This is a genomic window from Streptomyces sp. NPDC059454, assembly GCF_042749965.1.
Classification (GTDB): Bacteria; Actinomycetota; Actinomycetes; order Streptomycetales; family Streptomycetaceae; genus Streptomyces.
Genome location: NZ_JBHYVC010000012.1, coordinates 1 through 54,986, shown reverse-complemented (window position 1 = coordinate 54,986; position 54,986 = coordinate 1). Strand labels below are relative to the sequence as shown.

The window sequence follows — 54,986 nt, the reverse complement described above, 5'->3', positions numbered from 1 at the left end:
GCCGACGGGGTTGCCGGGGGCCGTGACCCGTACGGCGTCGGTGACTGCGCTCACTTGGCGGCCTCCTTGCTGTTCTCGTTCTCGTCCTTCGCCTCCGCGACATGGCCGGTGAGGGAGAGGAAGACGTCGTCGAGGGTGGGGCGGCGCAGACCGATGTCGTCGATCTCGATGCCTTCGGTGTCGAGGTCGCGGATGATCTCGGCGAGGAGCTTCGCTCCGCCGGAGACCGGCGTGGTGATCTTGCGCATGTGGTCCTCGACCGTGGTGTCGCCCTGGCCGGCGCCGCGCAGGCTGTACTTGTCGAGGAGTGCGGAGGCCGACGGGATGTGCTCGCGCTCGTGCACCACGACCTCGACGCGCTCGCCGCCGGTGCGGGCCTTGAGCTGGTCGGAGGTGCCCTGGGCGATGACCTTGCCGTGGTCGACGACCGCGATGTCGTGGGCCAGGTGGTCGGCCTCCTCCAGGTACTGGGTGGTGAGCAGCAGCGTCGTACCGCCGGAGACCAGCTGTTTGATCACTTCCCAGAGCTGCTGGCGGTTGCGCGGGTCGAGGCCGGTGGTCGGCTCGTCCATGAACATCACGGGCGGCGAGACGACCAGGGCGGCGGCGAGGTCGAGCCGGCGACGCATGCCTCCGGAGTAGGTCTTGGCGGTGCGGTCGGCGGCGTCCGCGAGGTTGAACTGCTCCAGCAGTTCGTCCGCGCGGGCCTTCGCCGCCTTCGCCTTCATCTGGTAGAGCTGCCCGACCATCTGCAGGTTCTCGCGGCCGGTCAGATACTCGTCGACGGCGGCGAACTGGCCGGACAGGCCGATGGAGCGGCGCACGGCGTCGGGCTGCTTCAGCACGTCGAGGCCGGCGACGACCGCCTTGCCGCTGTCGGGCCGCAGCAGGGTGGTCAGGCAGCGGACGGTGGTGGTCTTGCCCGCCCCGTTCGGCCCGAGCAGGCCCAGGACGGTGCCCTCGGGAACATCGAGGTCGACGCCGTCCAGCGCCCTTACGTTCCCGAAAGTTTTCACTAAGCCTTCGGCATGGATGGCGCCTGGCATATGAGTCTCCACGTCGTCGTGATTCTTCGGAAAGCCTAGGTTCGCGCGCTGTGATGTGCTGAGGTTTTTCGCCGGGCGGGGCGGCGGGACGCACGGTGGAACACCCGGCGACGAGACACACCATAACGCGATGTATCGCGTCTCACCATGGGATTGCCCGAAGGAGTGACACCCCGTCGGGCGTCAGCTCATGACCGTGTAACCCGCTTCGCGCAGGGCCTGTTCGACCTCCGCGCAGTGCTCCGGGCCCTTGGTCTCCAGGTGCAGCTCGACCTCCGCCTCCGTGAGCCCGAGCCGTGGGTCGGTCCGTACGTGGCTCACATCGAGGACGTTGGCGTCGGCCACTGACAACGCCCCCAGAAGCGAGGCGAGGGCGCCCGGCCGGTCCGTCAGGCGCAGCCGTACGGCCAGGTAACGGCCCTGCGCGGCCATGCCGTGCCGCAGCACCCGCTCCATCAGCACCGGATCCACGTTGCCACCGGACAGCACCGCGACGACCGGCCCCTCGAAGGCGCCGGGACGGCTCAGCAGTGCCGCGACCGGGCTCGCCCCGGCCGGCTCGACGACCAGCTTGGCCCGCTCCAGGCACAGCAGCAGCGCGGCCGACAGCTCGTCCTCGGTGACCGTGCACACCTCGTCCACCAGCTCACCGATGATCCCGAACGGCACGTCACCGGGCCGCCCCACCTTGATCCCGTCGGCCATCGTCGCCGGGTCGCGCACCGACACCGGCCGGCCCGCCGCCAGCGAGGGCGGATACGCCGCCGCGCCCGCCGCCTGCACGCCGACGATCCGCACATCGGGCCGCAGTGCCTTCACCGCCACCGCGATCCCGGCGGCCAGCCCGCCCCCGCCGACCCCGACGACGATGGTGCGCACCTCGGGGCACTGCTCCAGGATCTCCAGGCCCACCGTGCCCTGGCCCGCGATGATGTCCGGGTGGTCGAAGGGATGGATGAACACGGCGCCCGTCTCGTGCGCGTACTCCATCGCAGCGGCCAGCGTCTCGTCGACCACCTGGCCCCGCAGGCGCACCTCGGCGCCGTACTCCCGGGTCGCGCTGATCTTCGGCAGCGGAGCGCCCTTCGGCATGAACACCGTGGACCGCACCCCGAGCAGTGACGACGCCAGCGCGACACCCTGCGCGTGGTTGCCGGCGCTCGCCGCGACGACACCGGCGGCCCGCTCCTCCGGCAGCAGCCCGGCGATCCGGATGTACGCGCCGCGCAGCTTGAACGACCCCGTCCGCTGCAGGTTCTCGCACTTCAGGTGCACCGGCGCGCCCACCCGCCGGGACAGGTGCCTGCTGCTCTCCAGCGCGGTCGTCCGTGCCACTCCCGAGAGCATCTTCCGGGCGCCGCGGACATCGTCGAGAGTGACGGTCCGCAGGGCGCCGGCCGTGCTGTAGCTCATGGTTCCAGCATCGCAGTTCACCGGTGGCGACGACGGGTGTGACCAACCCGCGGACTCGGCTTTGCTCAGCGCCGGTACGGGCCGTCGTCCGGCCGCGTACCCTGTCCCCCAATTAGCAGCCCTCCACGAAGTGAGCCCCCGGCCATGCCCACAACACCTGATATGTCGATGGACATGAGGACGGACCTGACGGCCGTCGGCGACACCGGTCTTCTCGACACGCTGCAGCACGAGGTGGCGTTGTTCGCACGCCGTGCCGAACAGACGCGTCTGGGCGGGGTCGGCCAGGTGCGCAACTCGATGGACCGCGCCGCGTACCTGCTGCTCAACCGCCTCGACAAGGAAGGTCCCATGGGCGTCAAGGCGCTCGCCGCGAGCATGGGCATCGACTCCTCGACGGTCACCCGGCAGGTCGCCCCGCTCGTGGACACCGGCCTGGTCAAACGGACCTCGCACCCCGAGGACGGACGCGCGGTCGTGCTCCAACTGTCCCCGCGCGGGCAGTCACGTCTGGAGGAAGTGCGCTCCTCCCGCCGCCAGTTGATGGCCGAACTGACCCAGGACTGGGACGCGGGGGAACGCGAGGCGTTCTGCGCGCTCCTGACGCGCTTCAACGGCGCGCTGTCCGCGCGGATGTCCACCTCTGACCGGGTGGACTCCTGACCCTCCGAGGGCTGCGCCCCCAGACCCCCCTTCGGCCCTGAACGGGCCTCGTCCTCAAACTCCCCCGGAGGGGGCACCCCCAGACGGGCTGATTTCAGCCGCCCCGGCAAGAATCAGCCCCTCCGGCGTTTGAGGAGCGGGGTCTGGGGCGGAGCCCCGGACCGGGACGGGAAGGGACGGCGGGGGCGAAAAAACCGGAGCGTCGCGCGTGCACGTCTCTTGACCGAGGGGCGCACTCTGGCCTGATATGAGAACCGAGGGCTCTCAGGGGTGGCGGGAGGCGCGGTTGCGACCACGGCACACGTCCCAGGACGACCTCCGCGCCCGCGAGTTCGAGGCGTACGTCGCGGGCGCCGGCACCCGGCTGCTGCACACCGCGACCCTGCTCACCGCCGAGGCCCCGGACGACAACCCGCACGCCCGGCGCCTGCTGACCCTGGCACTGGCCCACACGTACGCGGGCTGGGACCGGCTGCACGGCGGGGACCCCTACGCCCACACCCGTCAGTACCTGGCGATCCGCTTCGCGAACGGCGCCTGGCGCCGGCGCGGCGGACTGCTCCCCTCCCGCGCCCGCCCAAAGGGCCCGCTCGCCCGGCTCACCCCGCAGGAACGCCTGGTCCTGGTGCTGCGGCTGTACGAGGGAGTCGCCGAGGAACAGACGGCGGCCCTGCTCGGCCTGCCCGCGGAGCGCGTGCGGACCGTCTTCCACCGCGCGATGGCCGCCGTACTGCGCCCGTCCCCGGGGCCGGCCCCCGCGGCGGGCGGCGTCAAGGCGGTGCCGTCGTGACCCGGCTGAGGCGTGAGGCGACCGTACGGCGGATGCTGGAGCAGTCGCCGCCGCACGTGCCGCACGGGCTCCACGCGGACGCGGCGCGCCGCGGGGCCCGCATCCTGCGCCGCAGGGTGCTCGTCCGCCGGGCGATGTGGCTGCTGTTGCTGGCGGGGACCGTGGCGTTCGTGGTGTGGGCGCTGACCGTCCGCCCCTGGGTGGAGCCGCCGTCGGAGACGACTCCACCACTCACGGGCTGGTGACCGGGGTCTACCGGCCGAGCGCCTGCTGGAGGTCTTCGAGCAGGTCGTCGACGTTCTCGATGCCGACGGAGAGGCGCACCAGGTCGGCGGGGACCTCGAGCGCGGAACCGGCCGCGGACGCGTGCGTCATCCGCCCGGGGTGCTCGATCAGCGACTCGACGCCGCCCAGGGACTCGCCGAGCGTGAACACCCCGGCCCGGTTGCAGACCTCGACGGCCGCCTCCTCGCCGCCCTCCACGCGGAAGGAGACCATGCCGCCGAAGGCCCGCATCTGCTTGGCGGCGACCTCGTGGCCCGGGTGGTCGGGCAGCCCCGGGTACAGGACGCTCGTCACGCGCGCGTGGCGGGTGAGCATGTCGGCGATCTTCGTGGCGTTCTCGCTGTGCCGGTCCATGCGGACCGAGAGCGTCTTGGTGCCGCGCAGCACCAGCCAGGAGTCGAAGGGGCCGGCGACCGCGCCCATCGCGTTCTGGTGGTAGGCGAGCTCCTCGCCCAGCTCCGCGTCACCGGTGACCAGGGCGCCACCGACGACGTCGGAGTGACCGCCCATGTACTTGGTCAGGGAGTGCACGACGACGTCCGCGCCGAGCGCGAGCGGCTGCTGGAGGTACGGCGTGGCGAAGGTGTTGTCGACGACGAGCCGGGCGCCCGCGTCCCTGGCGACCTGGGCCACGGCGGCGATGTCGGTGATGCCGAGCAGCGGGTTGGAGGGGGTCTCCACCCAGACGGCCTTGGTCTTCGGGGTGATCGCGGCCCGGACGGCGGCCGGGTCGGAGGTGTCGGCCACCGACCACTCCACGCCCCAGCGGGCGACGACCTTGGCGAAGAGGCGGAACGTGCCGCCGTACGCGTCGTTCGGGATCACCACGTGGTCGCCGGGGCTGAGCAGCGTACGCAACAGGCAGTCCTCGGCCGCCAGTCCGGACGCGAACGCGAGGCCGCGGCGGCCGCCCTCCAGGGCGGCGAGGTTCTCCTCCAGCGCGGTCCTGGTCGGATTGGCGCTGCGGCTGTACTCGTAGCCGCCGCGCAGGCCGCCGACACCGTCCTGTTTGTAGGTGGACACCTGGTAGATCGGCGGGACGACCGCGCCCGTCAGGGGGTCGGCGGTGTTGCCCGCGTGGATCGCGAGCGTCTCGAAGTGCTGACTGATGTGCCTGTCGCTCATGAGCACCGAGGGTAGTGCGCGCCCGGTGCGGATGGCGGACGCGAAGCGGGCGGCGTGGGCGGAGCGGGCGGATGCCGGGAGTTTTCCACAGGGGGCCGGCACCGGGTTGGCCAATTGTCGGCGTGGTCTGGTTCGCTTGGTGGCATGGAGATTCTCTGGGTCCTGATCGCGCTCGTCATGCTCGGCTTCGTGGTGGTGCCGTATCTGCGGCGCAGGCGCGGGACGATCATGCAGGTCCCCGCCGGCCACCCGGACGCGGCGGACCCGGCGAACTACCGCTTCGCCCGCGAGGAGGAGCTGGACATCCGCATGCCGGGCCCCGACCAGGACCTGCTGGACGTCCTGGACCTGGTGCAGCGCACGCAGGACTACCGCGCGGCACAGCAGTTGCTGGCCGGCACGGACGCGGAGGGCGAGCGGCGCTGGCAGCGCGTCCAGGCGTTCGCGGGTGCGGCCTCGCTGGAGCTGCGGCAGCGGCCCGGCGGGGTGAGCGAGGCGCCGGGCGGGCAGTGGCTGCGGGTGTGGCGGACCGAGATGCCCAAGGACGCGGGCGGCGCCGCGGTGCACGCCGAGTTCCTGGTGCAGCAGGCGTGGCGTACGGCGGCGCCCGGGACGGACGAGTTCCGGATCATCATGGAGGAGGCGAAGGCGGCGTGCGGCCAGGCCGCGCTGCTGGCTCCCGGTGACCCCGTCCCGTACATCGTGGAACTGTCGGTGGCCCGCGGACTCGGTTACTCGCAGCAGGACTTCGAGCAGCTCTGGCTGAAGATCCTGGACCGCGCCCCGGCCCACATGGGGGCGCATCTGGCCGCGCTGCACTACTGGTGCGAGAAGTGGCACGGCTCGCGGCAGCAGGCGCAGTCGTTCGCGGAGGCCGCGGCGGCGCGGGCGCCCCGGGGCTCCCTCCTCGCCGCCATGCCGCTCTTCGCGGTGTTCGAGCACCTGCCCGAGGTGAACCTGGTCGCCGGTTTCTACCGGAGCGAGACCGTCACCAAGGCGATCCACGGCGCGCTGCACGCGGTGCACTCGGCCCGCCCCGGCGACCCGATGACGGCGCACGTGCGGCACCTGCTGGTCTTCTTCCTGGTCCGCGGCGAGCGCTGGGCGGAGGCCATGAGCCAGCTCATACACGTCGACGGCCACGTGGGCGCCCTCCCCTGGACCCTCTCCCCCGACCCGGCCGCCGAGTTCGCCGTCTACCGCGCCCTGGCGGTGGCCGGCTACGAAGCGAACGGCGGCAGCCCGGCGACGCTCCCGCACTGAGCACCGCGGTACGGGATTCCGGCCGGGGCCGAAGGGCCCCGGCACGCCCCCGGAGTCCCGGTCAGATCGTCGCCGTGTCGATCACGAAGCGGTAGCGGACGTCGCTGTTCAGGACACGTTCGTACGCCTCGTTGATCTCGGCCGCGCCGATCAGTTCGATCTCCGCGCCGATGCCGTGCTCGGCGCAGAAGTCCAGCATCTCCTGGGTCTCCCGGATACCGCCGATGCTCGACCCCGCGAGGGTCTTGCGTCCGCCGATCACCGAGAAGAGGTTGAGGGAGACGGGTTCCTCCGGGGCGCCCACGTTCACCAGCGCGCCGTCCGTCCGCAGCAGCGACAGGTGGGCGTCGAGGTCGAGCGGGGCGGAGACCGTGGAGACGATCAGGTCGAAGGTGCCCTTCAGGTCCTCGAAGGTGGCCGGGTCGGCGGTGGCGTAGTAGTGGTCGGCGCCCAGCCTCAGCCCGTCGTCCTTCTTGCGCAGGGACTGCGACAGCACCGTCACCTCGGCGCCGAGCGCGTGCGCGATCTTCACGGCCAGGTGTCCGAGGCCGCCGAGTCCGACGATCGCGACCTTCTTGCCGGGACCGGCGCCCCAGTGCCGCAGCGGGGAGTACGTGGTGATGCCGGCGCACAGCAGGGGGGCGGCCTCGTCCAGCGGGATTCCCTCGGGGATGCCGAGGACGAAGTTCTCGTCGACGACGATCTTCTCCGAGTAGCCGCCGTAGGTCGGCTCGCCGTCCTTGCCGACGCCGTTGTAGGTCATCACGTTGCCGCCGGTGCAGTACTGCTCCTGGCCGGCCCGGCAGTTGTCGCACGCTCGGCAGGAGTCGACCATGCAGCCGACGCCCACGCGGTCGCCGACCCGGAACCTCGTGACGCCGGGGCCGACCTCGGACACCACACCGGCGATCTCGTGGCCGGGGACCATCGGGAAGATCGCCTCGCCCCAGCCCTCACGGACCTGGTGGATGTCGGAGTGGCAGATGCCGGCGAACTTGATGTCGATCAGGACGTCGTGCTCGCGGACCGCGCGCCGCTCGATGGTCGTCCGCTCCAGCGGAGCCTTGGCGGCGGGTGCGGCGTACGCAGCGACAGTGGTCATGCCGGAGTTCTCCTCGTGGGGTCGTGCGCCCGGCTGTCTCCTGTCCGGCCGGGCACGCTCTCCAGCCTGCGACAAGGGCCCGGACTCACCCAGACCACGGCTTTGCCTACGTTGGCCGTGCGTACCACTGACGGGGACAGGATGCTGTGCGTACGACCGGGAATACTGGAGACATGGACGAGCAGCACACCCACCCGGCCGGCCCCGTGAGCGGCGGCCTCGACCCGCGGGCGGAACTCAGCGAGTTCCTGCGCACCCGGCGGGCCCGGCTGAAGCCGGAGGACGTGGGCCTGCCGGACTTCGGACGGCACCGCCGGGTGCCGGGCCTGCGCCGCGAGGAGCTGGCCCAGCTCGCCGGGGTCTCCGTGGCGTACTACACGCGCCTGGAGCAGGGCAACGGGCGGAACGTGTCGGCGGAGGTGCTGGACTCGATCGCGCGTGCCCTGCGCCTCACCGACGCCGAGCGGTCCCATCTCACACATCTGGCGAAGCCGAAGCGGCAGAAGCGGAAGCCGGCGGCCCGGCCCCAGCAGGTCCGCCCCGCGCTGCGGCATCTGCTGGAGTCGATGGACGCGGTCCCGGCGTACGTCGTGGGCCGGCGCTCGGAGATCCTCGCCTGGAACCGGATGGCGGCTGCGGTCTTCGGGGACTGGGGACGGTTCCCGGCGCAGGAGCGGAACTGGGCGCGGCTGGTGTTCCTGAACCCGGACTACCGGGAGCTGTTCGTGGAGTGGGAGCAGAAGGCGTACGACATGGTCGCCTATCTCCGCATGGACGCGGGCCGCCACCCGGACGACCCGCAGTTGTCCTCGCTGGTGGGCGAACTGTCCGTCAAGAGCGAGGAGTTCCGCAGGCTGTGGGCAGCGCACGACGTCAAGGAGAAGAGCCATGGCGTCAAGCACGTCCGGCATCCGCTGGTCGGTGAGCTGACGCTGCTGTGGGAGTCGTTCCGTCCGGCCGGCGACGACACCGGACAGTCGCTGGTCACGTACTTCGCGGAGCCGGGTTCGCCGTCGGCGGAGGCCCTGAGGCTGCTGTGCAGCTGGGGCGCGGACGCGAGGCGGGCCGGGGCGGGAACCACGGCTCCCTGAGCCGGACGGCCCTCAGCCCTCGGCCCCCGGGTCCTCCCGCGCCCGAAGGACACGGAACGGCCCGCCGGAGACGGTGCTTCCGGCGGGCCGTTCCCTCACGGACTACTTGCCGTAGTACGCGTTGTAGACCGAGATCGTCGACTTGTTGCCCTTCTTGTCGGCGATCTTGGCGTGGAAGGAGATGGCCTTCCCCTTCGCGGGGTTCTTGACGGTGATCTTCCCCTTCGTGACCGTGGTCTTCTTCCAGGTCTTGCCGTAGTCGTAGGACACGTACACCGACAGGGACTTGAGGTTCTTGCCCTTGGCGGCGCCCTCGACGGTGACCGGGATGCTGACCTTCTTGCCGGCCGTCACCTTGCTGTCCAGACCGGTGGCCGCCAGGAAGCGGGCCGTGGAGGCGGGCAGCTGCGTGAGGTCGGTGGTCTTCTTGGACCGGAAGGTCCAGCTCGCGTCGATCCGCGTGGAGGCGGCGGCGACCTTGGCGCTGCGCTTGACCGAGGTGGTCAGCTTGTAGGAGGCGTCCGCGGACGGGACCTTGAACTCCTTCTCGCCGAACAGCGGGTCGTCGTGCGAGCCGACCTTCTTGCCGTCGCGGTAGAGGCTGGTGGTGACCGACGTGAAGACCGAGGAGCCGTCGTGGCCCTTGCCGTCGGCGAACAGCGGAACCAGCCCGGAGATGCTGTTGCCGTCACGGAAGATGCCGTAGTCGGAGGTGAGGCGCGGCCCGAAGACGGCCGTGTTCACGGTCTCCTTGTACGTCTTGCCGCCCTTGTAGCCCTTCGCGTACGCGATGACGTACCCGGCCTCCGAGATCGGCCAGCCCTCGGCGTCGACACCGCCCTGCTGCTCGAAGTCGAGGTCCCACTTCACCCCGGACACGGTGGACAGGTGCAGCGTGCGGGTGCCGGGCAGGCTCTGCGCGTTGCCGAACGAGGAGGCGCCGCCGCCGCCGGGCAGCCAGCCCGCGGGGTTGACGGTGCCCTTCTTGCCGCTCGCCGCGGCGCCCATGCCGACCTTCACCGTGGCGAACTCGCCGGCCTTGTAGGTCCGGGTGTACCCGGTGGCGAGGTTCTTGACCTTGCCGCCGGTGACGGTGCTGTACTGCTCCTTGGCGCCCTTGCTGAAGTGGGCGTCCCACTGCTGGCTCAGCGAGCCGTCGGTGACCTGCGGGCCGAGGTGGGCGGAGCGGAAGTTGTCGTACGAGTCCAGCCACCAGCCGAAGGCGTAGGCCGAGTTCCTCGTCTCGACGGTGTAGTCGGCGGAGGCGAACTCCGGCTTGACGCCCTTGGCCGGCACGGTGATCTTCACCGGCTTGGCCTTGCGGGCGTCCAGCGTGATCGTCGTGTTCTTGGTGACGTTCAGCTTCGGCTGGGCGAGCCAGTCGGCGCCCTCGTACGTCTCCGGGTCGGAGCCGACGAAGATGCCGGTGTCCAGGACGTAACCGCCCTTGGGCACGCGGACGGTGACGGTGCCGTCGGCCTCGTAGGGCTGGTACCACCGGTCGGCGCCCAGGCCGGAGAGTCCGGCGAGGTTGGCGACGTAGTTGGTGGCCGGCTTGCCCGCGCGGTCGAGGAACTTCAGCGTCACGTCGTACGACTCGACCTCGCGCTGCACCGCGGCCGCCGTGCGCACGGTCTGCCCGCCGCCGGTGGCGACCACGTACGCGGAGTAGGCGCCGTCGAGGGTGCCGCCCAGCCTGGTGTCGACCGTGAGGTCCACGGAGGCCTTGCCGCCCGCCGGGACGGTGACCGTGGTGGCACCGAGGTTGAAGAAGCCGGCCGGGGCCGCCTTGCCCTGGGGGTTCGTGGCGGTCGACGTCAGCTTCAGGGTGACGTCCTGGGTGCCGAGGTTGCGGTAGGTGAGCTGCTCGGTCACCGGCTTGTCGTCGGTGTGCGGCCACTGCTGGATGCCGAAGCTCAGCGACACCGGGTCGGCGATCACGGTCTGCTTGACCGCCTTGTCGACCTGGACGCGGCCCGAACCCTGCTCGAACGGCGTGTACTTGCCGCCCTTGGTGGAACCGGTGAGCGCGCCCTTCAGCTCCGCGTAGGTCCACTCCGGGTGCTGCTGCTTGAGGATCGCCGCCGCGCCCGCGACGTGCGGGGTCGCCATCGACGTACCGGAGATGGACATGTAGCCGGCCGGCTTCTCGCCGACCTCCTTGGCGATGTCGTTGCCCTTCGCCGAGGCGGCCGTGATGTCCACGCCGGGAGCGGTGACGTCCGGCTTGACGGCGCCGTCGCCGACGCGCGGGCCGGTGGAGGAGAAGTCGGCGAGCTGGTCCTTGTCGTCGACGGCGCCGACGGTGAGCGCGGCGTCCGCGCTGCCGGGCGAACCGACCGACTGCGGGCCCTCGTTGCCGGCCGCGATGGCGAACAGGACGCCCTTCTCGGCGGACAGCTTGTTGACCGCCGCCTCCAGCGGGTCGACCTCGGCGGTGTCCATGCCGCCCAGGCTCATGTTGACGACGTCGGCGCCCTGCGCGGCCGCCCACTCCATGCCGGCGAGGATGCCGGAGTCGTCACCGAAGCCGGCGTCGTCGAGGACCTTGCCGTTGAGGATCTTCGCGCCGGGCGCGACGCCCTTGTACGTGCCCTTGGACAGGGCGCCCGTGCCGGCCGCGATGGACGCGACGTGGGTGCCGTGGCCGACCTTGTCGCCGACGGTGGCCGCGGAGCTGAAGTTCTTGGACTCGGTCACCTGGCCCTTGAGGTCCGCGTGGCCGGCGTCGACGCCGGTGTCCAGCACGGCGATGGTGACGCCCTTGCCGTCGTAGCCGGCCGCCCAGGCCTTCGGGGTGCCGATCTGCGCCACCGACGTGTCGAGGGAGGCCTTGCGGACCCCGTCGAGCCAGACGTGGGCGATGCCGGAGGCGGTGCGGTCGCCGTTGGTGACGGCGTCCCACAGCTCGGGCGTGTCCTCGTGCGGGGTCTGCACCGCGTCCGCGTTCAGGGACTTCAGGGTCCGGCGGACCGTGCCCGCGTCACGGACGTCGGCCTTGGCGGCCCGGGCGCCGCCCTGGTAGCCGACGATGACCTTCAGGCCCCGCTTCTGGGAGCCGCGGGTCGCGGTCTTGTTCAGCTCGGTGACGTCGAACAGCCGCTGGTCCAGCTTGCCGCTCGCGACCAGCCGGGCGGCGTCGGCCGGCAGCACCAGGGTGTGGCCGCCGGTGCGGCGGATCTGCACGGGTATGTGCTCCCGGCCCTCGGCCCGCTCCAGGCCGACCACGCGGCCCTTGGCGTCCACGGCGACCCGGTCACCCGTGATCAGCGTGATCCGGTGCTTGGCCTTCGGCGCGGACGCCTCCGTCGCGGAGGCGGCGGTCGTGCGCTCCCCGTCGGCCGACGCGGGGCCGGCCATGCCCGCCGCGAGCGCCACGGCGGTCGCCGTGGCGACCGTGGCCGCGCACGCTCTCTTCACTTGTCTGCGCAAGGTTCCCCCTAGCAAGGTCGCCGGGCGAACGCGATGTCACCCGGCCGGGGGTGGTCTCGTACGCATGCGCGCACCCCCCGGAACACGCAGTATGCCGAGGGGTGATCAAACGTCTCAAGGGACGCCGGAAAGGATGCCGAAGTCGACGGGTGGTTGTAACCCCACCGCCGGAACTCCGTTACATGATCGCGCGGTTGACTCCTCTCCCGGTCAGACTCCCGGGTTCTCCTTCACGGTGATCCGTCCCTTGCGGATCGTCGCCAGGCGCGGGGCCGCCTTCGCGATCGACGAGTCGTGGGTGACCATGACGAAGGTCAGCCCCAGCTCCTTCCACATGCGGATGAGCACGTCCATGATCTCGTCGCGCATCGACTCGTCGAGGTTTCCGGTGGGTTCGTCGGCGAGCAGCACCTTCGGTTCCTTCACCAGCGCCCGCGCGATGGCCACGCGCTGCTGCTGGCCGCCGGACATCTCGCCGGGCAGGTGCCCGAGCCGCTCGCCCAGACCGACCGACGCCAGCGCCTCGGCGGCCTTCTCCCGGCGCTCCCTGGCCTTCACGCCGAGCGGGACGAGCGCGGTCTCGACGTTCTCCTGCGCGGTGAGCGTGGGGATCAGGTTGAACGACTGGAAGACGAAGCCGATGTTCTCGCTGCGGACCCGGGTGAGCCGGGCCTCGGGCAGCTCGGCCAGGTCGGTGCCGTCCAGGACGATCTCGCCGGAGCTGGGCCGGTCGAGGCCGCCGAGCATCTGCAGCAGCGTGGACTTGCCGCCGCCGGTGGGACCCTGGATGACGAGCCGGTCGCCGTCGGGGATGGTCAGGTCGACTCCGTCGAGGGCGTGGACGGTCTCCTTGCCGCGCGTGTAGCGCCGGGTGACGCCTCTGAGTTCGTACATGGCTGCTCCTGGATCGCGTACGAGGGTGGGGCCCGTCCGCTGCGGCGGGCCCCGGGGCCGGTGCCGGTCGGGTGCTACTCGACGCGGCGCAGCGCGTCGGCCGGCCGCAGCCGGGAGGCGCGCCAGCCGCCGAAGGCGCCGGCGACGAGGCCGCCGGCCACGGCGAGGCCGACCGCGAGGGCGACGGTGGTGAGGCTGACGGGCGCGGTGAGCGCGACGTCGAGGGTCTTGGCGGCGGTCTGCCGTCCGGGACCGCCCATGCCGCCGCCACCGCCGGGCCCGCTCACGCCGTCACCGCCACCGAGTTGGGCCTGCAGGGTGGGGCTGACGGCCGTGACGGCGTAGGCGCCCGCCAGGCCGAGCGCGATGCCGAGGGCGCCGCCGATCAGGCCCTGGACCATGGACTCGCCGACCACCTGCAAGGTCACCCGGCCGGACTTCCAGCCCAGCGCCTTGAGGGTGCCGAACTCGCGCACCCGGCGGGAGACCGCCGAGGAGGTGAGCAGACCGGCGACGAGGAACGCGGCCACGAGTACCACGACCGACAGCCACGTGCCGACGCCCGCGGCGAGCGAGGAGGCGGTGGACAGGGAGCCGGAGACGGTGTCCGCGAGGTCGGCGGAGGTCGTGACGGTCGTACCGGAAACGTTCTTCTGGATCCCGGACTTGACGCTGTCGATCCGCTGGGAGTCGGTCGCCCGGACGTAGATCGTGGTGACCTCGTCCTTGGCGTCGGCGAGGGTCTGCGCCTGCTTCAGCGGCAGGTAGAGGTTGGCCGCGGCGTCCCCGCTGGAGGCGGTGGCGATGCCGACGACCTTGTACTCGGTGCCCTTGACGGTGACGGTGTCACCGGTTTCGAGCTTCTTCTCCTTGGCGTAGGCGGAGTCGGCGACGGCGACCTTCGCGTCGGTCTCGGTCGACGTGAAGGTGCGTCCGTCGGTGATCTCGGAGGAGGTCAGCGGGCCGAGGGCGGGCTCGGTGACGTCGGTGCCGTAGACGGTGTAGCTGTTGACGTCGAAGTTGGCGCCGCCGCCCTCGACCCGGCCCTGCGGAGAGGGCCGGCCCCCGCCGGGACCGCCGCCCTCGGCGCCCTGGCCGCTCTGGCCGTCCTGCTGGAACTGACCCCGGGTGAACTCGCCGCTCACCTTCATGACCTGGAGACTCAGTCCGCCCACGGCGTCGGCGACGCCGTCCTGCTCGCCGACCTCGGTCACGGTGGAGCTCGCCAGGGTCTGGAAGTCCTGCACCATGACGCGGTCGCTGCTCTGCTCCTCGCCGGAGCCGTCGTCCTGGGCGTCGAACCGGAACCGGGGGCGTTCGCCGGTGGTCCGGGACTCGGCGGCCTTGGTGACCGTCATGTCCGTGCCGAGCCCGTAGAGGGACTGCAGGACCTTCTCCTGCGCCCTGCCCATGCCGGAGGACACGGAGTTGACCACGACGACCAGGGCGATGCCCAGGGCGAGGCCGGAGGCGACGACGAGGGCCGCCTTTCTACGGCGGCGCAGCTCGCGCCTCAGATAGGTGAAGAACATGGCCGCAAGCTAGGGACGCTTGGTGATGAAGCGGTAAGCGCCCCATAAGAGCCCCATGAGAAGAAGACCGATGCCGCCGCCCGCTCCCCGTAAGGGGCGGACGGCGGCATCGGCCGGGTGGTGGAGTGGGGCGCCGCCTGCGCGGCCGGCGTCAGACCGCCGAGCCCGCCTTCCACTGCTCCCAGCTCATGTTCCAGCCGTTGAGGCCGTTGTCCGGGGCGATGGTCTTGTCACCGGTGTTCTGGACGACGACCACGTCACCGACGATCGAGTTGTCGTAGAACCAGGCGCCCGGCATGTTCGGGTCGTTCGCCCCCTTGGCGTCCTGCAGGCCCACGCAGCCGTGGCTGGTGTTGACGCTGCCGAAGATGGACTTGGCGCCCCAGTAGTTGCCGTGGATGAAGGTGCCGGAGGTGCTCAGACGCATGGCGTGCGGCACGTCCTTGATGTCGTACTCGCCCTTGCCGTCGTCGTCGGTGAAGCCGACCGTCGCGCCGTTCATCCGGGTCTCCTTGAACTTCTCGGAGATCACCATCTGGCCCTCGTACGTCTTGTTCTCGGGCGCCCCGGCGGAGATCGGGATGGTGCGGACGGTCTTGCCGTCCTGCGTGACCTTCATCTGCTTGGTCTTGGCGTCGACGTACGTGACCTGGTTGCGGCCGATCTTGAAGGTGACCGTCTTCTGCTGGACGCCGACGACGCCCTCGGCGCCCTCGACCCCGTCGAGCGCCAGCTTCAGGGTGACGGTGGAGTCCTCCTGCCAGTACTCGTCGGGCCGGCAGTCCATGCGGTTGGCGTTGAACCAGTGGCAGACGACCTCCTGGCCGCTGCTGCTGGTGACGGTGACGCCCTTCTGCACCGCGGCCTTGTTGGTGATCGCCTTGTCGAAGTTGATCGACACCGGCATGCCGACGCCGACGGTGGTGCCGTCGTCCGGGGTGAAGGTGCCGATGAAGCTGTTGTCCGGGGCGACCGTGGTGAACGAGGCGTTCTCGTGGGCGGCGAGGCCCGCGGAGTCCTCGGCGGTGGCCGACAGCTTGTAGGTGGTGGCCCGCTCCAGCTGGCCGCTGGGCTTCCAGCTCTTCTTGTCGGCGGATATCTCGCCGGCGACGGCGGTCCCGTCGGCGGTGGTCATCTTCACCTCGGTGAGCGTGCCCTTGGCCACGGTCACGGCGGCGGAGTTGTTGATGGAGGCGTTGTTCGAGCCGTCCTTCGGCGTGATCTTGATCTGCGCCTCGGAGGACTTCTTGGCCGCCGCCTCGTCGACCTGGGCCTGCGAATCGCCCTTGCCGCCGTCGCCCGAGGCGCTGTCGTCACCGCCGGAACACGCCGAGAGCACCAGCACTCCGCCGAGCAGAGCGGACGCGGCCGCCAGACCCCTGCGCCGCTTACCGTCCGTCATCACACGCTTCTCCATCGTTGCCGAATCCCAACCCCACGAGTCCCCGGCGCGAAGCCGGAGAACCTCGTCCACAACCTTCAACGCTACGACCGGGTGCTCCCGTTCCCCATGACCCGCGGGTGTGGGGCTCGCCACGTCCGCCGGGGCGGACGGTGAAGGTGCCGGTCGGTGCACCGTGGCTTGAGACGTCAGGACCCGGGCGGCGGTTGCCGCCCGGGGTCACGATTTCCCCAAAACGCCTCAGCCGACCCTGTCCGCACCGTCCTCGTCGCCATAGGGCCCCTCGTCCTCGTCCTCGTACTCGCTCTCGCCCTCGTCGAGGTCCCACTCCGGCGAGTCGGGGTCGTAGTCGATCTCCTCGCCGCTCCAGGACGCCTGCAGCAGTTCCACGCCCGGCACCTCGCCGATCAGGGCGAACGGGTCGACGAGTTGGGCGAGGGCCTCCGCGGTGTCCTCCGTCACAGCGCTCTCGGCGTGTACCCGTTCCTCGTCCGGCATGTCGCCGTCATCCGCGATCCCGCGCAGCGCGGCCCCGGTCACCGCCTCCTCGTCGTCGATCTCGAGGACGAGTTCCACGCGAAGCCGTACAAACCGTGATGTCTCTGGGGTGCTCATGCCCGGAGCGTACGGCCTCGGGCCCCGTGACTTTCCCGTGACCCGCGCCGTTCACTAACATCGCCCCACACGGCCAATTCGCCAGCGCCACAAGGGGATCGATATTCCGTGTCATCCGCGCTCCGTCCGTTGCTGACCGCCACCGCCGCGGGCACCCTGCTGTGTGCCCTGTGGTTCGTCCCGTCCGCGAACGCGACCTCGAACACGCCGGTCGCGAACGCGGTCTCGGCAAGCCCGTCTCCGCAGGTCACACAGCAGGCGAGAGTCGTTTCGGCGTCCGTCGACGGCACCGGTGAGGAGGTCCGCCTCGCGGACACCGGCAGTTTCGACAGCACCCCGTACATCGCCGGCGGTACGGCCTGCCTCGTCCTCGGCGCCGGTTTCGTCGTCTACTCGGTCCGCCGGGAACGCCTGGGGCCGTAGACGCGCGCACCGGGGCCCGGCGGAACGGCCGCGGGGCCCCGGCCGGTTCAGCTCAGCGGTCCGGTGACCGTCTCCACAGCCGCCACCAGCCGTCCGTCCCGCACGAACGCGTCCGCCGCGGCGAGGTCGGGAGCGAGGTGACGGTCGGGACCGGGACCGCCCACGCCCGCCTCCCGTACGGCCTCGACGACCGCCCGCGTCGCCGGCGCCGGGGTCAGTCCCTCGCGCAGTTCCACGGCCCGGGTGGCGGCGTACAGCTCGACGGCGACGACCCGGGTGAGGTTGTCGACGGCCGTGCGCAGTTTCCGCGCCGCCGACCAGCCCATGGAGACGTGGTCCTCCTGCATCGCGGAGGACGGGATCGAGTCCGCCGACGCCGGTACGGCGAGCCGCTTCAGCTCGCTGACCAGGGCGGCCTGCGTGTACTGGGCGATCATCAGCCCGGAGTCCACGCCGGGGTCGTCGGCGAGGAAGGGCGGTAGCCCGTGGCTGCGGTTCTTGTCCAGCAGCCGGTCGGTGCGGCGCTCGGCGATGGAGGCGAGGTCGGCGACGGCGATGGCGAGGAAGTCCAGCACATAGGCGACCGGCGCACCGTGGAAGTTGCCGTTGGACTCGACCCGGCCGTCGGGCAGCACGACCGGATTGTCCACGGCCGACGCGAGTTCGCGTTCGGCGACCAGCCGGGCGTGCGCCAGGGTGTCCCGTCCGGCGCCGGCGACCTGCGGGGCGCAGCGCACCGAGTAGGCGTCCTGGACGCGGGGTGCGTCGTCCTGGTGATGCCCCGTCAGCCCCGAACCCTTCAGCACGGCCAGCATGTTGGCGGCGCTGGCGGCCTGGCCGGGGTGCGGGCGGATGGCGTGCAGCTCGGGGGCGAGCACCTTGTCGGTGCCGAGCAGCGCCTCCAGGCTCAGGGCGGCCGTGACGTCGGCGGACTTGTACAGGACGTCGAGGTCGGCGAGGGCCATGACCAGCATGCCGAGCATGCCGTCGGTGCCGTTGAGGAGGGCGAGCCCTTCCTTCTCGCGCAGTTCGACGGGCCGGATGCCGTGCTCGGCGAGCAGTTCACCGGCCGGCCGCACACTGCCGTCGGGACCCTCCGCCTCCCCCTCGCCCATCAGCGTGAGGGCGCAGTGGGACAGCGGGGCCAGGTCGCCGGAGCAGCCGAGGGAGCCGTACTCGTGCACGACCGGGGTGATTCCGGCGTTCAGCACGTCGGCCATCGTCCGCGCGACCTCGGGCCGGACACCGGTGCGCCCGGAGCAGACGGTCTTCAGCCGCAGGAACATCAGCGCCCGTACGACCTCGCGCTCCACCCGCGGCCCCATCCCCGCGGCGTGCGAACGGACGATGTTGCGCTGCAGCCGAGCACGGAGTTCCGGGCTGATGTGCCGGGTCGCCAGGGCGCCGAAGCCGGTGCTCACCCCGTACACGGGGTCCGGCTTCGCGGCCAGGGCGTCCACGATCCCGCGGGACGCGGCGAGGGCGGCCACCGCCTCCGCGGACAGTTCGACGCGGGCACCGCCGCGCGCCACGGCGAGCACGTCGGACGCGGTCACGCCGACGGTCCCCACCACCACAGTGTGCATATCCATATTCAGGAGCGTACGCAGTGAATTCAATGATGTCACCACCGGGCTCAGGTTTCACCCCTTACCGGCAGATCACGCGCTACGGCGAATGCCGTCCCCGGAACCGGCGCCGCTCCCCGTCCGCCGCCCGCGGCGGCTCGTCCGCGAGCCGCACGACGGGATCGCCGGGCCCCTCCCGTCCGGCCACGACGGGATGCGCGGCGCGCTCGGCCTTGGCCCGGTACTGCGCCGCGTCGGCCAGCCGGAACAGCCGCCGGGCGGAGTGCACCGGCCCGATGGCGTCCTCGGTGGACGCCACCCCGCAGGCGACGCCGTCCCCGATCCCCAGCTCCACGGCCCGCCGGCACACCTCGTCGGCCGCCTTGACGACCTCGTCGGCCGGCGGCCCCACGACCAGCAGACAGAACTCGTCCCCGCCGAGCCGCGCCGCCAGGGCCCCCGGCAGCGTGGCCCCGCACAGCGACAGCACGGTCCCGAACCGCTCCAGCAGCCGGTCTCCCACGGCATGCCCCAGCGTGTCGTTGACCCGCTTCAGCCCGTTCAGGTCGCACACCACGAGGCTGACGACGGCCCCGTCCCGCCGATGCCGCTCGACGGCCTCGTCGAGCCGGGCGTCCACGGCACGCCGGTTGGCCAGCCCGGTCAGCGAGTCCGTGTACGCCAGCCGCCGGGCCTCCTCCAGCCGCTCGGCCTGCGCGATCCCGGCGGCCACGACGGCGGCCAGGACCGTCGCGAAGTCGGCGTCGCCCCGCCCGAAGACGGGCACACCGGCCGGCCGGGCCACATACAGCTCGCCCCAGGCCCGCCCGTGCAGCACGATCGGCGCGACCACACAGCACCCGCGCCCGCGCCGCCTGAGCGCGGCCACCCGCTGGTGGCAGTACCCGGCGCGCCCCGCCGAGGACCCCTCGGCGGTCTCCACCCACGCGTCGGGCTCACCGCCCCCCGCCCACCGCTCGTGCAGGAACTCGGTGATCTCGGCGAACTGGTGCACCGGATAGGACTCGTCCTCCGGGAACTCCTCCTCGCCCTCGGCCAGCTCACCGACGTTCACCAGGACCCGCAGCCGCCCCAGCCCTCGCTCCCACACCGACAGGGCGGCGAAGCTCCCGCCCAGCGCCCGGCAGGCCCCGTCGGCCGCGGCCCGCCAGGCGTCCCGCGAACCGTGCGCGGCGGCCATGCCCTGGGCCAGCGCCACCACGGCCGCCAGCCGGCTCTCCTCAACCATCTCTCCAGATTAGGAAGATTCAGGACCGATCGGGATATTCAAGGAGCGAACGGGGCTCACCGGGCCCCTACTCCCCGGGCCACTCCGGCCTGCGCTTCTCGTTGAAGGCGGCGACCCCCTCCGCCCGGTCCCCCGAGAACGCCACCGATCTCCAGGCGGCGTCCTCGACCTCCAGCCCGGCGGCCAGATCCAGCCCGTGCCCCAGTCGCAGCGCCCGCTTGGCCGCCCGCAGCCCCACCGGCGAGTTCCCGGCGATCCGGGACGCCATGGCGAGGGCCTCCTCCCGGTCCCGCCCTTCCTCCACCAGCTCGTCGACGAGTCCCAGCTCCCGGGCCTCGGCGGCCTCCACCCGCCGCGCCGTGAAGATCAGCTCGGCGGCCCGCGCCGCCCCCACCCGCCGGGGCAGCAACTGCGTACCGCCCCCGCCCGGAATCACCCCGACCGACACCTCGGGCAGCCCCATGACCGCCGTACGGTCGGCGACGATCACGTCGCACGACAGGGCCAGCTCGAACCCGCCGCCGAGCGCGAACCCGTGCACCGCCGCCACCGTCGGCACGGGTAGCTCGAGCACCCCGGTGTACGCCCCGCGCGCCACGGGCCGCTGACGCACCAGGTCGGCGTCGCTGAAGGAGTTGCGCTCCTTCAGATCGGCCCCCACGCAGAACGCCCGCTCGTGCGAGGAGCTCAGCACCACCACCCGTACGCTCCGGTCCTCCCCCAGCGCCGCACAGGCCCCCGCGATGGAACGGGCCATCCCGGTCGACACGGCGTTCATGGCCCCCGGCCGGTCGAGGACGAGCTCCGCGACATGCCCCCGCTCGTGCCGGCGCACCAGCACGAACTCCCCGAACCGTTCCTCACTCATCGACACCCTCCGGTTAACGCGGGTTAACTTCCACTCGCCCCGATCATCGCAGCCCGCGCCCACCGGAGAAAAGGGCGCACGTCCGGTTCCCCCGTCACTCCCCGCCCACCCGTTCGAGTGACATCACCCCGACTTCCGGCCCGGCCCCTCACGGGAGCGCATAGCGTGCGCACACCGCGGCGCGTCGGGGGCGCGCACGCAGGGGAGGGGATCGCGATGACACCGACCGCACCGGCCGAAGAGCCACCGGCAGGCACCTCCCGCTTCCGGGGCCGCCACCGCAAGCCCCGCCCCCGCAAGGCGCTGCTGGCCGCGGGAAGCCTGGCCGTGGCCGCGAGCGCCGTGACCCTGGTCCGCCTGGCCGCCCCCCAGGGCGGCGGCGCGGACATCGGCGCGGAGACGGGCCCGCGCCCCATCCTCCACACGGACACCGGCACACCCACCGGTCCCCCCACGACGAGCGAGGCCACCGGGCCCGCCCCCGAGGCGAGCCCGTCCTCCCCCACGGCCCTGGGCGGCAAGAACCGGACCCCGCTCACAGCGCCCGAACCGTCGTCCCCGGCCCGGCCCCCGACGACCGTCCCGGCCACCGCGAGCACCCCGACCACCCGGGCCCCGGTCACCCGGCGGCCCCAGCCGCCCACGCCCCCGCCACCGAGCACCCCGGGGACACCCCCGCCGGCGCCCCGGGACCCGGCACCGGAACAGCCGGGCACACCGGATCCCGGCCCCGGCGGCCTGTGCGTACCGATCATCGGTCTCTGCGTGGGCGGCGGCCCGGGTCCCGGCGGCCGGGACTAGGACGGGACGGAAGCCCCGTTCCGGCGCGTGAGCAGCCAGGGCTCCACCACGCCGAGGCCGCGCACGGGCCGCTGCCACATCGGCTGGAGCGCGAACCGGTAGCTCGGCGGCTCCTCGCCCTCCTTCTCCGCCGCGGCCACCGCCTCGGCCGCCGCCGCCTCGGAGGCAGGGGCGGCACCGGTGCGGATCAGTTCCTCGGCGAAGGCGCTGTCGACCAGCACGGCGTCCCGGGGGGCTATGGACGTGAGCCGGGAGGCCAGGTTCACGGTCGTACCGAAGACATCACCCATCCGGGTGGTCACCGTGCCGAACGCCATGCCGACCCGCAGTTCCGGCATGGTCTCGTCGTTCGCCATGGTCTCGATCAGCCGTATCGCGATGTCCGCGGCGGTACCGGCGTCGTCGGCGGCGTAGAGCACCTCGTCGCCCAGCGTCTTGATGAGCCGCCCGCCCCGCGCGGCGACCAGATCGGCGGCGGTGGTCTCGAAGGCCTCGACGAGCTCGCCGAGCTCCTCCTCCTCCATCCGCCGGGTCAGCCGCGTGAACCCCACGAGGTCCGCGAAGGCGACGGCGAGCCGCCGGTCGACCATCTCCTCGTCGTCGGCGCCCTGGACGACCCGTCCGGCCGACGCGGCGAGCTGCCGCCGCCAGACGTACACGAGGAACTCCTCCAGCTCGGGCAGGAGCAGCTCGACGATCGGATACGTCACCTCGGTACGGGTCATGCCCGGCTCGGGCGGCTCGGTCAGCCCCTCCAGGAAGGAGTCGATCTGCCACTCGGCCAGCCGGGCGGTGGTCTGCCCGGTGGACCGCGCCACCTGGACCGCCATGGCCTCGCTCAGCAGACCCGCCTCCACCAGACCGGCGAGCCGGCGCAGCGCGAGCACGTCGGCCTCGGTGAGGCCCTTGGCCTGGCCCACGTCGGCGAAACCCATCGCCCGCCAGAAGCGGGTGGCCAGCTCCATGGTGACGCCGGCGCTGCGGGCCGCCTGGAACGGTGTGTAACGGCGCTCGGCACCCAGGATGAGCTGTTCCAGGCGCAGGGCGAGCGGATCCTCGTCGGCGCCCTGCGCGTCCGTGGAACCCGGGTCGTCGACGGTCACGCGTGCCCTTCCGATCTGCCATGGCCAGGTGTCGACCGGCCTCAACTCTACGGCAGGTGTGCGCCAGCTCACTTCGTCGGGTTACGCCGTGGGGTGAGGTGACCGGCGTCGCGTCGGGGGCCGGGCCGGGGGTGCGGAGACCCGGTCCGGCCCACCCACCGGCCCCGGGCGCCACCCGGCCCCCCACCGAAGCCACGGGCGTCAGTTCGCCCGCAGATGGACGATGTCGCCCGCACCCACCGGCTCCTGCACGCCCTCCCCCGTGGCCAGCACCAGGCGGCCGTCGCCGTCCACCGCGACCGCCTCCCCCACCAGCTCCCGGTCCCCGGGCAGCTCCGCCCGCACCACCCGCCCCAGCGTCGCGCACCCCGCCGCATACGTCTCCTGCAGACCGCTCGGCCCCGGGTCGCCCCCCGCCGCCCGCCACCGCCCGTACCAGTCCTCCAGCGACCGCAGCACCCCCCGCAGCAGCGGATCCCGGTCCGTGCTCACCGCCCCCGCCAGTGCCAGCGACCCCGCGGTCGGCACCGGCAGCTCATCATCCCGAAGGCTCACGTTGATCCCGACACCGATCACCACCCCGTCGTCACCGGCCCGCTCCGCCAGGATCCCGCCGGCCTTCCGCTCCTCGCCGCCCACCGTGACCAGCAGGTCGTTGGGCCACTTCAACGCCGTGTCGACGCCCGCGGCCCGCGACAGCCCGGTCGCCACCGCGACGCCGGTCAGCAACGGCAGCCAGCCCCACCGCGCCACAGGCACCTCGGCGGGCCTCAGCAATACGGAGAAGAACAACCCCGACCGGGCCGGAGCCGTCCACTGCCGGTCGAGGCGTCCCCGCGCGGCGGTCTGCTCCTCGGCGACGAGGACGGCGCCTTCCTCCAGCCCGCCCGCGCCGGCCCGTGCCACGAGATCGGAGTTGGTGGAACCGGTGCGCTGCACCACGTCCACCTGCGTCCACAATCCACCCGCGCGCACGAGTCCGCGGCGCAGACCGACGGCGTTCAACGGCGGACGGTCGAGGTCGGACCAACGTCCCGGCCTCGGCTCACTGTGCCCGTCGGGCGTACCTTCACCATGTGGTGTCATGCGACCCACACTAGGTTTGACCTCCTCCACCCCGCACAGGGGACGGGTTTTGGCCCCGGGGGCCGAGCTTCACGGGCACCCGGCCGTTCCCACGGTGTCGCGCCTTCGACGTGTCCCGCCACCACGCCCCGATCGTGCCCAGGGGCGCGGTGACGGCGTGGGCTCCTCAAGGATCTCCTTCCCGCGTCTGTGAAGGGGAAAGCGGTGTGGGAAAGACCGCACTGCCGAACGGAGGGCCCCCCACTACGCTACGGATGAGTAACCGTCCCCCCTTTTGAGCAGGCAGGGAGCCGCATCCCGATGTCCGAGCCGGAAGAGCAGCAGCCCGACATCCACACGACCGCGGGCAAGCTCGCGGATCTTCAGCGTCGCATCGAAGAGGCGACGCACGCCGGCTCCGCACGCGCGGTCGAAAAGCAGCACGCCAAGGGCAAGCTGACGGCCCGTGAGCGGATCGACCTCCTGCTCGACGAAGGCTCCTTCGTCGAACTGGACGAGTTCGCCCGGCACCGCTCCACCCACTTCGGCCTCGACGCCAACCGCCCCTACGGCGACGGCGTCGTCACCGGCTACGGCACCGTCGACGGCCGCCCGGTCGCCGTCTTCTCCCAGGACTTCACCGTCTTCGGCGGGGCGCTGGGCGAGACGTACGGGCAGAAGATCTGCAAGGTCATGGACTTCGCGCTGAAGACCGGCTGCCCGGTCATCGGCATCAACGACTCCGGCGGCGCCCGCATCCAGGAGGGCGTGGCCTCGCTGGGCGCGTACGGCGAGATCTTCCGCCGCAACACCCACGCCTCCGGCGTGATCCCGCAGATCAGCCTGGTCGTCGGCCCCTGCGCGGGCGGCGCGGTGTACTCCCCCGCGATCACCGACTTCACGGTCATGGTCGACCAGACGTCCCACATGTTCATCACCGGACCGGACGTCATCAAGACGGTCACCGGCGAGGACGTCGGCTTCGAGGAACTCGGCGGCGCCCGCACCCACAACACCGCCTCGGGCGTGGCCCACCACATGGCCGGCGACGAGAAGGACGCGATCGAGTACGTCAAGCAGCTCCTGTCCTACCTGCCGTCGAACAACCTCTCCGACCCCCCGGCGTTCCCGGAGGAGGCGGACCTGACGGTCACCGACGAGGACCGCGAGCTCGACACGCTCGTCCCGGACTCGGCGAACCAGCCCTACGACATGCACACGGTGATCGAGCACGTCCTCGACGACGCCGAGTTCCTCGAGACGCAGCCGCTGTTCGCGCCGAACATCCTCACCGGCTACGGCCGTGTCGAGGGCCACCCCGTCGGCATCGTCGCCAACCAGCCGATGCAGTTCGCCGGCTGCCTGGACATCACCGCCTCCGAGAAGGCGGCCCGCTTCGTGCGCACCTGCGACGCCTTCAACATCCCGGTGATCACCTTCGTCGACGTCCCCGGCTTCCTGCCCGGCGTCGACCAGGAGCACGACGGCATCATCCGCCGCGGCGCCAAACTGATCTACGCCTACGCCGAGGCCACCGTCCCCCTCATCACCGTGATCACCCGCAAGGCCTTCGGCGGCGCCTACGACGTCATGGGCTCCAAGCACCTGGGCGCCGACCTCAACCTGGCCTGGCCGACGGCCCAGATCGCGGTGATGGGCGCGCAGGGCGCCGTCAACATCCTGCACCGCCGCGCCATCGCCGGGTCACAGGACCCGGAGGAGACCCGCGCCCGGCTGATGCGGGAGTACGAGGACGCCCTCCTCAACCCCTACGTCGCGGCCGAGCGCGGCTACGTCGACGCGGTGGTCATGCCGTCCGACACCCGCCGGCACATCGTCCGCGGGCTGCGTCAGCTGCGTACGAAGCGGGAATCCCTGCCTCCGAAGAAGCACGGCAACATCCCCCTCTGACCCCGGTAAGGAGCCGACGTGATCAAGGTCGTACGGGGCAACCCCACCCCGGAGGAGCTGGCCGCCGCACTGGCGGTGGTCCGGGCGCGCGCCGCGGCGGCGTCAGCCGTGCCGCCCGGCGCGCCCACCCCCCGCGCCTCGTGGTCCGACCCGTCCCGTCTCGCGGCCCGAAGCGTCCCGCGCCCGGGCCCGGCGTCGTGGACGCGCACTTACTGGCCGGGCTAGCGACAACCGGGTCAGGGGGCGCGGGGGGCTGTCCGCAGGTGCGGCTCCACCGCGTGGGCGCACAGAGGAACAACGCCGCGCCCCCTACTTGAGTACGCGTACTCAGGCACCCCGGCCGGCCAGGCCCCACGCTGGTGACATGCTGTGGTCCGACCCCGAGAACGAGCCGCCCAAGGAACTGCGGGACACGCAGGACATGCTGCGGCGGCTGGGCGTTCTCATGGCGCTGGCCATGGTGCTCGCCATGCTGGTGATCGGCGTGAGGTGAGGCATCCGGGCTGCGTCGATACGCTGACCGCATGACAGATCAGCCGCGCCGCCGACTCGTGCTCGCCTCCCAGTCCCCCGCCCGGCTCGGGCTGCTCCGCCAGGCCGGGCTGGACCCCGAGGTGATCGTCAGCGGGGTCGACGAGGACGCCGTCACCGCCCCCACCCCCGCCGAACTGGCGCTCGCCCTGGCCGAGGCCAAGGCCTCCGTCGTCGCCGCGAAACCCGAGGTCAAGGGCGCGCTGGTGATCGGCTGCGACTCGGTCCTGGAACTGGACGGCCAGGCCCTCGGCAAGCCCGCGGACACCGAGGAGGCCACGGCGCGCTGGAAGTCCATGCGGGGCCGGGCCGGCACATTGCAGACCGGCCACTGCGTCTACGACACCGTCAGCGGCCGTTACGTCTCCGCCACCGCCTCCACCGTGGTCCGTTTCGGCGATCCCAGCGACGAGGAGATCGCCTCCTACGTGGCCTCCGGCGAACCGCTCCACGTCGCCGGGGCGTTCACCCTGGACGGCCGCTCCGCCCCGTTCATCGACGGCATCGACGGCGACCACGGCAACGTCATCGGCATCAGCCTGCCCCTGGTCCGGCGCCTCCTCGCCGACCTCGGCGTCGGCATCACGGAACTGTGGGCGCCGCCGGAGGAGTGACCGCGGGCGTGGCCGGAGAGCCGTCACCGCCGGCGCCGCCCTCGGGAGCGGCGTCGGCCGGCTGCCCCGGACGGCCGTCGTACGTCATCAGCAGCAGCACGACGAGCCCGAGGACGACCACCATGTAGAGGAACGCGGGCGGGCCGACCAGACCCCACGTGACCGCGCCCAGCAGCGCGTGCACCACCGCCGCGCTGACCAGCAGCACCCGGCCGAACCCGGCGGGCGCCCGGTCGCGCAGGGCGACCAGCAGGGCCACCAGGCCGCACAGCGCGAAGTAGAGCCCGAAGACGATTCCGCCGATCTTCGAGGACGTCGACATCACGTCCGGATCGAGACCGGCCAGCGACATGTCCTGCCGGTCGACGACGACGCCCAGGAACCAGTTCAGCGCCGCGACGCCGAGCGCCTCGGCGAAGAGTACGAGCGCCACGACCCACGCCACCGGTCTGCGCACCACCGGCCCCCACCCACTTTCGAGCACATCCGCGGTTACCCCGAGTATGTTCGGGCCGACGCGAAGGCTACTAACGGGTAAACCTCGGTACAAGGGGTCCGCGCAGGGCAAAGAATCATTGGGCCATTCGTAGGGACTCCACAAAGAAACGGAGTGGGCCGCAGCACGCTCTCACAGAGACCTTGACCACACAGGGCGGCTAGGGTTTCCGGGAAGAGCCCTGGGTACCGAGGTACGACAAGGGCTTTCGCGGGTCGAGCGAGCCTCGTATCACGCTCCGTGTGGGCAAGCTCACCAGTGGGGACGGGTCGAAGTGTCGTGTCGGCAGTCCCTAAACTCGGCTTGTTTCAAGGAGGGAGCCTCAATCGTGCGCAAGGTGCTCATCGCCAACCGTGGCGAAATCGCTGTCCGCGTTGCCCGGGCCTGCCGGGATGCCGGAATCGCGAGCGTTGCCGTCTACGCCGACCCGGACCGGGACGCTCTGCATGTCCGCGCCGCGGATGAGGCGTTCGCCCTGGGCGGTGACACTCCGGCCACCAGTTACCTCGACATCGACAAGGTGCTGACCGCCGCGCGTGATTCGGGTGCCGACGCCATCCACCCCGGCTACGGCTTCCTCTCCGAGAACGCCGAGTTCGCCCAGGCGGTGCTGGACGCGGGCCTGATCTGGATCGGCCCGCCGCCGCAGGCCATCCGTGACCTCGGTGACAAGGTCGCCGCCCGGCACATCGCGCAGCGCGCGGGCGCGCCGCTGGTGGCGGGTACACCCGATCCGGTGAGCGGGGCCGACGAGGTCGTCGCCTTCGCCGAGGAGCACGGGCTGCCGATCGCGATCAAGGCGGCGTTCGGTGGTGGCGGGCGTGGTCTGAAGGTCGCGCGGACGCTGGAAGAGGTGCCGGAGCTGTACGACTCCGCGGTGCGCGAGGCGGTGGCCGCCTTCGGTCGCGGTGAGTGCTTCGTCGAGCGCTACCTCGACAAGCCGCGGCACGTGGAGACGCAGTGCCTGGCCGACCGGCACGGCAACGTGGTCGTCGTGTCCACCCGTGACTGCTCGCTGCAGCGCCGCCACCAGAAGCTGGTCGAGGAGGCCCCCGCCCCCTTCCTGTCGGACGCCCAGACGGAGCAGCTGTACTCCGCCTCCAAGGCGATCCTGAAGGAGGCCGGCTACGTCGGCGCGGGCACGGTGGAGTTCCTCGTCGGCCTCGACGGCACGATCTCCTTCCTGGAGGTCAACACGCGTCTGCAGGTGGAACACCCGGTGACCGAGGAGGTCGCGGGGATCGACCTCGTCCGGGAGATGTTCCGCATCGCCGACGGCGAGGAGCTGGGGTACGGCGATCCGGTGCTGCGCGGGCACTCCTTCGAGTTCCGCATCAACGGTGAGGACCCGGGCCGCAACTTCCTCCCGGCACCCGGTACCGTCACCCGTTTCGACGCGCCGTCGGGCCCGGGCGTGCGGCTGGACGCGGGCGTGGAGTCCGGGTCGGTCATCGGCCCGGCGTGGGACTCGCTGCTGGCGAAGCTGATCGTCACCGGGCGCACGCGCAAGGAGGCGCTGGAGCGGGCCGCCCGTGCGCTGGGGGAGTTCCAGGTCGAGGGCATGGCCACGGCCATCCCGTTCCACCGCGCGGTGGTGAAGGACCCGGCGTTCGCACCCGAACTCACCGGTTCGGCCGAACCGTTCACGGTGCACACGCGGTGGATCGAGACGGAGTTCGTCAACGAGATCAAGCCGTTCGCCGCCGCCGTGGACGCGGGGGTGGAGGAGGAGGCGGACCGCGAGACGGTCGTCGTCGAGGTCGGCGGCAAGCGCCTGGAGGTCTCGCTCCCGGCCTCGCTGGGCATGTCCCTGGCCCGTACGGGGCTGGCGGCGGGCGCGAAGCCGAAGCGCCGGGCGGCGAAGAAGTCGGGCCCGGTGGCTTCGGGCGACACCCTCGCCTCTCCGATGCAGGGCACGATCGTCAAGCTCGCCGTGGAGGAGGGGCAGGAGGTCAAGGAGGGCGACCTGGTCGTCGTCCTGGAGGCCATGAAGATGGAGCAGCCCATCAACGCCCACCGGTCCGGCACGATCAAGGGCCTGAGCGCGGAGGTGGGCGCGTCGATCACCTCCGGCGCGGCGATCTGCGAGATCAAGGACTGACCCGTTCGACGCCTGCGGCGCTACGTTCACCCCGGTGGGGTGCGCGTAGCGCCTACGGTGGGTGGGTGGGTCGGGGCTGCGTCGGGGGCGTCCGTTCTCGGACCGGCGCGGATCACCTCTCCCGGAGGGGCTGAGGGCGCGGACGCGCCGGCCACTGCGGGCGGTCACCCCCGCCCGTCCCTTCCGCGCCACAGGCGGCATACCCGCCCCGCGCGCCTCCGCTCCCGGCTACCCGCGAACAGCCGCACGGCGCCACCTCGCGACCCGCGAACAGCCGCGTGCCGCCGTCACCGCGGGCAGTCGTGCGTCTCCCCCAGTGCCTGAACGGCCTGGGAAGTACTCCCAGGGCGGCACCGGTGGGCGAGGGGGGTACCCCGCTCGGGCGAAGCCGAGAGTGGGAGAGGCACCCCCGCAAGCGCCGGACCGCGCGCACACCCCGGGCCCGCACCAGCGCAGGGCACCGCACAAGACACCGCCCACCCGGACCGAGCGTCAGCGCCTGCGCAAATCCGCCACCCGCGCCCGATCGGCCCCCTGCGCCGACTCCGCCGCCCCCAGCCCCACAGCCGTACGCAGCCCGGACCCCTGCCGCCGCGGCCCGGGAAGAGGGACATCCCGGCGCCGGCGTCCCGCCGGGTCCCCCTCACCCCCCGCCCCCGCCACAGCGATCTGCACACCCTGATCGGCCAGCGCCTGCAACTCGGTCCCCGCCCGGTCGTCGTTCCCGGCCGGCTCGTCCGTCACCAGCCGCGTGATCAGATCCGTGGGCACCGTCTGGAACATCGTGTCCGTACCGAGCTTGGTGTGGTCCGCGAGGACCACCACCTCCGCCGCGGCCTGCACCAACGCCCGGTCGACCGACGCCGACAGCATGTTGGACGTGGACAGCCCGCGCTCGGCGGTGAGGCCGCTCCCGGAGAGGAACGCCCGGGACACCCGCAACCCCTGCAGGGACTGCTCGGCACCACTGCCCACGAGGGCGTAGTTCGAGCCGCGGAGCGTACCGCCGGTCATCACGACCTCCACCCGGTTGGCGTGGGCCAACGCCTGGGCGACCAGCAGGGAGTTGGTGACGACCGTGAGGCCGGGCACCCGGGCCAGCCGGCGGGCCAGCTCCTGCGTGGTGGTACCCGCGCCGACCACGATGGCCTCGCCCTCTTCCACGAAACTCGCGGCGAGGTCGGCGATGGCTGTCTTCTCGGCGGTCGCGAGATGAGATTTCTGCGGAAAACCGGACTCTCGCGTGAAACCGCCCGGCAGTACCGCACCGCCGTGCCGGCGGTCGAGGAGTCCTTCTGCCTCCAGCGCGCGCACGTCCCGCCGTACGGTCACTTCGGAGGTCTGGACGACGCGGGCGAGCTCACGGAGCGACACGGCCCCGTTCGCTCGCACCATTTCGAGGATCAATTGGCGACGTTCTGCAGCGAACACGAAACTGACAGTAACGCCAGTGACCGTCTGCTTTCAGCAGTTTGCGCTGAATAGCAGAAGTTGTTCGCACAGCCCTCCAGCAAGTGGTATAGGGCCGTTGCTTCCGGCCGTCAGGCCTCCGCGTCCGCCTTCCGGGTGTGCAACTGCCGTGCCACCTCGGCGATCGAGCCCGACAGCGAGGGGTAGACCGTGAAGGCGTTCGCGATCTGTTCCACCGTCATATTGTTGTCGACCGCGATCGAGATGGGGTGGATGAGTTCCGAGGCGCGCGGCGCGACGACCACGCCGCCCACCACGATGCCGGTGCCCGGACGGCAGAAGATCTTGACGAAGCCGTCGCGGATGCCCTGCATCTTCGCGCGCGGGTTGCGCAGCAGCGGCAGCTTCACCACGCGGGCGTCGATCTTTCCGCCGTCGACATCGGCCTGGGAGTAGCCGACGGTGGCGATCTCGGGGTCGGTGAAGACGTTCGACGAGACCGTCTTCAGGTTCAGCGGGGCCACCGCGTCGCCCAGGAAGTGGTACATGGCGATACGGCCCTGCATCGCCGCCACCGAGGCGAGCGCGAAGACGCCGGTGACGTCACCGGCGGCGTAGACGCCGGGAGCCGTCGTCCGGGAGACCTTGTCGGTCCAGATGTGGCCCGACTCCCGCAGCCTGACCCCGGCCTCCTCCAGGCCCATGCCCTCGGAGTTCGGGATGGCGCCCACGGCCATCAGGCAGTGCGACCCGGTGATGACGCGGCCGTCGGCGAGCGTCACCTCCACCCGGTCCCCGACCCGCTTCGCGGACTGGGCCCGGGAGCGCGCCATGACGTTCATGCCGCGACGCCGGAAGACCTCCTCCAGCACGGCGGCGGCGTCCGGGTCCTCGCCCGGCAGCACCCGGTCGCGCGAGGACACGAGCGTCACCTTCGACCCCAGCGCCTGGTAGGCACCGGCGAACTCGGCGCCCGTGACACCCGATCCGACCACGATGAGCTCCTCGGGGAGCTCGTTCAGGTCGTACACCTGGGTCCAGTTCAGGATCCGCTCGCCGTCGGGGCGGGCGTCCGGCAGTTCGCGCGGGTGCCCGCCGGTCGCGATCAGCACGGCGTCCGCGGCGAGCGTCTCCTCGGTGCCGTCCGCGGCGCGCACCACGACCTTCCGCGACCCGTCGAGCGCCTGCATGCCCTCCAGCCGGCCCCGTCCGCGCAGCACCCGCGCGCCGGCCCGGGTCACGGACGCGGTGATGTCGTGCGACTGGGCCAGTGCGAGCCGCTTCACACGCCGGTTGACCTTGCCCAGGTCCACCCCCACCACCCGGGCGGCCTGCTCCATGGGCGGGGTGTCGTCGGCGACGATGATGCCCAGTTCCTCGTACGAGGAGTCGAAGGTGGTCATCACCTCGGCCGTGGCGATCAGGGTCTTGGACGGCACGCAGTCGGTGAGCACCGACGCCCCGCCCAGGCCGTCGCAGTCGACGACGGTCACCTCCGCGCCGAGCTGTGCGGCGACCAGCGCCGCTTCGTATCCGCCGGGTCCGCCGCCGATGATCACGATCCGAGTCACGTACTCCATTGTCCCGCACACTTCACCGTGCGACCGCCCGGGGGGCTCGGCCGTGGCCCCCCTGTTACCGGAGTGGCCCCCGTTCCCGCTGCCGTACCCTTCCCCCATGTCGCTCTACGCCGCGTACGCCGCCAATCTCGACGCGCGGCTGATGTCCCGCCGTGCCCCGCACTCGCCGCTGCGCGCCACCGGCTGGCTGAACGGGTGGAGACTGACGTTCGGGGGCGAGCACATGGGCTGGGAGGGCGCGCTGGCCACGCTGGTCGAGGACCCGATCTCGGCGGTCTTCGTCGCCCTCTACGACATCGCCCCGATGGACGAGGAGTCCATGGACCGCTGGGAGGGCGCGGGCGGCCTGGACCTCTACCGCCGCACCCGGGTCCGCGTGCACACCCTGGACGGCGAGGAGCGGGCCTGGACCTACGTCCTCAACAGTTACGAGGGCGGCCTCCCCTCGGCCCGCTACCTGGGCGAGATCGCCGACGCGGCCGAGTCCGCGGGCGCACCCCACGACTACGTGATGGAACTCCGCAAGCGCCCCTGCTGACGCCCCCCTCGCGGGAAACGACAGGACAACGATCGCCAACCCGTCGGCTCCGGCATCTACGCGCGTAGGCGAATACCGGCTACCCTCTTCGCGTGAACGCTTCTCTTCTTCCGGACGACATCCAGGGCGACCCGTACGCCGCCGCCGACGCCGCCGCCGCGCGCCTGCGCGAACTCACCGGCGCCGAGACCCACGACGTCGCCCTCGTGATGGGCTCCGGCTGGGCCCCGGCCGTGGACGCCCTCGGCACCCCCGAGGCCGAGCTCCAGGTCACCGAGCTGCCCGGTTTCCCGCCGCCGGCGGTCGAGGGCCACGGTGGCAAGATCCGCTCGTACGCCATCGGCGCGAAGCGGGCCCTGGTGTTCCTGGGCCGTACCCACTACTACGAGGGACGCGGGGTCGCGGCCGTCGCCCACGGCGTCCGTACGGCCGTGGCCGCGGGGGCGAAGACGATCGTCCTGACCAACGGCTGCGGGGGTCTGCGCGCGGGCATGCGCCCCGGTCAGCCGGTGCTGATCAGCGACCACATCAACCTCACGGCGACCTCGCCGATCGTCGGTGCGAACTTCGTCGACCTCACGGATCTGTACTCGCCGCGGCTGCGGGCGCTGTGCAAGGAGATCGACCCGACCCTGGAGGAGGGCGTCTACGCGCAGTTCCCCGGGCCGCACTACGAGACGCCGGCGGAGATCCGGATGGCCCGGGTGATCGGGGCGGACCTGGTCGGCATGTCGACGGTCCTCGAGGCCATCGCCGCCCGGGAGGCGGGGGCGGAGATCCTGGGTATCTCCCTGGTCACCAACCTGGCCGCGGGGATGACGGGCGAGCCCCTCAACCACGAGGAGGTCCTCCAGGCCGGCCGCGACTCCGCCACGCGGATGGGGTCGCTCCTGGCGCAGGTGCTCGGGCGCCTGTAGGGCGCGGGGCCGTACCCGTTTCCACGCGGGGCCGTACCCGTTTCCACGCGGGAGCCGGCGCCGCAGGCATGCAACCCTGACAGTCGACGAACTCAGAGAGGCCGACCGACCGTGCAAGACGACGCCCTCATCGCACAGGCCCAGGCGTGGCTCGCCGAGGACCCCGACCCGGACACCCGCGAGGAACTCGCCCGCCTCATCGACGCCGGCGACCACGCCGGGATCGCCGCCCGCTTCGGCGGGACGCTCCAGTTCGGCACCGCCGGCCTCCGGGGCGAGCTCGGCGCCGGCCCGATGCGCATGAACCGCTCCGTCGTCATCCGCGCGGCCGCCGGCCTCGCCGCGTACCTGAAGAAGCACGGCCACACCGACGGCCTCGTCGTCATCGGCTACGACGCCCGCCACAAGTCGCAGGACTTCGCCCGGGACACCGCAGCCGTCATGACGGGCGCCGGACTGCGCGCGGCTGTCCTGAACCGCCCCCTCCCCACCCCCGTCCTCGCCTTCGCCATCAGGCACCTCGGCGCCGTCGCCGGAGTCGAGGTCACCGCCAGCCACAACCCGCCCCGCGACAACGGCTACAAGGTGTACCTCGGCGACGGCTCCCAGATCGTCCCCCCGGCCGACGCGGAGATCGCCGCCGAGATCGAGGCCGTGGCGTCACTCACCACGGTCCCCCGGCCCACCGAGGGCTGGGAGACCCTGGACGACACCGTCCTGGACGCCTACCTGGCCCGCACGGACGCGGTCCTGTCCAAGGACTCCCCCCGCACCGCCCGCACCGTCTACACGGCGATGCACGGCGTCGGCAAGGACGTCCTCCTCGCCGCCTTCGCCCGGGCCGGCTTCCCGGAACCCGTCCTCGTCACCGAGCAGGCCGACCCCGACCCGGAGTTCCCGACCGTCGCGTTCCCCAACCCGGAGGAGCCCGGTGCGATGGACCTGGCCTTCGCGAGGGCCCGCTCCACCGACCCCGACCTGGTCATCGCCAACGACCCGGACGCCGACCGCTGCGCCGCGGCCGTCAAGGACGGCGCCGACTGGCGCATGCTGCGCGGCGACGAGGTGGGCTCGCTCCTCGCCGCCCACCTGGTCCGCCGCGGAGCGACGGGCACGTTCGCGGAGTCGATCGTCTCGTCGAGCCTCCTCGGCCGCATCGCCGGGAAGGCCGGCCTCCGCCACACCGAGACCCTCACCGGCTTCAAGTGGATCGCCCGCGCCGAGGGCCTGCGCTACGGCTACGAGGAGGCCCTCGGCTACTGCGTCGACCCGGACGGCGTACGCGACAAGGACGGCATCACCGCCGCGCTCCTGCTCACGGAGCTGGCGTCCACCCTCAAGGAGGAGGGCCGCACCCTCCTCGACCTGCTCGACGACCTCGCCGTCGAGCACGGCCTGCACGTCACCGACCAGCTCTCGGTCCGCGTACAGGACCTCGGCCTGATCGCCTCCGCGATGCGCCGCCTGCGCGACCGGCCGCCCACGGAGCTGGCCGGCCTCCGGATCACCACCGCCGAGGACCTGACCCGGGGCACGGAGACCCTCCCGCCCACCGACGGCCTCCGCTACACCCTGGACGGCGCGAGGGTCGTCGTCCGCCCCAGCGGCACGGAACCGAAGCTGAAGTGCTACCTGGAGGTGGTGGTCCCGGTCGCCACGAGGACCGGCCTCCCCGAGGCCCGCGCGAAGGCGACGGCACTCCTCGCGGAGATCAAGCAGGACCTGTCCGAGGCAGCCGGCATCTGAGGACACCCCACGCGGGGCGAGCGCGCTCGCCCCGCGTCACTCGCTCATCCCACCGCCAGCAGCACCGCCAGCAGCACCGCTCCCGCGGCAGCGGGCGCCGCGATCTCGTAGGCCCACCGCACGGTCACCTCACCCTGCGCGGCCTCGGCGCCCTGCCGCCGCTCGTGCAGCTCACGCATCTCGTCCATCGCCAGGTCGCTCTCGTGCCGCCGAGGCCCTTCGGCGGCACCCTCCGCACCACGGCCGCCACCACCCTTGCGCGCGGCCTGCGCGGCAGCCCGCGCCTCCTGCCGGTGCGCCTTGCTACGGGCCCGCAGCGAGACCGGGAGGGCCCACAGCTGGTACTTCGCGCCGGACTCGGTGAAGACCTCGTTGGTGAAACCGGACCGCAGCGAGGCGACCCGCCCCCAGGGCAGCACGATCACGCGGAACGGGTTGCGGACGCACAGCCGGTCGTCGTTCACGTACACGGCGGGGCGCAGCGTGTAGGCGACGACCAGCGGCACGAGGAGGAGCATCGCGGCGAGGGCCAGCCACGGGGTGCGGCCCTCGCCGGCGAACACCGCGTCGACGCCGAGCCATCCCATGACGGCGAGCAGCAGCACACCGCCGACGAGACCCGCGGGCGAGCGGTAGATGCGGTCCTGGTACTGAGGCGCCGCGGACCCGGTCGGCTTCGTGGGCTCCGGGTCGGGCGGCTGGTGCTCGGGGGTCGTCATGCTCCCGATTCTGCACGACGTCCCCGGTGACGTCGCAGGCGGTGGAAGCCGCGCAGGACGCACTCCGGGGCTGTACAGCCGCTACGCGCGTAGATATGCTCGTCTGGTGACCATGCCCACCACTGCACCACACGCTCTCAGCGACGTCACCGCGTCCGGCAGCACGCTGCGCCGCTTCCTCCACGGACTGCCCGGCGTCGACGCGGTCGGCCTGGAGGCGCGCGCCTCCTCCCTCGGCACCCGCTCGATCAAGACGACCGCGAAGGCGTACGCCATCGACCTCGCCATCTCGATGGTCGACCTGACGACGCTGGAAGGCGCGGACACCCCGGGCAAGGTCCGGGCGCTCGGCGCGAAGGCGGTCCGCCCCGACCCGACCGACCGCACCACGCCCGCCACGGCCGCGGTCTGCGTCTACCCCGACATGGTGGCCACGGCCAAGGAGGCCGTCGCCGGCTCCGCCGTCAAGGTCGCCTCCGTCGCCACCGCCTTCCCGGCCGGCCGCGCCCCGATCGCCGTGAAGCTGGCGGACGTCCGCGAGGCCGTCGCCGCCGGTGCGGACGAGATCGACATGGTCATCGACCGCGGGGCGTTCCTCGCGGGGAACTACATGAAGGTGTACGACGAGATCACCGCCGTGAAGGAGGCCTGCGGCGCGAGCGCGCGCCTGAAGGTCATCTTCGAGACGGGCGAGCTGTCGACGTACGACAACATCCGCCGCGCCAGCTGGCTCGGCATGCTGGCCGGGGCGGATTTCATCAAGACCTCGACCGGCAAGGTCGCCGTCAACGCGACCCCCGCGAACACCCTCCTGATGCTGGAGGCGGTCCGCGACTTCCGCGCCCAGACCGGCGTCCAGATCGGTGTGAAGCCGGCCGGCGGTATCCGCACGACCAAGGACGCCATCAAGTTCCTGGTCCTGGTCAACGAGACCGCGGGCGAGGACTGGCTGGACAACCACTGGTTCCGCTTCGGCGCCTCCTCGCTGCTGAACGACCTGCTGATGCAGCGTCAGAAGCTGGCCACCGGCCGTTACTCCGGCCCCGACTACGTGACGGTGGACTGATCACCATGGCACCTGTTTTCGAGTACGCACCGGCGCCCGAGTCCCGCTCGGTCGTCGACCTCGCCCCGTCGTACGGCCTGTTCATCGACGGCGAGTTCACCGAGGCGGCAGACGGCAAGGTCTTCAAGACCGTCTCCCCCTCCACCGAGGAGGTCCTCTCCGAGGTCGCCGAGGCCGGTGAGGCGGACGTCGACCGCGCCGTGCGGGCCGCCCGCAAGGCCTTCGAGAAGTGGTCGGCGCTGCCGGGCTCCGAGCGCGCGAAGTACCTCTTCCGCATCGCCCGCGTCATCCAGGAGCGCAGCCGCGAGCTCGCCGTCCTCGAGACCCTCGACAACGGCAAGCCGATCAAGGAGACCCGCGACGCGGACCTCCCCCTGGTCGCCGCGCACTTCTTCTACTACGCGGGCTGGGCCGACAAGCTCGACCACGCCGGCTACGGCGCGAACCCGCGCCCCCTGGGCGTGGCGGGCCAGGTCATCCCGTGGAACTTCCCCCTGCTGATGCTGGCGTGGAAGATCGCCCCGGCGCTCGCGACCGGCAACACGGTGGTGCTGAAGCCCGCCGAGACGACTCCCCTCTCGGCGCTCTTCTTCGCGGACATCTGCCGCCAGGCCGGGCTCCCCAAGGGCGTCGTCAACATCATCACCGGCGACGGCCGCGCCGGCGCCGCGCTGATCGCCCACCCCGACGTGAACAAGGTCGCCTTCACGGGCTCCACGGCCGTCGGCAAGGAGATCGCGCGCACGGTCGCGGGCACCCGCAAGAAGCTGACCCTCGAACTGGGCGGCAAGGGCGCCAACATCGTCTTCGACGACGCCCCAATCGACCAGGCCGTCGAGGGCATCGTCGACGGCATCTTCTTCAACCAGGGCCAGGTCTGCTGCGCGGGCTCCCGCCTCCTGGTCCAGGAGTCGATCCACGACGAACTCCTCGACTCCCTCAAGCGCCGCCTGTCGACGCTCCGCCTCGGCGACCCGCTGGACAAGAACACCGACATCGGCGCGATCAACTCCGCCGAGCAGCTCGCCCGGATCACCGCGCTGGCCGACCAGGGCGAGGCGGAGGGCGCCGAGCGCTGGTCCCCGGCCTGCGAGCTCCCGGAGAACGGCTACTGGTTCGCCCCGACGCTCTTCACGAACGTCACCCAGGCACACACCGTCGCCCGCGACGAGATCTTCGGCCCGGTGCTGTCGGTCCTGACCTTCCGCACGCCCGACGAGGCGGTCGCCAAGGCCAACAACACCCCGTACGGCCTGTCGGCGGGCATCTGGACGGAGAAGGGTTCGCGCATCCTGGCGGTCGCGAACAAGCTCCGTGCGGGCGTCGTCTGGTCCAACACGTTCAACAAGTTCGACCCGACCTCGCCGTTCGGCGGCTACAAGGAGTCGGGCTTCGGCCGCGAGGGCGGCCGCCACGGCCTGGAGGCGTACCTCGATGTCTGAGCAGAACCGTCTGAGCGTCTTCAAGACCTACAAGCTGTACGTCGGCGGGAAGTTCCCGCGTTCCGAGAGCGGCCGGGTGTACGAGGTGACGGACTCGAAGGGCAAGTGGCTGGCCAACGCCCCGCTCTCCTCCCGCAAGGACGCCCGTGACGCGGTGGTCGCCGCGCGCAAGGCGTTCGGCGGCTGGTCCGGCGCGACGGCGTACAACCGCGGCCAGATCCTGTACCGGATCGCGGAGATGCTCGAAGGCCGCCGTGACCAGTACGTCGCGGAGGTCGCCGACGCCGAGGGGCTGTCGAAGTCCAAGGCGGGCCTCCAGGTGGACGCGGCGATCGACCGCTGGGTCTGGTACGCGGGCTGGACCGACAAGATCGCCCAGGTGACCGGCGGCGGCAACCCGGTCGCCGGCCCGTTCTTCAACCTCTCCTCCCCCGAACCGACGGGCGTGGTCGCCGTACTGGCCCCCCAGGAGTCGTCCTTCCTGGGCCTGGTCTCGGTGGTCGCCCCGGTCATCGCGACGGGCAACACGGCGGTCGTGGTGGCGTCCGAGAAGTCCCCGCTCCCCGCCCTCTCCCTCGGCGAGGTGCTGGCCACCTCCGACCTCCCCGGCGGCGTGGTCAACGTCCTCTCCGGCCGTACGGCGGAGATCGCCGCCCCGCTCGCCGCGCACCAGGACGTCAACGCGATCGACCTCGCGGGCGCCGACGAGGTGCTGGCGAAGGAGCTGGAGATCGCGGCCGCGGACAACCTCAAGCGCGTCCTGCGTCCACAGCCTGTGGGCGACTGGTCGGCGACGCCCGGCACCGACCGCATGACGGCGTTCCTGGAGACCAAGACGGTCTGGCACCCGACGGGTTCGCTGGGCGCGTCGGGCTCCGCGTACTGACCGAGCGGCTCCACGTGAACCCACTCGGGTGACCCCGACGGCTTCCGATGCCGTCGGCCCCGCCCCGGCACCATGAGGGGAGCGTTTCTCCAGGCACGACGCCGCTCACGCGGTGTTTCGCCTGGAGAAACGCTCCCCTCACCGAACGGCGCACGTGAGAGACACACCTACTCCTGTACGCCGACACGCCTGTCGTCCGAGTGGAGGTGAGGGACGGCGGAGCCGGGGTCGAAGCCCGCGAAGGCCAGGCCGATGACGAAACCCGCCGCTTCCTCCAACTGACGAACGCGAGCCAGCGCTCCCAGGAGCGCCGGCACTCCGCCGACGTCACGGACCAGCTCGCCGACGACGTTCAGTGCCGCCGTGTCGTCACCGCACATCGCCACCGTCGCACGAGGGCGGCCACCGCCGGGCGGGCGCGTCCACTGGTCGGCGGGAAAGAGGTGGAACGCCTTGACGACCTGGGCTCCCGGAGCCAGCCCGGCAATGCGCTCCGCCATGGACTCGCCGTATTCGGTGAGCAGGGTGCCGACGCCGTGCACGACGGCGTTCGTGGGGTCGATCAACGGCATCCCGTCGAGCGCGCCACCGGACGCGCCCACCGATTCCAGCATCTCCTCGACGCCGTCCCAGGACACGGCGAGGAGCACCGCATCGCGCCCGGCGACCGTCTCACGCGGGGTGGCGGCACGGACCCCGTGGCCCAGCCGCTCGGCGAGGTCCTCCGCCTTGGCCTGCGAGCGTCCACCGATCACCACCTCATGTCCCGCCCGGGCCCAGCCCTCTCCGAGGGCCGCCGCCAGCGTTCCCGTTCCCAGGATCCCGATGCGCATCCGTCTGTGCCTCTCCCGTAGCGGTCGGTCGGATGGCTACGGTAGGCAAGGCGTTACGCACCGATCGGTGCGTGACCTGCGCGCGATGATGGGCGGCGAGATGACTGATCACGACGCCCACTGCCATGACCTGGTCGCCGATTGCCGTCTGCGCGCGGCCACCGATCTCTTCGCCCACACCTGGGATCCCGTCGTGCTGGCGGCACTTCGCGTGGGCCCACGACGGCGCCGTGAGCTGCGCGCCGCGATCGGAGGCATGAGCGACAAGGTGCTGACCGAGTCCTTGCGCCGTCTGCTCGCGCACGGACTGATCGAGCGGCACGCCCGCGCCGAGGCGCCACCACGCGTCGACTACGCCCTGACCGGCTTGGGGCAAAGCCTGGTCGAGGGCCCGATGACCGCGCTCGGACGCTGGGCACTCGAACACGGCGACGAACTTCTCGAAGCCCAGGAGTCCAGCGCCACGAGAGGTCTGTGAACGCGGCTTGACATGGATCAAGCCGTCGTTCCTGCGGGTGGAGCGCCGAGGAAGGCCAGGAGACGGTCCTCAGGTGAAACGGGCGCCTACCAGGGTGCGATGGACCCCGAACGCGACGTACGGCTTCAACCGCTTCCACTCCAGTCACAGCCCGCGCCTCACCGCGCCGCCCCCTGACCGGCCCGGAGCGCGGTGGCGAGCGCACGGGCCGTGGCCACGTTGCAGCGCCCCAGGTCGATCAACGCGAGCGGAGCGGACCCGGCGCACGAGACCGCGTCGAGTCCGAGGGACGGCAACGTCACCCCCGCCGCCTTGAGCGCGTCGCGCAGCTCCGCACACGCCCGTTCGGCGTCTCCTACCTCAGAGAACCTCCCCTCTGCTGCGGGCGTTGGCCCTGGCGATCCGGGCCCGCAGCAGTGGCTCCGCCCGTTCCAGGACGTGCAGCGGCCGCACGTCGGCGGGCAGCGCCGTCCACTCCGTGCCGCCGCCCTCGGGGCGCAGCCATACGAACCCGTCCTGGTGGTCCATGACGATCCCGCGCCTGTCCTGCCGTACGTCGTGGGCGAGTTCACCGACCGGGAGTCGGGTCTCACCTGGTGCGGTCTGCTGCCGCTTCTCGCTGTTCACACCTCAAGCGTCACGGTGAGCGACGGCCGCCGACCAGGGTGCCGGTGTTCCGGACCGGGTTACGGAACAGCCGCCACCTGCACATCATCACCATTCGCACCCACACTGTCACCAAGCGCGACTACCGTTGGTGGACGTCCTGTTCCCCTGGGAACACGGAACGGGGCGGCACGCCGACACGGCAAGGGAGCACCGACCAGCATGACCCGGCCCGCCCGGAACCTCGAACCCGCCGGCTCCGCCCGCGACCTGTACGGAGTCGAGCTGCGTCGCCAACGTCAGCTCATCGGCCTGTCGTTGGACCGGATGTCGGACATCGTCAACTACAGCAAGACACATCTGCACGGAGTGGAGACGGGGGAACGACTTCCACTGCCTCCGCTCTCGGAAAAGTTGGATGCGGCTTTCGGGACGGGGGAGCTGTTCCAGGGGCTGTGGGGGGCTGTGAAGCGGGAGCACACGCCAAGGCGGTTCGATCACTGCCTTGAGCTGGAGGCCCAGGCGGTGCGGATTCAGGCCTACAACGCAAGCGTCATCCCCGGCCTCCTCCAGACACCGGCGTACATGCGGGCACTGTTCGAAGAAGGCGAACGGGGAAGGGCATGCACGGAGATCGATGCGCTGGCAGCCGCGCGCTTGGGCCGCCAGGAAGTCCTGCGCGGAGATGACCCACCGGCCTGCTGGTGGATCCTCAGCGAGGCGACTCTCCGGCTGGCCGTGGGCGGTCCAGCGGTGATGCGCGAGCAACTCACGGCGTTGCTTCCTCTGGTGAACACGCGCCGCACAACAATCCAGGTCGCACCGTTCGCGCTGGGCGCCTGCTCCCTGACAAGCGGCACCCTCGTTCTGCTGACGCTCCCGGACGGCTCCGTCACCCTGTACCAGGAGGGCGCCGGGAACGGGGAGGTCTTCGACGACCGCGAGACGGTCACGCGGCGTGTGGGAGACTTCGATTATATGAAGGCATGCGCTCTCTCACCTCGGGAGTCCGCAGCGTTGATCCAAGCAGCGTTGGAGTCATACGAGCCGTGCGAGCCAACCCGAACGTGAGCACCGCCCGCTGGCGCAAGTCCTCCTACAGCGGGGGCGAGCAGGGAGACGAATGCGTCGAGGTCTGCGACGACTTCCCCGGCGCGGTCCCGGTCCGTGACAGCAAGGACATGTCCGGACCCGTCCTGATGCTGGACGCGGCGGCCTGGCAGCCGTTCGTCGATGGCATCAAGGACAGTTCCCTGTAGGACGGACGAGGGGCACTGCGGACGGCAGGGATCAGCTCCTCAGCGCGTCCGTCGTCTGCCCCACCATCGGAATACTGCCCACCGACCGCGCCTGGGCCACCGGCCCCGTCACCTCCCGTGAGTCCACCGGGCGGAAGTCGGCGACCTGGGTGCCGACGCCGTTGTCGAGCGGGTCCACGCCGGTGCCGGCGAGCGGGTTGGGCTTGAGGTCCGCGACCGTGCCCACGGCCTGGCCGGTGTCGTCGAGGGGCAGTGCGGACTCCGCGGCCGCCGCCGTCGCCGCACCGCCGCCGAGCGCGAAGCCCGCCGTGGCGAGGACCGCGAGGGCACGTCGGGCGGTCGGCGTCGTGGGTGCCTTGTGTCGGGCCATCGCTGTGCCACCTGTTGCCTTCGCTGGGTGATCGGTTCGTCGCGAAGGGTAGTGGATGTGTGATGCGCGCTTCAAAGCCGGGCCTCGGGGTCGTACCCCGCCCGGCTGATGCCTCAGACTGGTGTCCCGTGAGTTCCCAGTCGCCCATATCCGCGCGAGTCGTGCTGCTCTGCGGCCCCTCCGGCTCCGGCAAGTCCCTTCTCGCGGCCCGCTCCGGTCTTCCGGTGCTGCGTCTCGACGACTTCTACAAGGAGGGCGACGACCCGACCCTCCCCCTGGTCGCGGGGAGCTCCGACATCGACTGGGACCATCCCGGCTCCTGGGACGCGGACGTCGCCGTCGCCGCGATCGACCGGCTGTGCCGCACGCGTCGTACACAGGTTCCCGTCTACGACATCTCGCTGAGCGCCCGTACGGGTGAGGGGAGCGTCGACATCGGCGGGACCCCGCTGTTCATCGCGGAGGGCGTCTTCGCCGCGGAGATCGTCACCCGCTGCCGTGAACTGGGCCTGCTGGCCGACGCCCTGTGTCTGAGCCGGGGGCCGGTACGGACGTTCCGGCGGCGCTTCCTGCGGGATCTCAGGGAGGGCCGTAAGTCGGTGCCGTTCCTGCTGCGCCGCGGCTGGCGGCTGATGCGGGCGGAGCGGTCGATCATCGCCCGCCAGACGGCGCTGGGCGCGTACGCCTGCGACCGGGACGAGGCGCTCGGCCGGCTGGCGCGGGCCGCGGTCGCCGAGCGCTCGGGGACGGCGGTACCGGGCGTGCCGGACCAGCTTCAGATCGAGCCGATGAGGCGGTCGAGGACCAACAATTCGGCGAGGTAGAAGGCGAATCCGAACACGGGGGCGAGTACGGCGCACAGCCAGTGGCGACGCACCCCGGCGCGCGCCAGGAAGACGGTCAGGGCAGCGGTGATCAGCGCGCCGATGGACAGGAAGGCGGCCGCCTCTCCCCAGTAGTCGAGCGCCAGCCCCATCCAGAGCCCCTCTCCCAGTACGACCATCGCGATGGCCGCCCCCGCCCACGCCCGCACGTCGCCCTGTCCGTGCCGTACGGTCCAGCCGGCCCATCCGAGCAGCGGGCCTCCCGCCAGTCCCGCGACCGCCCACACGGCGGCGGTGCCGAGGCCTCCCGCACCGAAGTCGTCCCCGAGCGAGGACGCCGCGTAGTAGCCGGCGCAGGTGGTGAGCATCATCAGCGGCCCGCTCCAGACGGCGAGCGGCCGGGACCGGATCAGCACACCGGCCAGGGCGGTCCAGATGATCCAGGTGGACACGGAGTTGGTCGCCCGCTCCAACAGGGGTGTCGTCCCGTGCAGGGTGTACGTCGCCCAGCCCAGCACCAGCCCGAAGGCCGCGACGGCGGTGAGGACGGCGAGGGGGGTGTCGCGCCGGGATACGGTCGCGGCGGCTGCGGGTGCGGTGGTCGTGGTGGTCACGAGGTGAACTATACACAGTGCGTATACACGCAGTGTGTAGTCGTCGGGGGCTTCCACGCGCCCTGGTGGTGGGGTCGTCGGCGAGGCGCCGTACGGCGGCGAAGGAGCGCGGGCACACGAAAGAGCGGGACCGCGTTACGGGCCCCCCGGCCCTGCGCAGTCCCGCTGTTTCGCACTCCCCCGTGATCCCCTGGATCCCTCTTGGTCCCCCGGATCCGCAGAGGTCCCCCGTGACCCCCTTGTGCTGCCCCCTCCGATCCCCCGCTTGTCGCGGCGACGTCCCCCGACGTCCCCGCGGTCCCCCGTGTTCTCCGGAATCCCCCCGGATCCCGGATCCCCCGTTCCCCCCGTACCTTCAGGCGACGAGCTCCCCGAAGGCGTTCTCCTCGTCACGGCCGAAGCTGAGGACCTCGTCCTCGCGCAGCCGGCGGAGCGACCGCCAGATGCTGGACTTCACCGTGCCGACACTGATGCCGAGGATGTCCGCGATCTCCGGGTCCGTGCGGCCCTCGTAGTAGCGCAGGACCAGCATGGTGCGCTGGAGTTCGGGCAGCCGGGCCAGCGCCTGCCACAGCACGGCGCGCAGCTCGGTGCCGCGCATCGCGTCCGTGTCGCCGGCCGTCTCCGGCAGTTCCTCGGTCGGGTACTCGTTCAGCTTGCGGCGGCGCCACGCGCTGATGTGCAGGTTGGTCATGGTGCGGCGGAGGTATCCGCCGACCGCCGCCTTGTCGCTGATCCGGTCCCACGCCCGGTAGGTCGAGAACAGCGCGCTCTGCAGCAGGTCCTCGGCCTCGAAGCGGTCGCCGGTCAGGTGGTAGGCGGTGGCGTACAGGGAGGCGCGGCGCTCCTGGACGTAGGCGGTGAACTCCGCCTCCGGCAGGGAGCGGCGCTCCCCCGGGCCCTCCCCGTACGCGTTCCCCCCGTCGGTGTCCCCCGTGGGTGCGTCAACCACCGTCATGATCGTGGTGTGCTGACGCCCGGTGCCGCGGGCGCACCCCCGCATGCCCGCCGCACCGGACTTCTCGGAACCCCGGTGCACGTCGTGCAGACGCGTGATCACTGCGCTGGAGCTGGTGCCGTGCAGCGTGTTCATCTCGCGCCCCCCGTCGTGGACTTCCGGTGTTCTGTCCTGCCGTTGTGCTTGTGCCGAAAAGCTTGCCGGTGGACCTTCATGGCCGTGTCCGCCGACTGTCACAGACGTGTCACAGGGGTCGGTCACGGTGGGCCCACAGATCCTTCACAGGCGCCCGTGCACGGAGCGGCACGTATGGGGGCTCAATGGGCATCTGTCGTCCACGGGTCGAACAGGGAGCCCTCCATGGGCCAGAATGAGCCCGTGCCTTCACTGTTGCTGATCGAGGACGACGACGCCATCCGCACGGCCCTGGAGCTGTCACTGACACGCCAGGGTCACCGGGTGGCGACCGCTGCCAGCGGTGAGGACGGTCTGAAGCTGCTGCGTGAGCAGCGGCCGGATCTCATCGTGCTGGACGTGATGCTGCCCGGCATCGACGGGTTCGAGGTGTGCCGCCGCATCCGCCGCACGGACCAGTTGCCGATCATCCTGCTGACCGCGCGCAACGACGACATCGACGTGGTGGTCGGGCTGGAGTCCGGCGCCGACGACTACGTCGTCAAGCCGGTGCAGGGCCGGGTGCTGGACGCCCGTATCCGGGCGGTGCTGCGGCGCGGGGAGCGGGAGTCCAGCGACTCGGCGACCTTCGGCAGCCTGGTCATCGACCGTTCGGCGATGACGGTGACGAAGGACGGCGAGGACCTCCAGTTGACGCCGACCGAGCTGCGGCTGCTGCTCGAACTGAGCCGGCGGCCGGGGCAGGCGTTGTCCCGGCAGCAGTTGCTGCGGCTGGTGTGGGAGCACGACTACCTGGGCGACTCGCGTCTGGTGGACGCCTGTGTCCAGCGGCTGCGCGCCAAGGTCGAGGACGTGCCGTCGTCCCCGACCCTGATCCGTACCGTGCGCGGCGTCGGCTACCGGCTGGACACGCCTCAGTGACACAGGAGCACCAAGGGGGGGCCCGCGACTGGTCCGCGGCGCGCGGGAGGGTCTGGTCACGGCTGCGGTTCACCAGTCTGCGGCTGCGGCTGGTCGTGGTGTTCGGGATGGTCGCGCTCACCGCCGCGGTGTCCGCGTCCGGCATCGCGTACTGGCTGAACCGCGAGTCGGTGCTGACCCGTACCCAGGACGCGGTGCTGCGCGACTTCGAGCAGGAGATGCGCAACCGGGCGGGCGCGCTGCCCGAGCACCCCACGCAGGACGAACTGCAGCGCACGGCGGGCCAGATGGCGACCAGCAGCCAGCGCTTCACCGTGCTGCTGGTCGCCGAGAACCCCGACGGGCGGACCGTGTACGGCAGTTCGGGCGGACTGAACGGCTTCTCGCTGCAGGACGTGCCGGTCCCGCTGCGCGAGGCGGTGACCGAGCGGCAGAAGATCACGTCGAACAACAAGTACCCGCACCATCTGTACTGGCAGCGGATCGTCGACGGCGACGCCCCGTACCTGGTGGCGGGGACGCGGGTGATCGGCGGCGGGCCGACCGGCTACATGCTGAAGTCGCTGGAGCCGGAGGCCAAGGACCTCAACTCGCTCGCCTGGTCGCTGGGGATCGCCACCGGGCTGGCGCTGATAGGTTCCGCGCTGCTCGCGCACGCGGCGGCCACGACGGTGCTGAAGCCGGTGCAGCGGCTCGGGGCGGCCGCGCGGCGGCTCGGCGAGGGGAAGCTGGACACGCGGCTCAGGGTGTCGGGCACCGATGAACTGGCCGACCTGTCACGGACGTTCAACAAGGCGGCCGAGGCGCTGGAGAAGCGGGTGGCGGACATGGCGGGGCGCGACGAGGCGTCCCGGCGGTTCGTGGCGGACATGAGCCACGAGCTGCGTACGCCACTGACCGCGATCACGGCGGTGACCGAGGTCCTGGAGGAGGAGCTGGAGTCCGAGGGCGGCGGCATCGACCCGATGATCGAGCCCGCGGTACGGCTGGTGGTGAGCGAGACCCGGCGGCTGAACGACCTGGTGGAGAACCTGATGGAGGTGACCCGCTTCGACGCGGGCACCGCCCGGCTGGTCCTCGACGACGTCGACATGTCCGACCAGATCACCGCCTGCATCGACGCGCGCGCCTGGCTGGACGCGGTCGACCTGGACGCCGAGCGCGGCATCCACGCCCGGATCGACCCGCGCCGGCTGGACGTGATCCTGGCGAACCTGATCGGGAACGCGCTCAAGCACGGCGGGTCGCCGGTGCGGGTCTCGGTACGGGAGGACGGCGCGGAGGGCGCCGAGGACGGGGGCGCGGTGGTCATCGAGGTGCGGGACCACGGTCCTGGCATCCCGGAGGAGGTCCTGCCGCACGTCTTCGACCGCTTCTACAAGGCGAGCGCCTCGCGGCCGCGTTCCGAGGGCAGCGGCCTGGGTCTGTCCATCGCGCTGGAGAACGCCCACATCCACGGTGGCGAGATCACCGCGGCCAACTCCCCCGACGGCGGTGCCGTGTTCACCCTGCGGCTGCCGCGGGACGTGTCCGCGCAGAGCCCTTCGGAGAAGACCGGCGGGACCGGGGACGAGGGCGCTGAGGGGGCCTGATGAACGTACGACGGACTGCCGTGCGCCGTGTGCCGGTGCTGCTGGCCGCGGGAGCGCTCGGGGCACTGCTCACCGGGTGCGGGATACGGGCCACGGAGGTGCCGACCGACTTCGGTCCCGCGCCGTCGCGGGTGCGCTGCTCGCCGACCGGGCCGGAGGCGTCGACGCAGGCGGAGCGGGGACTGCCGGTGCAGGTGTTCCTGCTGTGCGGGTCGTCGCTGGTGGCCGTGGACCGGACGGTGCGGGTGCCGGACGGGGCGGCGGACTCGCGGCGCGTGCTGGTGGCGCAGGGACTGCTGGACGAGTTGTCCCAGAAGCCGTCGGCCGCCGAGCAGCGGGCCGGGTACAGCACGCGGGTACGGAGCGGGACGACCGTGAGCGGTCCGCGGCCCGGCGATCCGGAGGACACGCTGCGGCTGAGCACCGCGCCCGGGGGTCTCAGCTCGGCCGGGCTCGCGCAGATCGTGTGCACCTTCTCCGACTCGGCCGCGGCCGAGGGCGACGGCTCGGTGATCCTGGGCGGCCCCGACGACGCCCGGCCGCGCCGCTACGCGTGCACGGACGAGGTCCGGTCCCGTCCGGACGACGAGGAACCGCCGTCCTCGGAGGCCACCGGCGGGTGAGCCCCCGCTGTGGCGCACGCCTCATGCGGTGAACGGGTGACATCCCGGAACCGATCGTGCCGGAGGCCGCGTCTAGGGGGGCGTGCAGCGTCAAGGCTTCATCGGCGGCTCCGCCGCGACCCGTATCCGCGTGACAGGGGGTCTCCTCCTGGCCGCGTATCTCGCGTTCGTCGCCTGGTACACGCTGCGCCCCCTGGACGTCCCCTGGGTGATGCCCGCCAATCTGCGGCCGCTGGACGGCATCCGGGGCGACTTCGCGCTGGGCTGGGCGGCGGGGGTCCGCCGGATCTGCGAGGGGCTGGCGCTGCTCGCGCCGCTGGGTGTGCTGCTGCCGATGGCCGGGGGCCGGCCGACCGCCTCGCGGCTGGGTTCGCTGATCCGCACCACGGCGGCGACCGCGCTGGTGTCGCTGGCCGTCGAGATGGCGCAGACGGCGGTGCCGGGCCAGGTCGTGGACGTCGACTCGCTGCTGCTCAACACGGCGGGCGCGGCGCTCGCGCATGCGGCGGTGGTGCCGGCGGTCCGCGCCCGGCTGCACCGCCGGGCGGTACGGCGGTCCGTCACGGCCCTCCTTGCGGAGGAGCCGTCTCAGGGGAGGACCCCGACGATTCCCAGGGTCGGGATCGCCCCGTGGAGCGATGCTTTGCCCCCTTCGTCTCCGTAACGTGGAGTGCATGGAGGCAGCCGGTCGGGAGGCCTCGCACCGCTCACGAAGGAGTCGCGATGAGCCGCCTCGCCCGCCCCACCAACGACCGCATGATCGGCGGAGTGTGCGCCGCGCTGGCCCGGCGCTTCGGCACCTCGGCGACCACGATGCGGGTGATCTTCCTGCTGTCGTGTCTGCTTCCGGGGCCGCAGTTCCTGCTGTACGCGGCGCTGTGGATCCTGTTGCCGTCGGAGGACAAGGCCCGCGCGGCCTGGTGACTCCGCGGCGCCGCCTCCCGCGCGTACGCCGATGGGGCGCGACCCGGTTCCGGGTGCGCCCCATCGGTACGTTTCCGCCTGGCGGGATCAGGCGCCGACCGGCACCCCGTTGAGGGTGACGCCCTGGGCGGGCAGCTCCTGCAGCGGCATACCGCCGAGGAGACCGGTGGCCGGGACCTCCGGGCCCACCTGCCGGGCGACCGGCTGCGCGGTCGCCACGCCGGTGCCGGCCAGTTCCTGGCCCGTCGCCAGCGCCCGGTCCGAGCCGGGCAGCGCGGTGAGCTTCTCCGCCGGTACGGCCCGGCTGACGGTGTCCAGCGCCGGAGCGGCGTCCGGGACGGCCGGGGCCGCGTTGGCGGCGCCGGCACCGGCGGCGGCGAAGGCGGCACCCAGCACGGCGACACCGAGGGTCTTGGCAGCAGACTGCTTCATGAAATGCGTCCTCGAAATGGGATACGGGGAGTGAGCGGTGCTGAGACCGTAAACACGGGGCGCCTCCCGCCGCAAACACCCACATGCGGACGGATGGTGAACGTCGACGGCGTTCACGTTTCCCGCGGACGCCGCTCTCGGCTTTCCGTTACCGGAGAACCGCTGGTGGCGGACGTCCGCCGGAACAGCCATTCGGATTTCAGCTCGGCGTATCCGGGCTTGACGACGTCATTGATCATGGCCAGTCGTTCATCGAAAGGAATGAACGCTGATTTCATCGCATTGACGGAGAACCACTGCATGTCGTCGAGCGTGTAACCGAAGGCATCGACCAGGTGCTCGAATTCCCGGCTCATGGTGGTGTGGGACATCAGGCGGTTGTCGGTGTTCACCGTGGCCCGGAAGTGCAGCCGACGCAGCAGGCCGATGGGATGCTCGGCGTACGAGGCGGCGGCCCCGGTCTGGAGGTTGGAGCTCGGGCAGAGTTCCAGCGGGATGCGCTTGTCCCGGACGTAGGAGGCCAGCCGGCCGAGCTCGACCGTGCCGTCGTCGCGGACCCGGATGTCGTCGATGATGCGCACCCCGTGTCCCAACCGGTCGGCACCGCACCACTGGAGGGCCTGCCAGATGGACGGCAGCCCGAACGCCTCACCGGCGTGGATGGTGAAGTGGTTGTTCTCCCGTTTCAGGTACTCGAAGGCGTCGAGGTGCCGGGTGGGCGGGTGGCCGGCCTCGGCGCCCGCGATGTCGAAGCCGACGACGCCCAGGCCCCGGTAGCGGTTGGCGAGTTCGGCGATCTCCAGGGCTCGGGCGGCGTGCCGCATCGCGGTGAGCAGGGCGCCGACCCGGATGCGGTGGCCGTTCTCCCTCGCGCGCCGCTCCCCCTGCCGGAAGCCCTCGTCGACCGCCTCGACGACCTCTTCGAGGGTCAGTCCGCCGTCGAGGTGCTGCTCGGGCGCGTAGCGCACCTCGGCGTAGACGACTCCGTCCTCGGCGAGGTCCTCGGCGCACTCGGCGGCGACCCGGACGAGGGCGTCGCGGGTCTGCATGACGCCGACGGTGTGCGCGAACGTCTCCAGGTACCGCTCCAGGGAACCCGAGTCGGCGGCCTCCCTGAACCACAGGCCGAGCTTGCCGGGGTCCGTGTCGGGGAGCCGGTCGTACCCGTTCTCACGGGCCAGGTCGACGACGGTGCCGGGGCGCAGGCCGCCGTCGAGGTGATCGTGCAGCAGAACCTTGGGCGCCCGGCGGATCTGGTCCGTGGTCGGGGTGTTCGCGATGGTCTGGCTCGTCATTTCCGCACTTTAACTCCTACGCGCGTAGATCACCCGGTGGGCGAATACGTCGATACGTAACGGTGACCGCACGGCCGGGTGGAGTACACCCGCACTTCTGAGAATGTTCTGCCATGGCACAGGAAGCGACGCCGGTTCGCACGGCCCGGCTGGGGAGGGCCCTCGGCCCGGAGCCGACGGCGGTGGGCGGAGTGGTACTGCTGCTCCCCGGCGGCGAGGAGGTGTCCGGCCGCAGACCGTCCGCCGTGCTGGCGGCCGCCTCCGTACGCGCCTTGGGGCGCCGCCTCGCCCGCGCGGGCCGGGACCGGAGTCTCGCCGCCCATGTCGTCCACTACCGCTACCGGGGCTGGAACGGCAGCGAGGCGCATCTCGCGCGCGACGCCGCGTGGGCCGCCGACGAGGCCGTACGGCGCTACGGGGACGTCCCCGTCTGCCTCGCCGGGACCGGCATGGGCGGCAGGGCCGCGCTCCGCGCGGCGGGCCACGGGGCCGTCAACTCCGTGCTGGCACTCGCCCCCTGGCTGCCGGACGAGGATGTGGCGGCACCACCCGAACCGGTGAAACAGCTCGCCGGGCGGCGGGTGCTGATCGTGCACGGCACGAACGACGCGCGTAGCGATCCCGAGTTGTCGTTCCGGCTGGCGGCGCGGGCGAAGAAGGCGAACCGGGAGGTGTGCCGGTTCGAAGTCCATTCGGACGGGCACGGGTTGAGCCAGTACCGGGACGAAGTGCTGGCACTGGCCGAGGACTTCGTGATGGGGGCGTTGTTCGGGCGGGCTTTCTCGCGGCCCGTGCAGGATGCCCTGGCGGCGCCTCCGCCGTTGGGGCTGCGGATGCCGCTCGCCGCCGGGTTCGGGAAGTCTTTGCGGCGGTAGCGCCGGTGGGGTGGCTGTCGTCCGGCCTGTGCGGGTTCGTTGTGGCTTGTCGCGCCCGCGCGGCGGAGCCGCATATCGATACAGCCCCGCGCCCCTGGGGTGTCGCCCCTGCGTCGGCAGCCGGTCGCCCCTCCTCAAGTCGGCAGCAGCGTACCCCTCTTGGAGAGCAGGAACTTCTTGAAGGCGGCCACCGGGGGTGTGTCCGGGTGGCCGGCCAGCCAGGCCACGCCGATCTCCCTGGCCGCCCTGGGGGCCGTGACCGTCAGTTCGACCACTCCGGGGCGGGGGAAGGCCGGCGGGGGCAGGAGGGCCACGCCCAGGCCCGCCGCCACGAGGCCGCGCAGGGTTTCGGCCTCCTCCCCCTCGAAGGCGATGCGGGGTTTGAAGCCGGCCTGCGTGCAGAGGTCGTCGGTGATGCGGCGCAGGCCGTAGCCGGGTTCCAGGGTCACGAAGGTCTCGTCGGCGGCCTCGGCGAGGCGGATGCGGCGGCGGCCGGCGAGGCGGTGGTCGGCGGGGACGACCAGGCGCAGCTTCTGCTCGTCGAGGCGGCGGGCGACGAGGTCGGGGGCGTCGGGCACCGGGGAGGTCAGGCACAGGTCGAGTTCACCCGCGCGCAGGCGTTCCAGCATCGCCTCGCCGTAGTTCTGGACCAGGCTGAAGCGGATGCGCGGGTGGTCGGCGCGGAAGGCGTGCAGCAGACCGGGCACGGTCTCGGCGCCCATGGTGTGCAGGAAGCCGAAGGCGACCTTGCCGGTGGCGGGGTCGGCGTCGGCGCGCACCTCGTCGGCTGCGCGCTCGATCTCGGCGAGGGCGCGCTCGACGGAGGTGAGGAAGGTCCGGCCGGCCGGGGTGAGGGAGACGGTGCGGCCGTGACGGGCGAACAGTTCGACGCCCAGGTCCTGTTCGAGGCGGACCATCGCCCGGGAGAGGGTGGACTGCGGGACCTGCATCTCCTGGGCGGCGCGGGTGACGTGCTCGGTGCGGGCGACACCGGCGAAGTGGGCGAGCCGGGGCGCCAGCAGTCTCGACATGTCGGTCGTGTCTTGTGTGTCACTGATCCGTGACAGCCGGCTCCGTGACCTCTGCTCATGCACCATGGGAACGATTATGGCGATTCCGTGCATTGGACGGATGAGCGGGGGCGTACGTAGCTTCGAGGCATGACTCCCGCCAGTACCGGGGCGTCCACCAGCGTGGGCGCCGTCGCATCCGTTCCCTCCGCCCGGCCGTCCGCCCCCTCCGCCCGGCCGTCCGTCCCCGAGGCCCGGATGTCTCCGGGCGGACCCGGCTACCGCCGGATGAGTCTCGCCCTGTTCCTCGCGGGGGTCGCGACCTTCGCGCTGCTGTACTCCACCCAGGCCCTGCTGCCGTTGATCTCCGGCGACTTCGCGGTGAGCGCGGGTGACGCGAGCTGGACGGTGGCGGCGGCGACCGGTGGCCTGGCGCTGTTCGTGCTGCCGATGAGCGCGCTGTCGGAGCGTTATGGACGGCGTACGGTCATGACGGCCTCCCTGGCCGCCGCGGTGACCCTCGGACTGCTGGTGCCGTTCGCGCCGTCGCTGGGCGCGCTGGTGGCGCTGCGCGCGTTGCAGGGTGCGGCGCTGGCCGGGCTGCCGGCGTCGGCGACCGCGTATCTCGCGGAGGAGGTCACGCCGAAGGCGCTGGTCACCGCGATCGGGCTGTTCGTCGCCGGTAACAGTGTCGGCGGGATGAGCGGCCGGGTGATCACCGGCTGGGTGGCGCAGGAGTGGGGCTGGCGGGTCGCCGTCGGGGTGATCGGTGTGATCGCGGTGGCGTGCGCGGTGGCGTTCCGGCTGCTGCTGCCGGCGCCGAGGCACTTCCGTCCGGGCTCGCTGCGGCCGGGTGTGCTGGCGCGCACCGTCCGGGGGCATCTCGCCGATCCGCTGCTGCGGCGGCTGTACGCGATCGGCGCGCTGTTCATGACGGTGTTCGGCGGTGTCTACACGGTCATCGGCTACCGGCTGACCGAGGCGCCGTTCTCGCTGCCGCAGGGCATCGTGGGCTCGATCTTCCTGGTGTATCTGGTGGGTACCGCCTCGGCTTCGGCGGCCGGGCGGCTGGTGGGGCGGCTGGGCCGCCGGGGCGCGCTGTACGCGGGCGGCGGGACGACGGCGGCGGGGCTGCTGCTGTCGCTGGCCGGGTCGCTGCCGGTGGTGCTGCTGGGGCTGGTGCTGATCACGGCGGGCTTCTTCGCGGGGCACGCGGTGGCGTCGTCGGCGGTCGGGAAGACGGCGACGGTGGGGCGTGCGCAGGCGTCGGCCCTGTATCAGTCCGCGTACTACGTCGGTTCCAGTGTGGGGAGCACGGTGGGGGCGCTCGCGTTCCACGCGGGGGGCTGGGGCGGCACGGTGGGGGTCGGGCTGGTGGCGGTGGCCGGGGTCGCGGCGATCACCCTGGCCGGGACGCGGGCGGCGGCGCGGGCGGCTGTGGTCCGGCCGGCCTGAGGTTTTCGCCCCGCCGCCCCTTGCCGTCCCCTCCTGGGGCTGCGCCCCGGACCTCGTCCTCACCCGCCGGACGGGCTGATCCAGCCCGTCCGGCG

General features: G+C 71.8%; 57 protein-coding genes (1 of these 57 running past the window's edge). 29 read left to right on the top strand and 28 right to left on the bottom strand.

What is annotated here, in order from left to right; translation table 11 throughout:
• The 3 genes from ACFXAE_RS11515 to ilvA all read right to left on the bottom strand — a co-directional run.
• Positions 1-54, bottom strand: the 5' portion of a protein-coding gene (locus ACFXAE_RS11515; RefSeq protein WP_384711629.1) for an ABC transporter permease. 792 nt of this gene lie to the left of the window's left edge; 54 of the gene's 846 nt are visible here — the first part of the coding sequence; the start codon lies at positions 52-54; the stop codon falls past the left edge of the window.
• Positions 51-1,046: an ATP-binding cassette domain-containing protein gene (locus ACFXAE_RS11510; protein ID WP_384711626.1), complete on the bottom strand. Its 996-nt coding sequence runs from the start codon at positions 1,044-1,046 to the stop codon at positions 51-53. The genes ACFXAE_RS11515 and ACFXAE_RS11510 overlap by 4 nt, the downstream gene beginning before the upstream one ends.
• A gap of 183 nt (positions 1,047-1,229) precedes the next feature.
• Complete coding sequence (gene ilvA / locus ACFXAE_RS11505; protein WP_384711623.1) at positions 1,230-2,459, bottom strand: threonine ammonia-lyase; 1,230 nt, start codon at positions 2,457-2,459, stop codon at positions 1,230-1,232.
• A 174-nt stretch (positions 2,460-2,633) separates the two neighbouring features.
• Between ilvA and ACFXAE_RS11500 the strand changes: the two genes are divergently transcribed.
• The 3 genes from ACFXAE_RS11500 (at position 2,634) to ACFXAE_RS11490 (ending at position 4,157) form a co-directional block, all read left to right on the top strand.
• Positions 2,634-3,122 (top strand): MarR family winged helix-turn-helix transcriptional regulator, encoded by a 489-nt coding sequence (locus ACFXAE_RS11500; RefSeq protein WP_384711620.1) that lies wholly within the window; start codon positions 2,634-2,636, stop codon positions 3,120-3,122.
• A gap of 286 nt (positions 3,123-3,408) precedes the next feature.
• Positions 3,409-3,912, top strand: a complete 504-nt coding sequence (locus ACFXAE_RS11495; protein ID WP_384711617.1) for a sigma factor-like helix-turn-helix DNA-binding protein — start codon at positions 3,409-3,411, stop codon at positions 3,910-3,912.
• Positions 3,909-4,157 carry a hypothetical protein gene (locus tag ACFXAE_RS11490; protein ID WP_384711614.1) on the top strand — a complete coding sequence of 83 codons (249 nt, stop codon included), beginning with the start codon at positions 3,909-3,911 and terminating at the stop codon, positions 4,155-4,157. Before ACFXAE_RS11495 ends, ACFXAE_RS11490 begins: the two co-directional genes overlap by 4 nt.
• A 7-nt stretch (positions 4,158-4,164) precedes the next feature.
• On the opposite strand, the gene ACFXAE_RS11485 is transcribed toward ACFXAE_RS11490, so the two are convergent.
• Positions 4,165-5,322 carry a cystathionine gamma-synthase gene (locus tag ACFXAE_RS11485; RefSeq protein WP_384711611.1) on the bottom strand — a complete coding sequence of 386 codons (1,158 nt, stop codon included), beginning with the start codon at positions 5,320-5,322 and terminating at the stop codon, positions 4,165-4,167.
• Between the two features lie 144 nt (positions 5,323-5,466).
• Between ACFXAE_RS11485 and ACFXAE_RS11480 the strand changes: the two genes are divergently transcribed.
• Positions 5,467-6,585: a hypothetical protein gene (locus tag ACFXAE_RS11480; RefSeq protein ID WP_384711608.1), complete on the top strand. Its 1,119-nt coding sequence runs from the start codon at positions 5,467-5,469 to the stop codon at positions 6,583-6,585.
• A 61-nt stretch (positions 6,586-6,646) separates the two neighbouring features.
• Here the strand turns inward: ACFXAE_RS11480 and ACFXAE_RS11475 are convergent, their stop codons facing one another.
• Complete coding sequence (locus tag ACFXAE_RS11475; RefSeq protein ID WP_384711605.1) at positions 6,647-7,687, bottom strand: NAD(P)-dependent alcohol dehydrogenase; 1,041 nt, start codon at positions 7,685-7,687, stop codon at positions 6,647-6,649.
• Between the two features lie 173 nt (positions 7,688-7,860).
• On the opposite strand from ACFXAE_RS11475, the gene ACFXAE_RS11470 reads away from it, so the two are divergent.
• Positions 7,861-8,778: a helix-turn-helix domain-containing protein gene (locus ACFXAE_RS11470; protein ID WP_384711602.1), complete on the top strand. Its 918-nt coding sequence runs from the start codon at positions 7,861-7,863 to the stop codon at positions 8,776-8,778.
• Positions 8,779-8,880: 102 nt separating this feature from the next.
• Here ACFXAE_RS11470 and ACFXAE_RS11465 read toward each other — a convergent pair whose 3' ends face one another.
• From ACFXAE_RS11465 to ACFXAE_RS11445, 5 genes are all read right to left on the bottom strand, one after another.
• The gene (locus tag ACFXAE_RS11465; protein WP_384711910.1) at positions 8,881-12,138 is read right to left on the bottom strand and encodes a S8 family serine peptidase; all 3,258 of its coding nucleotides are present in this window, start codon (positions 12,136-12,138) and stop codon (positions 8,881-8,883) included.
• Positions 12,139-12,420: 282 nt separating this feature from the next.
• On the bottom strand, positions 12,421-13,104 hold the full coding sequence (locus ACFXAE_RS11460; RefSeq protein ID WP_384711599.1) for an ABC transporter ATP-binding protein: 684 nt from the start codon (positions 13,102-13,104) through the stop codon (positions 12,421-12,423).
• A gap of 74 nt (positions 13,105-13,178) precedes the next feature.
• Positions 13,179-14,636 (bottom strand): ABC transporter permease, encoded by a 1,458-nt coding sequence (locus tag ACFXAE_RS11455; RefSeq protein WP_384711596.1) that lies wholly within the window; start codon positions 14,634-14,636, stop codon positions 13,179-13,181.
• Positions 14,637-14,787: 151 nt separating this feature from the next.
• The gene (locus tag ACFXAE_RS11450) at positions 14,788-16,038 is read right to left on the bottom strand and encodes an Ig-like domain-containing protein (protein WP_384711593.1); all 1,251 of its coding nucleotides are present in this window, start codon (positions 16,036-16,038) and stop codon (positions 14,788-14,790) included.
• Between the two features lie 240 nt (positions 16,039-16,278).
• The gene (locus tag ACFXAE_RS11445) at positions 16,279-16,614 is read right to left on the bottom strand and encodes a hypothetical protein (RefSeq protein ID WP_384711589.1); all 336 of its coding nucleotides are present in this window, start codon (positions 16,612-16,614) and stop codon (positions 16,279-16,281) included.
• A 147-nt stretch (positions 16,615-16,761) separates the two neighbouring features.
• On the opposite strand from ACFXAE_RS11445, the gene ACFXAE_RS11440 reads away from it, so the two are divergent.
• Complete coding sequence (locus ACFXAE_RS11440) at positions 16,762-17,076, top strand: LAETG motif-containing sortase-dependent surface protein (protein WP_384711586.1); 315 nt, start codon at positions 16,762-16,764, stop codon at positions 17,074-17,076.
• Positions 17,077-17,123: 47 nt separating this feature from the next.
• Here ACFXAE_RS11440 and hutH read toward each other — a convergent pair whose 3' ends face one another.
• The 3 genes from hutH to ACFXAE_RS11425 form a co-directional block, all read right to left on the bottom strand.
• Complete coding sequence (gene hutH / locus ACFXAE_RS11435; RefSeq protein ID WP_384711907.1) at positions 17,124-18,662, bottom strand: histidine ammonia-lyase; 1,539 nt, start codon at positions 18,660-18,662, stop codon at positions 17,124-17,126.
• An 82-nt stretch (positions 18,663-18,744) separates the two neighbouring features.
• Positions 18,745-19,893, bottom strand: coding sequence for a diguanylate cyclase domain-containing protein (locus ACFXAE_RS11430; RefSeq protein ID WP_384711583.1), 1,149 nt, complete (start codon positions 19,891-19,893; stop codon positions 18,745-18,747).
• A gap of 67 nt (positions 19,894-19,960) precedes the next feature.
• Positions 19,961-20,761, bottom strand: coding sequence for an enoyl-CoA hydratase/isomerase family protein (locus ACFXAE_RS11425; RefSeq protein WP_384711579.1), 801 nt, complete (start codon positions 20,759-20,761; stop codon positions 19,961-19,963).
• Between the two features lie 216 nt (positions 20,762-20,977).
• Here ACFXAE_RS11425 and ACFXAE_RS11420 point away from each other — a divergent pair, with 216 nt between their 5' ends.
• Positions 20,978-21,562: a hypothetical protein gene (locus ACFXAE_RS11420; protein ID WP_384711577.1), complete on the top strand. Its 585-nt coding sequence runs from the start codon at positions 20,978-20,980 to the stop codon at positions 21,560-21,562.
• On the opposite strand, the gene ACFXAE_RS11415 is transcribed toward ACFXAE_RS11420, so the two are convergent.
• Together ACFXAE_RS11415 and ACFXAE_RS11410 are read right to left on the bottom strand one after the other, a co-directional pair.
• On the bottom strand, positions 21,559-22,665 hold the full coding sequence (locus ACFXAE_RS11415; protein ID WP_384711574.1) for an adenylate/guanylate cyclase domain-containing protein: 1,107 nt from the start codon (positions 22,663-22,665) through the stop codon (positions 21,559-21,561). The two genes, ACFXAE_RS11420 and ACFXAE_RS11415, sit on opposite strands and share 4 nt — an antisense overlap.
• A 201-nt stretch (positions 22,666-22,866) precedes the next feature.
• Positions 22,867-23,751 (bottom strand): biotin--[acetyl-CoA-carboxylase] ligase, encoded by an 885-nt coding sequence (locus ACFXAE_RS11410; RefSeq protein WP_384711571.1) that lies wholly within the window; start codon positions 23,749-23,751, stop codon positions 22,867-22,869.
• Between the two features lie 300 nt (positions 23,752-24,051).
• On the opposite strand from ACFXAE_RS11410, the gene ACFXAE_RS11405 reads away from it, so the two are divergent.
• The 4 genes from ACFXAE_RS11405 (at position 24,052) to ACFXAE_RS11390 (ending at position 26,786) form a co-directional block, all read left to right on the top strand.
• A complete protein-coding gene (locus ACFXAE_RS11405) occupies positions 24,052-25,641 on the top strand; it encodes an acyl-CoA carboxylase subunit beta (protein WP_384711568.1) in 1,590 nt (529 codons plus the stop codon).
• Between the two features lie 18 nt (positions 25,642-25,659).
• A complete protein-coding gene (locus ACFXAE_RS11400; RefSeq protein WP_384711565.1) occupies positions 25,660-25,866 on the top strand; it encodes an acyl-CoA carboxylase epsilon subunit in 207 nt (68 codons plus the stop codon).
• 139 nt (positions 25,867-26,005) lie between these two features.
• Complete coding sequence (mmpB, locus tag ACFXAE_RS11395) at positions 26,006-26,134, top strand: morphogenic membrane protein MmpB (protein ID WP_106979509.1); 129 nt, start codon at positions 26,006-26,008, stop codon at positions 26,132-26,134.
• A 31-nt stretch (positions 26,135-26,165) separates the two neighbouring features.
• Positions 26,166-26,786, top strand: a complete 621-nt coding sequence (locus tag ACFXAE_RS11390; RefSeq protein ID WP_384711560.1) for a Maf family protein — start codon at positions 26,166-26,168, stop codon at positions 26,784-26,786.
• Here the strand turns inward: ACFXAE_RS11390 and ACFXAE_RS11385 are convergent.
• Positions 26,755-27,246 (bottom strand): hypothetical protein, encoded by a 492-nt coding sequence (locus ACFXAE_RS11385; protein ID WP_384711557.1) that lies wholly within the window; start codon positions 27,244-27,246, stop codon positions 26,755-26,757. The genes ACFXAE_RS11390 and ACFXAE_RS11385 overlap by 32 nt on opposite strands.
• A gap of 364 nt (positions 27,247-27,610) precedes the next feature.
• On the opposite strand from ACFXAE_RS11385, the gene ACFXAE_RS11380 reads away from it, so the two are divergent.
• Positions 27,611-29,383, top strand: coding sequence for an acetyl/propionyl/methylcrotonyl-CoA carboxylase subunit alpha (locus ACFXAE_RS11380; RefSeq protein WP_384711555.1), 1,773 nt, complete (start codon positions 27,611-27,613; stop codon positions 29,381-29,383).
• Between the two features lie 492 nt (positions 29,384-29,875).
• Here the strand turns inward: ACFXAE_RS11380 and ACFXAE_RS11375 are convergent, their stop codons facing one another.
• Positions 29,876-30,814 (bottom strand): DeoR/GlpR family DNA-binding transcription regulator, encoded by a 939-nt coding sequence (locus ACFXAE_RS11375; protein ID WP_384711552.1) that lies wholly within the window; start codon positions 30,812-30,814, stop codon positions 29,876-29,878.
• 110 nt (positions 30,815-30,924) lie between these two features.
• A complete protein-coding gene (locus tag ACFXAE_RS11370; protein ID WP_384711549.1) occupies positions 30,925-32,373 on the bottom strand; it encodes an NAD(P)H-quinone dehydrogenase in 1,449 nt (482 codons plus the stop codon).
• 97 nt (positions 32,374-32,470) lie between these two features.
• Here ACFXAE_RS11370 and ACFXAE_RS11365 point away from each other — a divergent pair, with 97 nt between their 5' ends.
• From ACFXAE_RS11365 to ACFXAE_RS11355, 3 genes are all read left to right on the top strand, one after another.
• Positions 32,471-32,911: a gamma-glutamylcyclotransferase gene (locus tag ACFXAE_RS11365; RefSeq protein ID WP_384711542.1), complete on the top strand. Its 441-nt coding sequence runs from the start codon at positions 32,471-32,473 to the stop codon at positions 32,909-32,911.
• Between the two features lie 92 nt (positions 32,912-33,003).
• Positions 33,004-33,828 (top strand): purine-nucleoside phosphorylase, encoded by an 825-nt coding sequence (locus ACFXAE_RS11360; protein WP_384711539.1) that lies wholly within the window; start codon positions 33,004-33,006, stop codon positions 33,826-33,828.
• A 111-nt stretch (positions 33,829-33,939) separates the two neighbouring features.
• Positions 33,940-35,574, top strand: a complete 1,635-nt coding sequence (locus ACFXAE_RS11355; RefSeq protein ID WP_384711536.1) for a phospho-sugar mutase — start codon at positions 33,940-33,942, stop codon at positions 35,572-35,574.
• 44 nt (positions 35,575-35,618) lie between these two features.
• Here the strand turns inward: ACFXAE_RS11355 and ACFXAE_RS11350 are convergent, their stop codons facing one another.
• A complete protein-coding gene (locus tag ACFXAE_RS11350; protein ID WP_384711533.1) occupies positions 35,619-36,293 on the bottom strand; it encodes a PH domain-containing protein in 675 nt (224 codons plus the stop codon).
• A gap of 112 nt (positions 36,294-36,405) precedes the next feature.
• Between ACFXAE_RS11350 and deoC the strand changes: the two genes are divergently transcribed.
• Genes deoC through ACFXAE_RS11335 form a run of 3 tightly spaced genes read left to right on the top strand, consistent with a single transcriptional unit; the run spans position 36,406 to position 39,687 of the window.
• Entirely contained in the window at positions 36,406-37,359 is a 954-nt protein-coding gene (gene deoC / locus ACFXAE_RS11345; RefSeq protein WP_384711904.1) for a deoxyribose-phosphate aldolase, read from the top strand.
• Positions 37,360-37,364: 5 nt separating this feature from the next.
• Positions 37,365-38,801 carry an aldehyde dehydrogenase family protein gene (locus ACFXAE_RS11340; protein ID WP_384711530.1) on the top strand — a complete coding sequence of 479 codons (1,437 nt, stop codon included), beginning with the start codon at positions 37,365-37,367 and terminating at the stop codon, positions 38,799-38,801.
• Positions 38,794-39,687 (top strand): aldehyde dehydrogenase family protein, encoded by an 894-nt coding sequence (locus ACFXAE_RS11335; RefSeq protein ID WP_384711527.1) that lies wholly within the window; start codon positions 38,794-38,796, stop codon positions 39,685-39,687. The genes ACFXAE_RS11340 and ACFXAE_RS11335 overlap by 8 nt, the downstream gene beginning before the upstream one ends.
• 167 nt (positions 39,688-39,854) lie before the next feature.
• Here the strand turns inward: ACFXAE_RS11335 and ACFXAE_RS11330 are convergent, their stop codons facing one another.
• A complete protein-coding gene (locus ACFXAE_RS11330) occupies positions 39,855-40,520 on the bottom strand; it encodes an NADPH-dependent F420 reductase (protein ID WP_384711524.1) in 666 nt (221 codons plus the stop codon).
• A gap of 100 nt (positions 40,521-40,620) precedes the next feature.
• Between ACFXAE_RS11330 and ACFXAE_RS11325 the strand changes: the two genes are divergently transcribed.
• Entirely contained in the window at positions 40,621-40,998 is a 378-nt protein-coding gene (locus ACFXAE_RS11325; protein WP_384711521.1) for a winged helix-turn-helix transcriptional regulator, read from the top strand.
• Positions 40,999-41,156: 158 nt separating this feature from the next.
• Here the strand turns inward: ACFXAE_RS11325 and ACFXAE_RS11320 are convergent, their stop codons facing one another.
• On the bottom strand, positions 41,157-41,300 hold the full coding sequence (locus ACFXAE_RS11320; protein ID WP_384711920.1) for a hypothetical protein: 144 nt from the start codon (positions 41,298-41,300) through the stop codon (positions 41,157-41,159).
• A gap of 58 nt (positions 41,301-41,358) precedes the next feature.
• Positions 41,359-41,625, bottom strand: coding sequence for a hypothetical protein (locus tag ACFXAE_RS11315; RefSeq protein WP_384711518.1), 267 nt, complete (start codon positions 41,623-41,625; stop codon positions 41,359-41,361).
• 201 nt (positions 41,626-41,826) lie between these two features.
• Here ACFXAE_RS11315 and ACFXAE_RS11310 point away from each other — a divergent pair, with 201 nt between their 5' ends.
• Complete coding sequence (locus ACFXAE_RS11310) at positions 41,827-42,675, top strand: helix-turn-helix transcriptional regulator (protein WP_384711515.1); 849 nt, start codon at positions 41,827-41,829, stop codon at positions 42,673-42,675.
• Positions 42,672-42,863 (top strand): DUF397 domain-containing protein, encoded by a 192-nt coding sequence (locus tag ACFXAE_RS11305; protein WP_384711512.1) that lies wholly within the window; start codon positions 42,672-42,674, stop codon positions 42,861-42,863. The genes ACFXAE_RS11310 and ACFXAE_RS11305 overlap by 4 nt, the downstream gene beginning before the upstream one ends.
• A gap of 31 nt (positions 42,864-42,894) precedes the next feature.
• Here the strand turns inward: ACFXAE_RS11305 and ACFXAE_RS11300 are convergent, their stop codons facing one another.
• Positions 42,895-43,233, bottom strand: coding sequence for a hypothetical protein (locus ACFXAE_RS11300; RefSeq protein WP_384711509.1), 339 nt, complete (start codon positions 43,231-43,233; stop codon positions 42,895-42,897).
• A gap of 128 nt (positions 43,234-43,361) precedes the next feature.
• On the opposite strand from ACFXAE_RS11300, the gene ACFXAE_RS11295 reads away from it, so the two are divergent.
• Positions 43,362-44,057: a uridine kinase gene (locus ACFXAE_RS11295; protein ID WP_384711506.1), complete on the top strand. Its 696-nt coding sequence runs from the start codon at positions 43,362-43,364 to the stop codon at positions 44,055-44,057.
• Here the strand turns inward: ACFXAE_RS11295 and ACFXAE_RS11290 are convergent.
• Together ACFXAE_RS11290 and ACFXAE_RS11285 are read right to left on the bottom strand one after the other, a co-directional pair.
• Positions 44,009-44,671, bottom strand: coding sequence for a DUF6518 family protein (locus tag ACFXAE_RS11290; RefSeq protein ID WP_384711503.1), 663 nt, complete (start codon positions 44,669-44,671; stop codon positions 44,009-44,011). The genes ACFXAE_RS11295 and ACFXAE_RS11290 overlap by 49 nt on opposite strands.
• A gap of 355 nt (positions 44,672-45,026) precedes the next feature.
• Positions 45,027-45,764, bottom strand: coding sequence for a SigE family RNA polymerase sigma factor (locus tag ACFXAE_RS11285; protein WP_384711500.1), 738 nt, complete (start codon positions 45,762-45,764; stop codon positions 45,027-45,029).
• 243 nt (positions 45,765-46,007) lie between these two features.
• Here ACFXAE_RS11285 and afsQ1 point away from each other — a divergent pair, with 243 nt between their 5' ends.
• The 5 genes from afsQ1 (at position 46,008) to ACFXAE_RS11260 (ending at position 49,824) form a co-directional block, all read left to right on the top strand.
• A complete protein-coding gene (gene afsQ1 / locus ACFXAE_RS11280; RefSeq protein ID WP_384711497.1) occupies positions 46,008-46,685 on the top strand; it encodes a two-component system response regulator AfsQ1 in 678 nt (225 codons plus the stop codon).
• The gene (locus tag ACFXAE_RS11275; protein WP_384711494.1) at positions 46,682-48,277 is read left to right on the top strand and encodes an ATP-binding protein; all 1,596 of its coding nucleotides are present in this window, start codon (positions 46,682-46,684) and stop codon (positions 48,275-48,277) included. The genes afsQ1 and ACFXAE_RS11275 overlap by 4 nt, the downstream gene beginning before the upstream one ends.
• Entirely contained in the window at positions 48,277-48,900 is a 624-nt protein-coding gene (locus tag ACFXAE_RS11270; protein WP_384711491.1) for a hypothetical protein, read from the top strand. Before ACFXAE_RS11275 ends, ACFXAE_RS11270 begins: the two co-directional genes overlap by 1 nt.
• Before the next feature lie 82 nt (positions 48,901-48,982).
• Positions 48,983-49,564 (top strand): VanZ family protein, encoded by a 582-nt coding sequence (locus tag ACFXAE_RS11265; RefSeq protein ID WP_384711488.1) that lies wholly within the window; start codon positions 48,983-48,985, stop codon positions 49,562-49,564.
• A 59-nt stretch (positions 49,565-49,623) separates the two neighbouring features.
• Positions 49,624-49,824: a PspC domain-containing protein gene (locus ACFXAE_RS11260; protein ID WP_361751273.1), complete on the top strand. Its 201-nt coding sequence runs from the start codon at positions 49,624-49,626 to the stop codon at positions 49,822-49,824.
• A gap of 87 nt (positions 49,825-49,911) precedes the next feature.
• Here ACFXAE_RS11260 and ACFXAE_RS11255 read toward each other — a convergent pair whose 3' ends face one another.
• On the bottom strand, positions 49,912-50,256 hold the full coding sequence (locus tag ACFXAE_RS11255; RefSeq protein WP_384711484.1) for an ATP-binding protein: 345 nt from the start codon (positions 50,254-50,256) through the stop codon (positions 49,912-49,914).
• 113 nt (positions 50,257-50,369) lie between these two features.
• Positions 50,370-51,551 carry an adenosine deaminase gene (locus ACFXAE_RS11250; RefSeq protein WP_384711481.1) on the bottom strand — a complete coding sequence of 394 codons (1,182 nt, stop codon included), beginning with the start codon at positions 51,549-51,551 and terminating at the stop codon, positions 50,370-50,372.
• Positions 51,552-51,664: 113 nt separating this feature from the next.
• On the opposite strand from ACFXAE_RS11250, the gene ACFXAE_RS11245 reads away from it, so the two are divergent.
• The gene (locus tag ACFXAE_RS11245; RefSeq protein WP_384711478.1) at positions 51,665-52,426 is read left to right on the top strand and encodes an alpha/beta hydrolase; all 762 of its coding nucleotides are present in this window, start codon (positions 51,665-51,667) and stop codon (positions 52,424-52,426) included.
• 134 nt (positions 52,427-52,560) lie between these two features.
• On the opposite strand, the gene ACFXAE_RS11240 is transcribed toward ACFXAE_RS11245, so the two are convergent.
• Positions 52,561-53,523, bottom strand: a complete 963-nt coding sequence (locus ACFXAE_RS11240; RefSeq protein ID WP_384711475.1) for a LysR substrate-binding domain-containing protein — start codon at positions 53,521-53,523, stop codon at positions 52,561-52,563.
• 63 nt (positions 53,524-53,586) lie between these two features.
• On the opposite strand from ACFXAE_RS11240, the gene ACFXAE_RS11235 reads away from it, so the two are divergent.
• On the top strand, positions 53,587-54,891 hold the full coding sequence (locus ACFXAE_RS11235) for an MFS transporter (RefSeq protein ID WP_384711472.1): 1,305 nt from the start codon (positions 53,587-53,589) through the stop codon (positions 54,889-54,891).
• Positions 54,892-54,986 lie beyond the last annotated feature (95 nt).

Excerpts from the sequence above, each read along its gene's own strand:
- ACFXAE_RS11330 (WP_384711524.1), bottom strand. The coding sequence starts at position 40,520 with ATGCGCATCGGGATCCTGGGAACGGGAACGCTGGCGGCGGCCCTCGGA.
- ACFXAE_RS11455 (WP_384711596.1), bottom strand. The coding sequence starts at position 14,636 with ATGTTCTTCACCTATCTGAGGCGCGAGCTGCGCCGCCGTAGAAAGGCG.
- ACFXAE_RS11235 (WP_384711472.1), top strand. The coding sequence starts at position 53,587 with ATGACTCCCGCCAGTACCGGGGCGTCCACCAGCGTGGGCGCCGTCGCA.
- ACFXAE_RS11260 (WP_361751273.1), top strand. The coding sequence starts at position 49,624 with ATGAGCCGCCTCGCCCGCCCCACCAACGACCGCATGATCGGCGGAGTG.
- ACFXAE_RS11410 (WP_384711571.1), bottom strand. The coding sequence starts at position 23,751 with ATGACACCACATGGTGAAGGTACGCCCGACGGGCACAGTGAGCCGAGG.
- ACFXAE_RS11325 (WP_384711521.1), top strand. The coding sequence starts at position 40,621 with ATGACTGATCACGACGCCCACTGCCATGACCTGGTCGCCGATTGCCGT.
- ACFXAE_RS11460 (WP_384711599.1), bottom strand. The coding sequence starts at position 13,104 with ATGTACGAACTCAGAGGCGTCACCCGGCGCTACACGCGCGGCAAGGAG.
- ilvA (WP_384711623.1), bottom strand. The coding sequence starts at position 2,459 with ATGAGCTACAGCACGGCCGGCGCCCTGCGGACCGTCACTCTCGACGAT.
- deoC (WP_384711904.1), top strand. The coding sequence starts at position 36,406 with ATGCCCACCACTGCACCACACGCTCTCAGCGACGTCACCGCGTCCGGC.
- ACFXAE_RS11480 (WP_384711608.1), top strand. The coding sequence starts at position 5,467 with ATGGAGATTCTCTGGGTCCTGATCGCGCTCGTCATGCTCGGCTTCGTG.
- ACFXAE_RS11285 (WP_384711500.1), bottom strand. The coding sequence starts at position 45,764 with ATGAACACGCTGCACGGCACCAGCTCCAGCGCAGTGATCACGCGTCTG.
- ACFXAE_RS11350 (WP_384711533.1), bottom strand. The coding sequence starts at position 36,293 with ATGACGACCCCCGAGCACCAGCCGCCCGACCCGGAGCCCACGAAGCCG.
- ACFXAE_RS11245 (WP_384711478.1), top strand. The coding sequence starts at position 51,665 with ATGGCACAGGAAGCGACGCCGGTTCGCACGGCCCGGCTGGGGAGGGCC.
- ACFXAE_RS11500 (WP_384711620.1), top strand. The coding sequence starts at position 2,634 with ATGAGGACGGACCTGACGGCCGTCGGCGACACCGGTCTTCTCGACACG.
- ACFXAE_RS11365 (WP_384711542.1), top strand. The coding sequence starts at position 32,471 with ATGTCGCTCTACGCCGCGTACGCCGCCAATCTCGACGCGCGGCTGATG.
- ACFXAE_RS11425 (WP_384711579.1), bottom strand. The coding sequence starts at position 20,761 with ATGAGTGAGGAACGGTTCGGGGAGTTCGTGCTGGTGCGCCGGCACGAG.
- ACFXAE_RS11405 (WP_384711568.1), top strand. The coding sequence starts at position 24,052 with ATGTCCGAGCCGGAAGAGCAGCAGCCCGACATCCACACGACCGCGGGC.
- ACFXAE_RS11250 (WP_384711481.1), bottom strand. The coding sequence starts at position 51,551 with ATGACGAGCCAGACCATCGCGAACACCCCGACCACGGACCAGATCCGC.
- ACFXAE_RS11465 (WP_384711910.1), bottom strand. The coding sequence starts at position 12,138 with ATGGCCGGCCCCGCGTCGGCCGACGGGGAGCGCACGACCGCCGCCTCC.
- ACFXAE_RS11340 (WP_384711530.1), top strand. The coding sequence starts at position 37,365 with ATGGCACCTGTTTTCGAGTACGCACCGGCGCCCGAGTCCCGCTCGGTC.
- ACFXAE_RS11370 (WP_384711549.1), bottom strand. The coding sequence starts at position 32,373 with ATGGAGTACGTGACTCGGATCGTGATCATCGGCGGCGGACCCGGCGGA.
- ACFXAE_RS11300 (WP_384711509.1), bottom strand. The coding sequence starts at position 43,233 with ATGGCCCGACACAAGGCACCCACGACGCCGACCGCCCGACGTGCCCTC.
- ACFXAE_RS11470 (WP_384711602.1), top strand. The coding sequence starts at position 7,861 with ATGGACGAGCAGCACACCCACCCGGCCGGCCCCGTGAGCGGCGGCCTC.
- ACFXAE_RS11335 (WP_384711527.1), top strand. The coding sequence starts at position 38,794 with ATGTCTGAGCAGAACCGTCTGAGCGTCTTCAAGACCTACAAGCTGTAC.
- ACFXAE_RS11475 (WP_384711605.1), bottom strand. The coding sequence starts at position 7,687 with ATGACCACTGTCGCTGCGTACGCCGCACCCGCCGCCAAGGCTCCGCTG.
- ACFXAE_RS11510 (WP_384711626.1), bottom strand. The coding sequence starts at position 1,046 with ATGCCAGGCGCCATCCATGCCGAAGGCTTAGTGAAAACTTTCGGGAAC.
- ACFXAE_RS11420 (WP_384711577.1), top strand. The coding sequence starts at position 20,978 with ATGACACCGACCGCACCGGCCGAAGAGCCACCGGCAGGCACCTCCCGC.
- ACFXAE_RS11390 (WP_384711560.1), top strand. The coding sequence starts at position 26,166 with ATGACAGATCAGCCGCGCCGCCGACTCGTGCTCGCCTCCCAGTCCCCC.
- ACFXAE_RS11430 (WP_384711583.1), bottom strand. The coding sequence starts at position 19,893 with ATGGTTGAGGAGAGCCGGCTGGCGGCCGTGGTGGCGCTGGCCCAGGGC.
- ACFXAE_RS11485 (WP_384711611.1), bottom strand. The coding sequence starts at position 5,322 with ATGAGCGACAGGCACATCAGTCAGCACTTCGAGACGCTCGCGATCCAC.
- ACFXAE_RS11255 (WP_384711484.1), bottom strand. The coding sequence starts at position 50,256 with ATGAAGCAGTCTGCTGCCAAGACCCTCGGTGTCGCCGTGCTGGGTGCC.
- ACFXAE_RS11310 (WP_384711515.1), top strand. The coding sequence starts at position 41,827 with ATGACCCGGCCCGCCCGGAACCTCGAACCCGCCGGCTCCGCCCGCGAC.
- ACFXAE_RS11240 (WP_384711475.1), bottom strand. The coding sequence starts at position 53,523 with ATGGTGCATGAGCAGAGGTCACGGAGCCGGCTGTCACGGATCAGTGAC.
- ACFXAE_RS11450 (WP_384711593.1), bottom strand. The coding sequence starts at position 16,038 with ATGACGGACGGTAAGCGGCGCAGGGGTCTGGCGGCCGCGTCCGCTCTG.
- ACFXAE_RS11270 (WP_384711491.1), top strand. The coding sequence starts at position 48,277 with ATGAACGTACGACGGACTGCCGTGCGCCGTGTGCCGGTGCTGCTGGCC.
- mmpB (WP_106979509.1), top strand. The coding sequence starts at position 26,006 with ATGCTGTGGTCCGACCCCGAGAACGAGCCGCCCAAGGAACTGCGGGAC.
- hutH (WP_384711907.1), bottom strand. The coding sequence starts at position 18,662 with ATGCACACTGTGGTGGTGGGGACCGTCGGCGTGACCGCGTCCGACGTG.